We start from the raw sequence: 57,671 nt of genomic DNA on the forward strand, positions 1-57,671 counted from the left end.
TAGACGCAAGGTTCGCCTTGTATCTGCCCAGTGTTGTCATTGGTGGTGTGGACTCTCAAGCGTGAGGTAAGGGCATTTGGTGAATGCCTTGGCATGCACAGGCGATGAAGGACGTGGCACGCTGCGATAAGCGTCGGGGAGCTGTGAGCAAGCTTTGATCCGACGATTTCCGAATGGGACAACCCACCTTCACCATTTAATCTCGACCCTGAGTGATCAGGAGCGGGGTTAAATGGGGAGGGTATCACTAAGCTGAATAAAATAGGCTTTGGTGAGGCGAACCCGGAGAACTGAAACATCTCAGTACCCGGAGGAAAAGACATCAACCGAGATTCCGTTAGTAGTGGCGAGCGAACGCGGACCAGGCCAGTGCCTGGTGTTTAATTAGCAGAAGCCTTTGGAAAGTGGCGCCATAGCGGGTGACAGCCCCGTATGCGAAAATGAAACATCAGGACTTGAGTAGGGCGGAGCACGTGAAACTCTGTCTGAACATGGGGGGACCACCCTCCAAGCCTAAATACTCGTGCATGACCGATAGCGAACCAGTACCGTGAGGGAAAGGTGAAAAGCACCCCGATGAGGGGAGTGAAACAGTACCTGAAACCGAATGCCTACAAGCAGTGGGAGCTCCCTTGAGGAGTGACCGCGTACCTCTTGCATAATGGGTCAGTGACTTAATGTATCGAGCAAGCTTAAGCCGTTAGGTGTAGGCGCAGCGAAAGCGAGTCTGAATAGGGCGACTGAGTTCGATGTATTAGACCCGAAACCCGGCGATCTAGGCATGACCAGGATGAAGGTGCGGTAACACGCACTGGAGGTCCGAACCGTTTAATGTTGAAAAATTATCGGATGAGTTGTGTTTAGGGGTGAAAGGCCAATCAAGCCGGGAAATAGCTGGTTCTCCGCGAAATCTATTGAGGTAGAGCGTCAGATGATTGCCGTTGGGGGTAGAGCACTGGATGGGCTAGGGGGTCGCGAGATCTACCAAACCTAACCAAACTCCGAATACCAACGAGTCTAGTCTGGCAGACAGACGGCGGGTGCTAAGGTCCGTCGTCAAAAGGGAAACAGCCCTAACCTACAGCTAAGGTCCCCAAATCGTATCTAAGTGGGAAAGCATGTGGGATTTCCAAAACAACCAGGAGGTTGGCTTAGAAGCAGCCATCCTTTAAAGAAAGCGTAACAGCTCACTGGTCTAAATAAGAGATCCTGCGGCGAAGATGTAACGGGGCTAAAGATACGTACCGAAGCTTAGGGTGTGATCGTTTACGATCACGCGGTAGCGGAGCGTTCCGTAGGCCGATGAAGCGATCTGGTAATGGGTCGTGGAGGTATCGGAAGTGCGAATGCTGACATGAGTAGCGATAAACAGTGTGAGATGCACTGTCGCCGAAATCCCAAGGGTTCCTGCTTAAAGCTAATCTGAGCAGGGTAAGCCGGCCCCTAAGACGAGCCCGAAGGGGGTAGTCGATGGGAACCACGTTAATATTCGTGGGCCTGGAGGTGTGTGACGGATGGCGTAACTTGTCTGGTCTTAACGGATTGATCCAGGCAGGGAAGTTGTCCCAGGAAATAGCCCCTCCATTATAGACCGTACCCTAAACCGACACAGGTGGGATGGTAGAGTATACCAAGGCGCTTGAGAGAAGTGTACTGAAGGAACTCGGCAAATTGCCTCCGTACCTTCGGAAGAAGGAGGCCCCACATCAAGGCAACTTTTTGTGGGGGGCACAGGCCAGGGGGTAGCGACTGTTTAGCAAAAACACAGGACTCTGCTAAGTCGGCTTCAAGACGACGTATAGGGTCTGACGCCTGCCCGGTGCTGGAAGGTTAAGAGGAGGAGTGCAAGCTCTGAATTGAAGCCCCAGTAAACGGCGGCCGTAACTATAACGGTCCTAAGGTAGCGAAATTCCTTGTCGGGTAAGTTCCGACCTGCACGAATGGCGTAACGACTTCCCCACTGTCTCCAGTACATGCTCAGCGAAATTGAATTCTCCGTGAAGATGCGGAGTACCCGCGGTTAGACGGAAAGACCCCGTGCACCTTTACTGCAGCTTCAGAGTGGCATTAGGAAAGAACTGTGTAGCATAGGTGGGAGGCTTTGAAGCGATGACGCCAGTTGTCGTGGAGCCTTAGGTGAAATACCACCCTGTTGTTTTCTGATGTCTAACCTCGCACCGTTATCCGGTGCAGGGACCCTCTGTGGCGGGTAGTTTGACTGGGGCGGTCGCCTCCTAAAGAGTAACGGAGGCGCGCGATGGTGGGCTCAGGACGGTTGGAAACCGTCTGTTAGAGTGCAATGGCATAAGCCCGCCTGACTGCGAGACTGACAAGTCGAGCAGAGACGAAAGTCGGTCATAGTGATCCGGTGGTCCCTCGTGGAAGGGCCATCGCTCAACGGATAAAAGGTACGCCGGGGATAACAGGCTGATGATTCCCAAGAGCTCATATCGACGGAATCGTTTGGCACCTCGATGTCGGCTCATCACATCCTGGGGCTGGAGCAGGTCCCAAGGGTTTGGCTGTTCGCCAATTAAAGTGGTACGTGAGCTGGGTTCAGAACGTCGCGAGACAGTTTGGTCCCTATCTGCCGTGGGCGTCGAAATTTGAGAGGAGTTGACCCTAGTACGAGAGGACCGGGTTGAACATACCTCTGGTGTACCTGTCATTCCGCCAGGAGTGCAGCAGGGTAGCTATGTATGGACGGGATAACCGCTGAAAGCATCTAAGCGGGAAGCCTCCCTCAAGATAAGATTTCATCGAGCCGTGGAAGACCACCACGTTGATAGGCTGGATGTGGAAGTGCGGTAACGCATGGAGCTAACCAGTCCTAATTGCTCTTTTCGCGCTTGAGAGTCCCACCATCAATGACAATGCTGGTCCAACCAGTAACGTCGTCGACGGTGATAAGGATAATCTTCGCAGCCCGATAAACAGGTCTATATACAAATTGTGCACGGCATCGATTAAAACCCGAACCCAATTACGCTTATGCGCCTGCTTCATTGCTTGGTGACCATAGCGTCTGTGACCCACCCGATCCCATCTCGAACTCGGCCGTGAAACCAGACCGCGCCGATGGTACTATTGCTCAAGCACTGGAAGAGTAGGTCGTCGCCAGGCATTGAAGCAGGCGCATAAACGTAAACGTTCGGATCAAAACCCATTCATGATGACAAAAACCTACACCTCGTAGCTTTCTAACTGGAAGAGCTTGAGGATCAAACCCAGTGTCGCGGGATGGAGCAGCCCGGTAGCTCGTCAGGCTCATAACCTGAAGGTCGTAGGTTCAAATCCTACTCCCGCAACCAGCTCTCAATAAAACACAACATCACACATACCATCCACCCCCGTACCAATAGGTCCGGGGGATACCATGATTCTTATCTGCTACTGGCATCGTGGACCGCTTAGGCCAATTGGCGTAGACAATCCCACCAGGATGATTCAATAAGATATTGAAAACACTAAATCGTTAAGTCCGCATCCGGTTGAAGATCAGGATGCGCAGCGGCGACAGCGGGTAAGGCGCGTGCGCGTTCGACCGCCGCCATCAGGCTGGGATAAGCGATTGTGGGCACACCAAACCGTTCAGCCGAATACATTTGCGGTACAATATAGCAATCGGCAAGCGTCGGTCGATCGCCGAACGCGAAGCCCCGGCCGCTTTGGAGAACCATCAGTTCCAAGGCTTCGAAGCCTTCAGCGATCCAGCGTGCAATCCAACGGGTTATAGCGGCATTGTCGGCGCCCAATTCGCTACGTAACGCATTCAATACCCTCAGATTGTTTATGGGATGAATGTCGCACGCTACGACAGCGGCCATGGTGCGAACCACTGCTCGATCACTCGATCCTGCCGGGAGCAACGCAGGCTCGGGGTTACGTTCTTCCAGCCACTCCAATATGGCAGGTGACTGAGTAATGAGTTGGTCGTCCGCCGCGAGTGCTGGCACCAGACCTTGCGCGTTGAGCTTCAGGAACGCCGGATCGCGCTGGGCGCCGCGGCGCAGATCGTGGGTGACCTGCTCATATGAAAGCCCCTTGAGGTTGAGCGCGATCCTCACCCGATAAGAGGCAGTGGACCGCCAATATCCGTGAAGGATCATAGCTCTGCCCGCGCAGTATATCTGCTGCTTTCGCCTAATCCAACCGGGACAATACCAATTGCACTGGACATTTGATATATCGTCACATCGTCTCCATGCATAAGAGCGCTCAGCATTTCACTGGCAGATCCCCTACCTTAGCACATTGGAGGAGAAGGCCATATCTGGCGTACGCAGCGTGCTGGCTCAGGGGATGGTTAAGGCGTAGCATGCTGGGGCGACTGCGCGACTGTATCGTTTCTTGATCCCGATATTTGCATCATGAACATTGCAGAACCAGACTGCTATCGCGTAGGCGTGGCGCTCGACTGGACCGCATGGTCCCCCATTCCTGCCAATACCATAAAGGGTGGCGCATCGTGATTCCCCGTGTGTTGATCGATACTGCCGAAATACCGGGAGCCTTTGCTGAAGGGGGCGGTCAGCTTAAGCTTTTTCGCAGGGGCGACGAGTTTTCCATCATGCTCGGCGGCAACGAACTAATGAATAGCCGTCTCAGTAGCTCTGAGGAGGCGCTGGCAACGCTTGCATGTGCGCGTCTGGCGGGCAAAACGGGCGTGCATATGGCGATCGGCGGTCTGGGCATGGGGTTCACCTTACGCGCAGCACTCCATGCACTGCCCGCTGACGCCCGGATCGTGGTGGCCGAGCTGGTGCCGAGCGTGATCGCTTGGGCCAAAGGACCGATGGCCGAGATTTTCGGCGATAGCCTTTCCGATCCTCGGCTTGCTATCGCGCAGCAGGATGTTGGAGTGCTGATCGATAATGCCGAGGGCAGCTTCGATGCCATATTGCTGGATGTTGACAATGGTCCCGACGGGCTGACACGGGCTAGCAACGACCGGCTTTATGGTGCAATCGGCCTGGCACGCGCGCGCAAGGCATTGCGTGCCGGGGGATTGCTGCTGATCTGGTCATCCGGCCCCAGCCCCATGTTCACCGCGCGCTTGAAAAATGCCGGTTTCATCGTGGAAGAACAGGTGGTGCGGGCAACCCGAAGCGGTCGCGGCGCCCGGCATATCATTTGGATTGCCACCGCACCCTGATAGCTCGGAATCTCAGCGGCATGAGCTAGCTTTACCGAAGATTCGCGATGGTTTAGCAACCGCCGATGAACGAGGGAAACGGAGCGAGGTACATATCGGCATGACGGGCAATATGACTGATATGCAACACGATTTGGAATTAAGTACGTCGCAGCGGACGTCGGGCTTCGATGACGCCCGTCTCAAACGGATCGAAGCCTATCTTGACGATAGATATATCCGTCCAGGGCTGTTGCCGCATGCGCAGCTCCTGGTGTCTCGTGACGAGGAAATAGTATCGTTTTTCAGTCTCGGCGAAGCGCAGGCCGATGGCGAAGCGCTTGCCGAGGACGCCCTGTTCCGCATTGCGTCGATGACGAAGCCGGTCACCTCCGTGGCTTTCATGATGCTAGTCGAAGAGGGCAGGGTTGCGCTGGACACTCCCGTTCATGCCATCCTGCCAGAGTTCGCGGATATGCGCGTTAGGGTAAGCGGCGGCGAAGGCGGCGCACCGTTCCTGACCGAGTTACCGGATGCGCCAATGCGGATGATCGATCTGCTTCGGCATACATCCGGGCTGACATACAGCTTTCAGCAGCAAAGCCCCATCGACGCTGCATACGCAACGCAGAAACTCGACGTATTCCATCAATTACGGTCGTCCGAAGAATATATCGCTGCTCTGGGTGCCTTGCCGCTGGAGTTTTCGCCTGGTGCAAGCTGGAATTATTCGGTCGCGACAGATGTTCTGGGAATAGTCATCGAACGGCTGTCCGGTCTTTCGCTTGCGGAGTTTTTCGCTAGCTGCATCTTTGCGCCACTCCGTATGGACAGCACTTTCTTTGAAGTCCCTCAAGACCATCAGCCGCGCCTGGCGGACGCATGGCAAATTGACGGGCAGGGCGTCCGCACTTTGTACGACCGGGGTGAAAGCAGCCGTTGGCGCGTTCCGCTCAAATCCTATTCCGGTGGGGGCGGCCTGGTGTCCTCGACGCATGACTATCATCGTTTCTGCCGCATGTTGCTGCGTGGAGGCGAACTGGATGGCGCCCGTTTGCTTTCGCCCAAGACCATCGCGCTGATGACATCCAACCATCTACCCGGCGGCGGCGATCTGGTAGGAGCTTCGCGGTCCATGTTCAGCGAAAGTCAGAATGCGGGGATCGGTTTCGGTCTCGGCTTCGCCGTCACCCAGAATCCGGTAACGGCGATGCTGCCCGGTTCGGCAGGCGAATATTATTGGGGTGGGATGCTTTCGACCTTTTTCTTCGTCGACCCGGTTGAACGCATCATTGCGGTGTTTATGACGCAGGTGATGCCTTCCAGCGCAATATCCATTCGACGAGAACTCAAAACGCTTATCTATGCCGCGCTAGCCCATAGCCGCGCCTGATTTTGCAGGAATACGTTAAACGATGACTGAAAAAACGCCTATTCCACCGGAAGTATTGGTGGCAGGTCTGGTACATTTGCTGGACGTTTCGCCGCTATCGGACAATCTTTTCAGAGGCGCCCAGCGACCGGGCGGCGTTGGGCGTATCTTTGGCGGCCAGGTCATAGGCCAAGCGCTGGCGGCAGCAATGAAGACGATTGCCACCGACAAGCTGGTCCATTCCCTTCATGCTTATTTCATGCGGCCGGGGGATGAGGATTATCCAATCGACTTTCGCGTGGAGGCCGACTTCGATGGCCGCACCTTTTCCAATCGCCGGGTCGTGGCGATTCAGAAAGAAAAGCCCATCCTTAATCTCGTCGCATCGTTTCAGGTGCCTGAAGCGGGGCTTACGCATCAGCTTCCCATGCCCGATGTGGCCCCACCCGAGTCGTTAGACGACTTGGCAGACTATGCGCGACAGCGCCGCGATGAACTGTCTGAACAGCAATATCGGTTTCTGGTCCGGCCAAGCCCGTTTGAAATTCGTTATGTCGGTGTTCCGACGTTTTTCCAGAGCCAGGCAACCGATCCCATATCTCACATGTGGTTCCGGATGCGCGCGCCTGTTTTGGCAAATCAACATATGCATCGCGCTATCCTGGCATTTGCGACCGATCTGGCGCTATTGGGCACGGCCCTTATGCCCCACGGATTGCGGTTGCAGTCGGCGGCGTTGCAGAGCGCCAGCCTCGACCATGCTCTTTGGTTCCATGATGACGTCGCGGTGGACGACTGGCTGCTCTACACGATGGACAGCCCTTGGTCGGGTCACGGAAGGGGCTATAATCGCGGCATGATCTTCGATCGATGGGGAAAGCTGGTGGCTAGCTGTACGCAGGAAGGGCTGATGCGCGTAAAGGCATAAGAAACGCTTGGCGCGCACGTCCCTCCTGTGCAATCTTCACGGAAAGAGGTGGGAGAGGGTACAGTAATAAATGTCCTCAGGGGGAATGCGCTATCATGAACCTTTCGACCCAGGATCCGGGCGTTGTACCCGCTCTCCCGAAGCCGGCGCCGCGCCAGTCCGATCCGGCAATCCTTGCGCATGAGATCGTCGAGCGGCTGACCTATCGGTTGGGTAAGGATGCAGCGGCGGCGCAACCGCATGACTGGCTCCACGCCGTAATCCTTTCGATCCGCGATAGGGTGATCGACTCCTGGATTTCCTCCACGCACAAAACCTATGAGGAGCAGGGGCGGCGAGTGTATTATCTCTCGCTGGAGTTTCTGATCGGTCGCCTTATGCGCGACGCAGTATCCAACATGGAACTGCTGGATGAAATGCAGCAGGCGCTTGCGTCGCTGAACGTGGACATCGACGTGATCGCCGAGCTTGAGCCGGATGCAGCGCTCGGCAATGGCGGTCTTGGGCGGTTGGCGGCCTGTTTTATGGAAAGCATGGCGACGGTCGATGTGCCCGCTTATGGTTATGGAATCCGCTATGTGAACGGCATGTTCCGACAGGAAATTTCCGATGGCTGGCAAGTCGAGCTGCCGGAAACCTGGTTGACGCATGGCAATCCGTGGGAGTTTGAAAGACGCGAAGCCAGCTATGAAGTCGGCTTTGGCGGGCTGGTCGATCCAGCCGAGAACGAGGACGCAAGCCCGCATCAAATGGTATGGAAACCGGCCGAGCGGGTGATCGCAACGCCCTATGACACGCCGATTGCAGGCTGGCGTGGAAAACGGGTCAACACATTGCGCCTTTGGACAGCGCAGCCGATCGATCCTATCCTGCTCGATCGCTTCAACGCAGGCGATCATGTCGGTGCCTTGCAGGAAAGCAACCGCGCCGAAGCGCTGACCCGCGTGCTGTATCCAGCCGACAGTTCGCCGGCGGGGCAGGAACTGCGCTTGCGGCAGGAATATTTCTTCTCCGCCGCCTCGCTGCAAGACATTGTGCGTCGGCATATCCAATATTTCGGCGATATAAAAACCCTGCCGGACAAGGCGGCGATCCAACTTAACGACACGCATCCAGCGGTGTCTGTCGCCGAAATGATGCGCCTGCTGCTCGATGTTCACGGTCTCGATTTCGACGAAGCGTGGGACATAACCCGACGCACGTTCAGCTATACCAATCACACGCTGTTGCCCGAAGCTCTCGAAAGCTGGCCCGTCCCGCTGTTCGAGCGACTGCTGCCACGGCACATGCAGATCGTCTACGCCGTCAATAGCCGCTTGCTCGCTGAAGCACGTCGCGCAGGCGGGTTCGACGACAAGGCCATCGGCACGATTTCACTGATCGACGAGGGCGGCGAGCGTAGGGTTCGCATGGGGAATCTGGCTTTTGCCGGATCGCACAGCATAAATGGCGTGTCGGCTTTGCACACCGATTTGATGAAGCAAACGGTGTTCGCCGACTTCCATCGGCTTTACCCCACGCGCATCAATAACAAAACCAACGGTGTTACGTTCCGCCGCTGGTTAATGCAGTGCAATCCGGGGCTGTTTTCCCTGATCCGCGAAGCCATTGGCGACCGTTTCATGGACGATGCAGAAGGACTGCGCGATCTGGAAGCATTTGCGCATGACAGTGCCTTTCAGGAGAAATTCCTGGCGGTGAAACTCGCCAACAAGCAGCATCTTTCGCAGGTGTTGCGCGAACGGATCAACGCGCGCATCGACCCATCGGCGATGTTCGATATCCATATTAAGCGCATCCACGAGTATAAGAGGCAGTTGCTCAACATCATCGAAGCAGTCTCGCTTTACGATCAGATCCGGTCGCATCCCGAGCGCAACTGGGTGCCACGGGTCAAGCTGTTCGGCGGCAAGGCGGCGCCGAGTTACCACAATGCAAAGCTCATCATAAAACTGGCGAATGACGTGGCACGTGTGGTGAATCACGATCCGGCGGTGCAGGGGCTGCTCAAGGTGCAGTTCGTGCCCAACTACAATGTGTCGATGGCGGAAATCATGATCCCCGCAGCGGACCTTTCCGAACAGATTTCTACGGCGGGCATGGAAGCGTCCGGCACTGGTAACATGAAGTTCGCCGTAAATGGCGCGCTGACCATCGGCACGCTAGACGGCGCCAATGTGGAAATGCGCGATCATGTCGAGGCGGACAACATTTTGATCTTCGGTCTGACGGCCGAGGAAGTGGGGGAGCGGCGCGCTAACGGGTATAACCCGCGCGACGTAATCGAAGGCAGCACGGAATTGTCGCAAGCGTTGAACGCCATCCGATCGGGCGTGTTCTCGCCCGGCGATCCGAACCGCTATGCGGATCTGATCGGCGGCATTTACGATCATGATTGGTTCATGGTTGCCGCAGATTTCGACAGTTATGCCTCGGCGCAACGAAAGGCAGATGCTCTGTGGAACGACAAGGCGGCCTGGGCGTCTAAGGCCATATATAATGTCGCGCGGATGGGGTGGTTTTCGTCGGACCGCACTATCCGTGAATATGCGAGGGACATCTGGAAGGTGCTGCCGTGATCGCTGAGTGTTGACGTCGGACCGGATTGGAGCGCTTGTTGCGGGGCGGGAGGACGACCCCTTTGCCGTTTTGGGCGTGCACGCCGCCGACAAGGGATTTTTGGCGCGCTGCTTCCTGCCGGATGCGGTCGGTGTGTCGGCTTCGACACTAGAAGGAAAGGCGGTCGGCGCGCTATCCTGCATTCACGATGCCGGTATCTTCGAAGGCAAGGTTGCAATCCGTAAGCGCCAACCCCTGCGTTACAATGCGACTTATGCCAATGGCACGACTTACACGGTGATCGATCCTTACAGCTTTGGCCCCGTGCTGGGGCCGATGGACGATTACTACATTGCCGAAGGATCGCATCTGCGGCTGTTCGACAAGCTGGGTGCTCACCTAATCGACCATGAAGGCGCCGTCGGCACGCACTTCGCGGTCTGGGCACCAAATGCACGGCGCGTATCCGTTGTGGGCGACTTCAATCAATGGGACGGTCGCCGCCACGCGATGCGCCTGCGCGCCGATAGTGGGATCTGGGAAATCTTCGTCCCGAATGTCGGACCCGGCCATGCCTATAAATATGAGATCATCAGTGGCAATGGCGTCGTGCTTCCGTTGAAAGCAGACCCTTTTGCCTTCCGCTCGGAACTCCGTCCGGCGACGGCATCCGTCATCGCCGAACCATCGACACATGCTTGGGCCGATACTGCGCATCGCGCGCACTGGAAAAAAGCCGATGCGCGCCGTCAGCCGATTTCGATATACGAAGTGCACGCCGGGTCATGGCAACGTGACGAGTTCGGTAATTTCCCAAGTTGGGATGCTTTGGCGGATCGGCTTATTCCTTATGCCGCAGATATGGGTTTTACGCATATCGAATTCATGCCGATCAGCGAACATCCCTATGACCCAAGCTGGGGCTATCAGACCACTGGGCTCTATGCGCCCTCTGCGCGGTTCGGCGATCCCGATGGCTTTGCGAGGTTCGTGGACGGAGCGCATCTCGCCGGGATGGGCGTGATCCTCGATTGGGTCCCCGCGCACTTCCCTACCGACGAACATGGTCTGGCCAATTTTGACGGCACCGCGCTGTATGAACATGCCGATCCGCGAAAGGGGTTTCACCCGGATTGGAACACCGCGATCTATAATTTCGGGCGGCGGGAGGTGTTGGCTTTTCTGACCAACAACGCCCTGTTCTGGGCGGAGCGCTATCATGTCGATGCGCTGCGCGTCGATGCGGTCGCGTCGATGCTGTACCTCGATTATTCGCGCAAGGACGGCGAGTGGATACCCAATGCCGATGGCGGGCGGGAAAATTGGGAAGCGGTCGATTTTCTTCAGGGCATGAATCGTGCTTTGTACGGCATGGATACCGGCGTAATGACGATGGCCGAGGAATCGACGAGCTGGCCCAAGGTGTCGCATCCGGTGCATGAAGGCGGCCTTGGCTTCGGATTTAAATGGAACATGGGGTTCATGCACGACACCCTGCGCTATCTGCAGCGCGATGCCGTGCATCGGTGCCACCATCATAATGACATCACGTTCGGGCTGCTGTACGCCTTCGCCGAGAATTACATTCTGCCGCTCAGCCACGACGAAGTCGTCCACGGCAAAGGCTCATTGCTCACCAAAATGGCAGGCGACGACTGGCAGAAGTTCGCTACCTTGCGCGCCTATTACGCAATGATGTGGGGCTATCCTGGCAAGAAGCTGCTGTTCATGGGGCAGGAGTTTGCGCAGCGCGCAGAGTGGAGCGAGGAGCGCGCGCTGGACTGGCATCTGCTTGATCAGGCACCGCATCGGGGCGTGCAATCGGTCGTTCGCGACATCAACCGGCTGTACCGGAAGAAGCCAGCCCTCCACGCCCGCGATTGTGAGGGCGAAGGGTTCGAATGGTTGCTGGTGAACGCCGCGGAGGATTCGGTCTTCGCATGGACGCGCCGCGCGCCGGGGGACAGACCTGTCGTAGTCATCAGTCATTTCACGCCATTGCTCCGCCATGGTTATGGCATGCGCTTGCCCCATGGCGGGCGCTGGCGGGAGATACTGAACACAGACGCATCTGATTATGGTGGCAGCGGCGCAGGGAATGGCGGCGTTGTCGAAGCGGCCGACGATGGATGGGCGCATATCACTATCCCGCCGCTTGCTACCCTCATGCTTGAACCGGACGACGAACAATAGAGAATACAGGAGAGACCCATGCAGAGGAGACATCAGCCGATTTCCCGCGATGCCATGGCCTATGTGCTGGCGGGGGGGCGCGGCAGTCGGCTGGGTGAACTGACCGATATTCGCGCGAAGCCCGCCGTGCATTTCGGCGGCAAGGTTCGGATCATCGATTTCGCCCTATCCAACGCCCTTAACAGTGGCATTCGGCGGATCGGCGTGGCCACTCAGTATAAGGCGCACTCGCTGATCCGGCATCTCCAGCGCGGGTGGAATTTCTTCCGCACCGAGCGTAATGAGAGTTTCGATATTCTCCCCGCCAGTCAGCGCGTGTCCGAACATCAGTGGTATGAAGGCACCGCCGACGCTGTGTTTCAGAACCTCGACATTATCGAAGCCTATGCGCCGGAATATATGGTCCTGCTGGCGGGCGATCATATCTACAAGATGGACTATGAGTTGATGTTGCAGCAGCATGTCGACAGCGGAGCCGATGTGACCGTTGGGTGTTTGGAAGTGCCGCGGATGGAAGCTTTCGGCTTCGGGGTGATGCACGTCGATGGGCACGACACAATCATCGATTTCGTCGAAAAGCCAGCCGACCCGCCCAGCATACCGGGCCAACCGGATCGGGCTTTGGCATCCATGGGCATCTATGTTTTTCGGACCAAGATATTGGCCGAGCAATTGCGTCGAGACGCGGCGACACCCGACAGCTCGCGCGATTTCGGTGGGGATATCATCCCCTATATGGTGAAGCACGGCAAAGCTGTCGCGCATCGGTTCGCTAACAGTTGCGTCCGCGCCGAAAGCGAAACGGAAGCCTATTGGCGTGACGTGGGAACCATCGACGCCTATTGGCAGGCGAACATTGACCTTACCGACGTCGTTCCTCCCTTGGACATCTACGACACACACTGGCCATTATGGACCCATGCAGAGGTGACAGCCCCGGCCAAATTCGTGCATGACGAAGATGGGCGACGCGGTTCCGCCACTTCTTCCCTGATCGCGGGAGGATGCATCGTTTCGGGATCGTCGCTCCACCGCAGCCTGTTGTTCAGCGGGGTGAGGACGCATAGTTTTTCGTCAGTTACGGAGAGCATCATCTTGCCCAATTGCGAAATCGGCCGTGGCGCACGATTGCACAAATGCGTACTTGATTCGGGTGTCCGCATTCCTCCTAAACTGATTGTAGGTGAGCATCCCGACCATGATGCGAAGTGGTTCCGCCGTACGGACAAGGGCGTGTGCCTGATAACGCAGACGATGATCGACCGATTGCCCGATAGCCTGACCGCATGAAACTGTTATCCGTCGCGTCCGAGATATTCCCGCTCATCAAAACGGGTGGCCTCGCCGATGTCGTCGGGGCGTTGCCCCTGGCATTGGCGAAGGAAGACGTGGCAACGCGCACACTGATCCCCGGTTATCCATCTGTGATGGCAAGGATTGGCAAAGGCAAGAAGCTGCATCACTATGACTCGCTCTTCGGTGAGGCGGCAACGCTCATCTCAGCCAAGGTGGGAGATCTGGATCTCATCATTCTGGATTGCCCGCCTTTTTTCGGTCGCGCCGGTGGACCCTATGACGATATGGCGGGCAATGGCTGGCCGGATAACTGGCGGCGCTTTGCGGCCTTATCCCGCGCGGGGGCGGACATCGCTGCGGGCTTGCTGAAAGGCTGGCTCCCTGATGTCGTTCACGCGCACGACTGGCAGGCCGCGATGACGCTGGCGTATATGCGCTTCGGTGCTGCCCATGCCGTGCCGAAGGTCGTCACGATCCACAACCTGGCGTTTCAGGGGCGATTCGATGCTGCGATATTCGACGCACTGGGCCTGCCCCCGGAAGCTTGGGGAATGGATGGTGTCGAATATTATGGCGGCACGGGGTTCCTGAAAGCCGGGCTGGTTTCTGCCGATGCGATCACAACCGTCAGCCCCACTTATGCGCAGGAAATCCGGTCGACCGCTGACGGCATGGGTCTGGACGGTCTGCTGGTGGGGCGGGGTGATCGGCTGCACGGCATATTGAACGGGATCGACACCGCTGCATGGACTCCTGCGACCGATCCGCTGTTGGTTAAGTCCTTTTCCAGCCGTGCCCTTTCCGGTCGTTCCGCCAATCGACGGCATATCGAACGCAGTTTCGGGCTGGATAAGGATGACAGCCCGCTGTTCATCGTCGTCAGCAGGCTGACTTGGCAAAAGGGCATGGATATGCTCGTCGATGCGCTGGATCATCTGGTGGCATTGGGCGGTAAGCTGGCAGTGCTGGGATCGGGCGATCATCCGCTTGAGGGCGCCTTTCTGGCGGCGGCGGAACGCTATCGTGGGCGCGTTGGCGTCCACATCGGCTATGACGAACCGCTATCGCATGTGATGCAGGCAGGCGGCGATGCGATCCTCATTCCTTCGCGTTTCGAACCGTGCGGACTGACCCAGCTATATGCGCTGCGCTATGGCTGCGTTCCTGTTGTCGCGCGTGTCGGTGGGCTGGCCGATACCGTGATCGACGCCAATGAGGCTGCGTTGGGCGCAGGGGTGGCGACCGGGATACAGTTCGCACCGCCCGGTCCTGTAGGCTTGAAACGCGCAATAGAACGCGCTGTGATTCTATACGCCGACAAGCCAAGCTGGGCATCGATGCAGCGCGCAGGCATGGCGGCAGACTTCTCGTGGAATAAAAGCGCTGCGCGGTACGCTGCCTTGTACAAATCGTTGATGCCGTGACGCCAGCGGACCTCCCTGCTTTAGGCCCGCAGGTCGAGGAGGGCGGAACCCGTTTTTCGGTCTGGTCGTCCGCCGATACACTGTCGCTATGCCTTTTCGATCAAGATCGCGAAATCGCGCGTCTTCCAATGGCGCGCCATGGTCGGGTGTTCTCCTTGTTCACGCCAGGTGTGGGAGCGGGGACGCATTACGGACTGCGTGCAGAGGGTCCGTACGATCCGGATGCAGGGCTGTGGTTCGATCCGGACAAGCTGCTGCTCGATCCCTATGCCACGCGGATCGACCGGCCATTTGCCTATCACCCGATGCTTGCCGAAAGGAAGGGGGTGAGCGGGGATACCGCGCCGTTGATGCCTAAAGGGATCGTTGAAACAGCGCCGCCCGTCGTCCTGGCCAAAGCTCCAGAATTTGCACACGGCGGACTGATTTATGAATTGCAGGTGCGGGCTTTCACTATGCTGAACCCGGACATTCCTGCCGATCAGCGCGGGACGTTGCGGGCGCTGATGCACCCCGCGGTCATCGCGCATCTACAGCGCCTGCATGTGGGCGCTGTCGAACTTATGCCTATCAACGCATGGATAGACGAACGGCATCTCCCGCCATTGGGCCTCACCAATGCGTGGGGATATAACCCGGTGAGCTATTTCGCGCTCGATCCGCGTCTGGCGCCGGGCGGCATGGACGATCTGCGTGCGGTCACCAGAGCGCTGCACGATGTCGGCATCGGCGTCATCATGGATATGGTCTATAACCATGACGGGGAGAGTGACGTACTCGGGCCAACGCTTTCATTGCGTGGTTTGGATGCGCGCAGCTATCTTCGCCATGCGGACGATGGCGCGCTGATTAACGATACTGGCACAGGTAATGCCATCGACTGCAATCATCCTGTCAGCCGCCGCCTGATCTGCGATTCGATGCGGTATTTCGTTCGCTATGCAGGCATCGACGGATTCCGCTTCGACCTTGCCCCTGCATTGGGGCGATTACCGGATGGATTCGACCCGGCGGCACCGCTTTTGCAGGAAATTGCGGCTGATCCGATCCTCGCCGATCGCATCATGATTGCCGAGCCGTGGGACATTGGTCCGGGTGGCTATCAACTTGGCTGCTTCGGCGAAAATTGGCTGGAATGGAACGACCGATACCGTGACGACCTACGGCGGTTCTGGCGCGGCGATCCACATATGTTGGGAGGGCTTGCGACTCGGATCGCTGGATCGACCGATGTTTTCCCGAACAAGGATACACGCACCGTCAACTTTCTTGCCGCCCATGACGGGTTCAGCCTTGCCGACCTGACTGCCTATGAACAGCGGCACAATCACGCCAATGGAGAAGATAACCGTGACGGGCACGGCGAAAACCTAAGTTGGAATAATGGGGTCGAAGGCCGGAGCGAAGATCCCGATATCGACGCGGCGCGGCGTCGCGATATCAAGGCGCTTCTGTCGACCCTTTTTCTTTCGCGCGGTACGATCATGCTCACGGCGGGGGACGAATTTGGCCGCACGCAACAGGGCAATAACAACGCCTATGCGCAGGACAACGAGATTACATGGATCGACTGGGAAGGCCGTGACCGCGAGATCGAAGCGCACAGCGTCATTCTGGCTGCGGTTCGTGCCGCTTCTTCGGCGTTACGCAGTACGCATGTATTGAAGGACAATGATATCGCCTGGCTACGCCCCGATGGCGACCGGATGACCGTCGCGGACTGGGAGGCTGCTCAGGGAGATATGCTGGCATTCAAGCTGCTTCCCGATGGCCCGTTCGTCGGCCTCAATCGCAGTGCGCAATCTGTGCATTTCCAGATCGACGGGTGCCCGGTTTCGGTGGGTCCACGAAGCGTTGAAATCACAACCTGACCACCAACAAAAACCCCCGCGCCATACGGCGCAGGGGTCATGCATCTTTCGAAGCGAATAAGTGGTCGGGGAAAGAGGATTCGAACCTCCGGCCCCTGCCTCCCGAAGACAGTGCTCTACCAGGCTGAGCTATTCCCCGACCGATGCGGAACCGCGACGAAGCGATCCCGACAAGGCAGGCGGCGGTCTATAGTTGTGGGTAGCCCCTGTGGCAAGCGCCCGTGATGCCTTTTTTCCGACGTGCGAACCGCAGTTTTACAGGAGGCCATTCTCGCGGAAGCTGAAGCTTGTTTCCGTGGTCACGATAATGTGATCGAGCAGTTTCATTTCGAGCATCCGCAGCATCCGACATAGCATACGCGTTACCTGAATATCCGCGTCGCTGGGGTTGGGATCGCCCGATGGATGGTTGTGCATCAGCACGGCGCCGCGACAATCTGCTATAAGCGCCTGCAGAACGATGTCCCGCCACGGCAAGCGCAACTGATCGGTCCCGCCCGCATATTCGAGCCGGTCCAGAGTATGGCCCTTGGCGTCCAGCAACAAGATAATCGCCGTTTCGACGGTATCGGTCCTGTGTTTAGGCCGGATTGGCTTGCCATTATATCGCATTCCAGGACGGTGCAGCCACTGCAGCGCATTCGCCAGAGGTAACACATCCATTATGGATCAGTAAGATGAACGGTGTGTTCGGTTGGATACGCGCCGCCGGTGCGTTAGACATGCGGCATACGCAGATTCGAAAGCACGCCCTTGTCCGATACGCCGCATTACGAACAACAATATCTCGACTTGATGCGCCATATCTGGACGCAGGGCGATGAGCGTGTCGATCGGACGGGGGTGGGTACGCGATCTGTTTTCGGTGCGACCATGCGGTTCAGCCTGGCCGATAACGCCATTCCCTTGCTGACGACGAAGCGCGTGTACTGGAAGGTAGCGGCGCGGGAAATGCTCTGGTTCCTGACCGGCGATACCAACATCCGTTCGCTGGTTGAGCAGGGAGTGCATATCTGGACCGACTGGCCGCTCGACAGCTATCGTAAGGCGACCGGCGAGGATATCGATCGCGACTCTTTCGAAGCGCGTATCATCGCAGATGACGCTTTTGCCGCGCAATGGGGCGATCTGGGGCCAGTCTATGGTGCGCAGTGGACGAACTGGCCGCTCTATGAGCCTGCGGGCGACAATATGTTTCGGCGGGCAGAGCGGGGCCATAATCAGATAGCGGAACTGGTAGATTCGATTCGCAACACGCCCGGTTCACGCCGCCTTCTGTTTACCGGCTGGAACGTGGCGGAAGTGCCTAACATGGCGTTGCCGCCATGCCACATGACCTATCAATTCCATGTCGCAAATGGGAAGCTGTCAGGCCTGCTGTTTCAGCGCAGTTGCGATTTGGGGTTGGGCTTTGCGTTCAACATCTTTGGCTTGTCGATGTTGACGCGGATGCTGGCGCAACAAACCGACCTTGAACCCGGCGAGGTGGTTTGGTCGGGAGGCGACGTGCACTTGTACCTCAACCACGCAGACCTTGTCGAAGCGCAACTGGCCCGCAAGCCGACAGGCGCACCCAAACTCACAATAAGTCGACACGCGAAAAACATATTTGACTATAAAATCGAGGACTTTGGCGTGTCCGATTATGCCCCTCAGGCGGCCCTGTCGGCTCCGGTTGCCGTCTAGAAATTTTAGGTCAGGAACACTTGCCTTTTTTGCAGGTCGTAATATTATAGCGTCATAGAGCAACAATGTTGCGCCGCAATAGAATGGCGCGTGGAGCAGCGATGACCGATCACCGCGACAATCAGCGTAACATGCCGCCATTGACGCTGCACGTTCCAGAGCCGAAGTTTCGGCCGGGCGACGTCGCAGACTTTAGCGATATCGACGTTCCGGCCGCCGGTGTGACGCCCCGGCCCGACGAAACCGCCGCAGCAGGATCGATGCGTGATCTTGCCTATGGACTGGTCAGGGTGCTGGACGACGAGGCGCGCGCTGTAGGACCGTGGAACCCCAATCTCAGCCCGGATGTGGCGCTGAAGATCCTGCGCTCGATGGCGCTGACCCGCGCCTTCGACGAGCGCATGTTCCGCGCGCAGCGGCAGGGCAAAACCAGCTTTTATATGAAGTGCACGGGCGAAGAGGCCGTGGCCGTAGCTGCTGCGCACGCGCTGGCCAGCGACGACATGTGTTTCCCCAGCTATCGTCAGCAGGGGCTGTTGATCGCCCGCGACTGGTCGCTGGTCGACATGATGAACCAGATCTACTCGAATCGCGCCGACCGCATGAAGGGCAGGCAGTTGCCGATCATGTATTCGGTGCGCGATGCGGGCTTCTTTTCGATTTCCGGCAATTTGACCACGCAATGGCCGCAAGCGGTTGGCTGGGCGATGGCGAGTGCGGCACGGGGTGACACGCGCATTGCCGCGACGTGGTGTGGTGAGGGATCGACCGCGGAAGGCGACTTCCATTCGGCATGCACGTTTGCCAGCGTGTATCGCGCGCCCGTCATCTTGAATATCGTGAATAATCAGTGGGCTATCAGCAGCTTCTCAGGATTTGCGGGTGGTGAGAACACCACCTTCGCCGCGCGCGGCGTAGGCTATGGCATCGCCAGCCTGCGCGTGGATGGCAATGATGCGCTGGCCGTCTATGCCGCCACCCGCTGGGCAGCGGATCGCGCGCGCAGCAACGCAGGGCCGACGCTGATCGAACATTTCACCTACCGTGCTGAAGGACACAGCACGTCCGACGATCCCGGCCAATACCGTTCCGCCGACGAAGGCAGTGCCTGGCCGCTGGGCGATCCGATTGCACGGCTGAAGGCGCATGTCATCGGGCTGGGGATCTGGGACGAAGAACGCCAGGCTGCGATGGATCTGGAGTTAGCATCCATTGTGAAGGACGCGGCGCGCGAAGCGGAAAAGAACGGTATTCTCGGTCACGGCATGCACCAGCCTTTCGAAACGATGTTCGAGGACGTGTTCGAAGACATGCCATGGCATCTGAAGGAACAGCTCGACATGGCGCTGGGCGAGAAAAAGGCGGCTGGACTGTGAGCGAGGTCATCACCGAAACCGTGGCCGACGCCACGCAGATGAACATGATCCAGGCGATCAACAGCGCGCTCGACGTGATGATGGATCGCGATCCTGATGTCGTCGTGATGGGCGAGGATGTCGGCTTTTTCGGCGGGGTGTTCCGCGCGACGGCGGGCCTTCAGAAGAAATATGGCAAGAACCGGGTGTTCGATACGCCGATCACCGAATGCGGCATCATCGGCGTTGCGGTGGGCATGGGCGCCTATGGTCTGCGTCCGGTGCCTGAGATACAGTTCGCGGACTATATTTACCCGGCGCTCGACCAGTTGGTGTCGGAGGCTGCACGCCTGCGCTATCGTTCGGCAGGCGAATTTATCGCGCCGATGACGGTTCGCTCCCCCTTTGGCGGGGGCATTTTTGGCGGCCAGACGCATAGTCAGTCCCCCGAAGGTATCTTTACCCATGTGTCGGGCATCAAGACAGTCATTCCCGCAACGCCTTATGACGCCAAGGGACTGCTGATCGCAGCGATCGAGGATAATGATCCGACGATCTTCTTCGAACCCAAGCGCATCTATAACGGTCCGTTCGATGGACATTATGATCGTCCCTCGCGCAACTGGGGCGGGCATCCCGACGCGCAGGTGCCGGAAGGCTATTACAAGATTCCGTTGGGCAAGGCGCGGATTGCCCGCGCTGGCGAGGCGCTGACGATCCTGTGCTACGGCACTATGGTGCATGTGGTTGCCAGCACGGTCGAGGAAATGGGCATCGACGCGGAAATCATCGATCTGCGTACGCTCGTACCGCTGGATATCGAAGCGATTGAAGCCTCGGTAAAGAAAACCGGCCATTGCCTGATCGTGCATGAAGCAACGCGCACCAGTGGCTTTGGCGCGGAGCTTTCGGCCTTGGTGCAGGAGCGGTGCTTCTATTACCTCGAAGCACCGATCGAACGGGTCACCGGTTTCGACACGCCTTATCCGCACAGTCTGGAGTGGGCTTATTTCCCCGGACCGATCCGCATTCGCGATGCCATCAACAAGATCATGAAGGACTAACGGGCCATGGCACGTTTCACATTCACGCTTCCCGACATTGGCGAAGGCATTTCCGAAGCAGAGATCGTTGCATGGCATGTGGCGGTGGGCGACCGGGTCGAGGAAGATCAGGGTCTTGCCGACATGATGACGGACAAGGCGACGGTCGAACTGGAATCGCCGGTGGCTGGCACGGTGGTTGAACTGGCGGGCGAACCGGGGGATCAGGTGTCCATCGGTGCGATGCTGGTGGTGATCGAGACTGAAGGTGAGGTCGAGATTGAAACGCCGTCGGAGGAGATCGTCGAGGCTGAGAATCCCGGCGTTGAGGAAGTTGCCCCAGCGGGCGAAGACAGTGCTCCTACGGAAGCAGGGGTACAGAGCGACAAAGTTGAACCCTCGAACCCGGGGCTCCTGCTTACGCAGGAGCACGTCATGCCAGAAGACAAGGCTGTGACTGTCCTCGCGTCGCCCGCCGTGCGCACACGCGCCAAGGAACTGGGCGTCGATCTGTCGCAGGTCCGCACCACGGCTGACCGCATCCGCCACAGCGATCTCGATGCGTTTCTGCTCTATGGGCAGGGTGATGGCTACCGTCCTGCCGGTGCCTCACGCAAGCGTCCGGATGAGCCCATCAAGGTTATCGGGATGCGCCGCCGGATTGCCGAGAATATGGCGGCATCCAAGCGCAACATCCCGCATTTCACTTATGTCGAGGAAATCGACGTCACCTTGCTGGAAGCGATGCGTGCGGACCTTAACGCCAATCGCGGCGACCGCCCTAAGCTGACGCTTTTGCCGCTCATCATCGTGGCCGTGTGCAAGGCTATCCCCGATTTCCCGATGATCAACGCGCGTTATGACGACGAGGCGGGGATCGTGACGCGGCATGGGTCGGTCCATCTCGGCATGGCGACGCAGACCGATGCGGGCCTGATGGTCCCTGTCATCCGTGACGCGCAGGACCGCAATGTATGGCAGTTGGCGAGCGAAATCCGTCGCCTGTCGGACGCTGCGCGCAGTGGCAAGGCCAAGTCGGAGGAACTCTCCGGATCGACGCTAACCCTGACTTCGCTTGGCCCGCTGGGCGGCATTGCGACCACGCCGGTCATCAATCGCCCCGAAGTCGCGATTATCGGTCCCAATCGCGTGATCGAACGTCCTGTCATCCGCGATGGTGAAATCGTCGCAGCGAAGCTGATGAACCTGTCGATCAGTTGCGATCATCGCGTCGTCGATGGCTGGGATGCGGCCAGTTACGTGCAGGCGCTACGCAAGCTGCTCGAAACGCCGGTGCTGCTATTCGATAACTAGGGGTCAGCCGCGGCCCTTTTGCAATCGCGCGGCCATGCCGCGCGCTAAGCCTCTGGGAATGAAGCGAAGTCCGGCGACCATCAGCTTGTTCGACAGGCCGGCCACGGCGACGGCTTTGTTGTCACGCAGTGCTGCCATGCCGTCACGCACGACGTCTTTGGCGGTGGATACGTTCATCTGGAAGAGGCGACTGTTGGTCAGTCCGGCAACGGCGGCAAATTCGGTATCGGTCGGGCCGGGGCACAGCGCGCTCACACGAACGCCTTTGTCCTTCACCTCTTCGTGCAGCGCCTGGGACAGGCTGAGCACGAACGCCTTCGTCGCGTAATAGGTGCTCATATACGGTCCGGGTAAAAATCCGGCGACCGAAGCCAGGTTGAGGATCGCACCATTCTTCTGCGCGATCATGGCGGGCAAAGCGCGATGGCACAGGGCCATCAAAGTCCGGCAATTGAGGTCGACCATCTCTGAATGCACAGTCAGATCAAGCTCGGCAAATGCCCCGCGCGCCCCGAAACCGGCATTATTGATTAAAGTGTCGATGACGATGCCCTGCTGCTCCAGTTGGGCAAACAGCATTTCAGGCGCATCGGCAGCAGCCAGATCGAGAGCAATCGGCAGCACCTGGGTTCCGAATCGGGATCGCAAATCTGCCGCGATGGCGTCCAGCCTGTCTCTACGCCGCGCGACGATAACCAGCGGGCGTCCTTCTGCTGCCAGGGCTTCGGCGAACAACGTGCCTAGTCCGGCAGAGGCACCGGTAACAAGTGCGTAAGGCAGCATGTGCGTTCCCCTATCCGCGAAGCTGCGTCATAGGGGGTTTTGTCCGGTCGGGAAAGCTACCGTACGGTTGCACGATAGCTGATGCGGCCTTCGTCGCCGGGACGGATGGCTTGCGGCACGGTCCAGCGGACATGCGTGACGTCATCGGCTGTCGCACGGCGAACGCCGCCCAGGGGCGTTGCGACTGTCATCCCCGTCAATCGGCCCCAATTGCGGCCATTGTCTATCGACACCTGCATGTCGGGATGGTTGGGATCTACGCGCAAAGACGCCGGTATGGGATTGGTAACGGCAAAGCCGTCGACTGGCGCGGCACTGTTGTTGCGATAGCGTACCACGAACACGAGTCGGTCGCCTCTACTGATCTGACCCGGAGCCGCAAGCACCCGCCGCGCATTGCCGTTTACGTCGGTCGTCACTTTCTCGACGAATGTCTGCGCGGCCAGCGTGACAGCGGGTTTTCCTGCAAAGGCGGGACCGGCGGCGAGCGAAGCGATGACGGAAAAGGCAGCGAACCGGAGCATGAGGACCTTGCATTTTTGATGGCAGGCATGGGTGTAGCAAGCGGCTTCCAAAAATATGGTTAATGCTGATTGCGCGCATTGGAGGCGGACATGGTGTAGTGCATAGAGAACAAAGCCATATTGCCGGAGCCGTTGTGTCCCAAAAACCGAATGACAGGGCGGAAATCGACCGCAGGCGGGATCGCCTACTTGCTTCGCTGGCGCTGATCGCCGGCGTCGGCCTGATGCTGGCGATCCCTTTCGCGCTTCGGGCAGGGGCGGAGTTCTTTCTCCCGCTGACAGCCGCGCTGGTGATCGCCATTGCGCTGGTGCCCTTGCTCGAATGGATGGAACGGCGTCGTTTTCCATCCGCTCTGGCCGCACTGATCGCGGTGATCGTGTTCCTGATCGTCGCGAATACGGCGCTCGTGCTGATCGTCGTCCCGGCAACGGATTGGTTTGGCATCCTGCCGTCACGCATCGGGCAGATTCAATCCAATCTGGCCCCCGTGATCGACATTTACTCTCAACTCGAAAAATTTCTTGATGAAACGGTGCAGATGCTCGCCACCGGGCCCGTCGCAGCAGCGCAGACCGCTGCATTTGCCGCGCCCCGGTCGCTGCTTCAATTTGCGGCGACGTCGGCGCCGTCAGCGCTTATCCAGACATTTTTCGCTTTGCTGGCGATCTACTTCTTTCTGGCGGGCTGGACCAAGCTGCGCAAGAAAACCATCAGTAGCCGCGATAGCTATGACGGCGCGTTGGCGATTGCGCGCGTGATCCAGAACGTTGTCGATTCGACATCGGCTTATGTGCTCACCATCGCGACGATCAACTTGAGCCTCGGGGCCGCAGTAGCTCTTTCGCTCTATCTGGTGGGGATGCCATCGCCGTTAATGTGGGGCGGTATCGTCGCGCTGCTCAACTTCGTGCCCTATTTCGGACCGATCCTTGCCGCCGTGCTGCTCGCTCTGGGCGGCCTGATGGTCTTCAACGACGTGTGGATCGCATTGCTCCCGGCCGCAATTCAGATCGGTTTTCATCTGGTTGAAGCGAACGTCATTACGCCGCTGGTGCTTGGCCGCCGCCTCACGATGAACCCGCTGCTGATTCTCGTATCGCTCAGCTTCTGGGGATGGGTGTGGGGCACGCCTGGCGCGCTGTTGGCGGTGCCGTTGCTGATCATAATTCAGACTGTCGCCGCTGCGGCTGGAAAGCCCGATATTGCTGGTTTCCTGTTCGAAGCTGGCACGCTGACGGCAACTCCACGCCATGAAAATCACGATAATCTAAAAGAGGATGCGCAGGACGGTTGACAGGTCAGGCCCGCTCTTATAGTTGGCCCCCTCCACACCGAACGCGGGTGTAGCTCAGTTGGTTAGAGCGCCGGCCTGTCACGCCGGAGGTCGCGGGTTCAAGTCCCGTCACTCGCGCCATTTTCCCTGTAAATCAGGTGAAAATGGCACCGCGTTCCACTTGGTATAACTTACCTTTTTGTTGATCGTGAACGCGCTACGCGCGCCAGCGAAAACGACCGGTTTCCATCCATGCGAGCAGCGGCTTGAGCGGTAATATCCAGACGATTCCCGCAACGACATAGATCGGGATCTGCGCGATCATGGGCAGCTGCCCGATCCACGGCGAACAGCTACCCACGATGACCGCCCAGACGGTGATTATGCCAAGGATGAGCAACATGCCGACCGGCTTGCGCCAGCTTGGTTGCGGCGGTGTCGGATAGCTGTTCATGCCTGCGCCCCTTCGATGAAGCTGGTTTCCGTCAATACCGCGTCCAGCGGGAGATCCCACGGGTCCATCGGAACATGCGCCAATTGTTGTACGGACCAAGCGATTCCAATCCGCAAGGAATCGGGATGGCGCGCAAAGGCACGGTCATAATATCCGCCGCCCTGACCAAGCCGCCCCATGGCCAGATCGAACGCCAGTAAAGGTGCAATGATCGCATCAGGCGCCACTATTTGGCTGCCGGGTGCCGGATGACTGGTGCCAAATGGCCCGGACACCAAAGCATCCTCAGGCGTCCAGCGGCAAAACTCCATACTGCCGAGCCGGTCGAGCGCGCGAGGCAAAGCGACTGTCTTGCCGCGGGCGATCAATGCGTGCGCCAGCCTCTGCGCCGGCGCTTCGTCATCCATCGCGACGTATAGTGCGATCGTATCGCGGGCGCCGATCCGGTCGGCCAAGGGCGATGGAAGCACCTTGAACGCCAGCCGATGGGCGAGGGGGTCTAGGCCAGCTACGAAGGCACGGCGTCGATTCCGTGCCTCGTCGCGCAAAATCTGCTTGTCGCTCAATGGAAAATTGTCCCGTCGCGTCTGGGCCGTGGAAGGGTGGCGGGACCGCCTCGGCCGTTTGCTGGAATATCCTCTGACGCCTCAACGTCAGGTGGGGACCATGTAAGTCGGGCCGAGGCCCGGTCAGGGACAGCCCCCTTGGATGTGATTATCGCCTCAGGGATGTTCGCTAAAGCTCGTACCAGGCAGTGCCCGCCACCAATGTATCTAGGGTGCCGCCGGGGCAGGGGCAAGCCTTTCCGCGAGGCTTTCGAGGCGCCCCGCCAGGCTTTCAATCATAACCGCAGCACTATCGTCGTTTTCCGGCAGCGCGAGGCTACCTTGCCGACCGGCCAGTTCGCGTTTCAGATCGTTGATTTCATCGGCCAGAAACAGCGCGGCGAAAAGCAATTGCCGTACTTCGGTGAGACCCGGCGTCGATTGTCGTGCCACATAAGCCTTCGCGTCCACCAAACCGGCCAGCGCATCGAGGTGCACTTCCTCGCCATCACGGCAATGAATGGCATATTGCCGCCCGCCAATGCTCACGGTGACTTCAGCCATGGGATGCTGCCTTCAATTCGGCGATGAGGACATCCAGCGATCGTAGCGCGGCAGTCGCTTCGGCATGATTGACCGGGGGGGATTTCGACGCTGCATCGGCCCGCTGCTCCACTGTCCGCTCGATCTGGGACAGTGCGCGCTCCATTCGGCCGATGGCCTGCATCATGCGATCACTCGACATGAAACATACATAGCAGCAAGAGCGCCCCGAGCGAAAGTGCTGATATCACTGTGCGATGCAGCATAAAGCTCATGCCGGTTATCGGGCGCTATGTCCTGTCGCGGCCTTTCAAATGGTTGCCGCGGTTGACGCCTGTGTCTTCTGGCGACAAATGGGGGCCAAATTACGACTCGCCGCATCCACCGCCGTCAAGGCGTTCCGCTGGCGCAACTTCGACCGGGAAGAACAGAAAAGCCGATGACCGTTTCCGAAACGATGCTCGCCAACGCCATCAGGGCGCTGTCCATGGACGCGGTTCAGGCCGCAAACAGCGGTCATCCGGGAATGCCGATGGGCATGGCAGATGTTGCGACGGTCCTGTTTCGGGAATATCTGAAGTTCGATCCATCGGCGCCTAAATGGGCCGACCGCGACCGTTTCGTGCTGTCTGCGGGCCATGGCTCCATGCTGATCTACAGCTTGCTGCATCTCACCGGCTACGCACGTCCGACCATTGAGGACATTCGCAATTTTCGGCAGTTGCACAGCCCTTGTGCCGGGCATCCTGAGAATTTCGAACTTGCTGGCATCGAGACAACCACCGGCCCGTTGGGGCAGGGGCTTGCGACGGCTGTCGGTATGGCCATTGCCGAACGGCATCTGAACGCGACCTTTGGCGACGATCTCGTCGATCATCGCACATGGGTGATCGCGGGCGACGGCTGCCTGATGGAAGGCATCAACCATGAAGCCATCGGCCTTGCTGGACATCTGGGTCTTGGTCGCCTGATCGTCCTGTGGGATGACAACAAGATTACGATCGACGGCGCAGTCAGCATGTCGAGCAGCGAAGATATCGGCGCGCGTTACACTGCAACGGGCTGGCATGTCGTGTCGTGCGACGGTCACAACCCGGCCGACATTCGCCGGGCGATTGCCGAAGCAGTCGCCGATCCTCGTCCGTCGCTTATCGCTTGCGCCACCAAAATCGGCTACGGTTCGCCCAACAAGAGCGGCACCTCCGGCGTGCACGGTTCGCCCTTGGGTGCGGATGAAGTCACGGCATCGCGGGCGTTTCTGGGTTGGGACTCGGAACCATTCGCCATTCCCTCAGATGTCGCCGCCGAATGGCACAAGGCTGGCACACGCAGCGTCGACGTTCGCACTGCGTGGGAAGAGCGCCTCGCAAACAACGCCAGTGCCTCAGAATTTGAGCGCCGGATGGCCGGTGATTTGCCTGCCGACTTCAGCCTTGAAGCCTATATCGACAGCCTGATCGCCAATCCGCAAAAGGTCGCGACCCGTCGCGCCAGTGAACTGACGCTGGGCGCAATCAACGATCTGCTGCCCGAAACGCTCGGCGGGTCGGCTGACCTTACCGGGTCGAACAACACCAAGACCAAATCCACCACGCCGCTGACCAAGGACGATTATTCCGGCCGCTATGTCTATTACGGCATTCGCGAATTCGGCATGGCGGCGGCGATGAACGGCATGGCCTTGCACGGTGGCGTCATTCCTTATGGCGGCACGTTCCTTGTCTTCTCCGATTATTGCCGCTCGGCCATTCGCCTCTCCGCCTTGCAGCGCGCGCGCGTGATCTATGTGATGACGCATGACAGCATCGGTCTTGGCGAAGACGGTCCGACGCATCAGCCCATCGAGCATGTGATGAGCCTGCGTATGATCCCCAATCTCGACGTGTATCGCCCGTGCGACATCGTCGAGACGGCAGAATGCTGGGAACTGTCGCTGCAGGATGCGACCGGCCCGTCGCTTCTTGCGCTGACGCGCCAGAACTTGCCGCAGCTTCGCACCGAGAAGAGCGAAAATCTCTCGGCAAAGGGCGCCTATCGCCTTCGTGCCGCAAAGGCCGAACGGCGCGTTGTTTTGATGGCGACCGGTTCGGAAGTCGAGATTGCCGTTCAGGTTGCTGAGGCTCTCGAAGCGTCTGGTTTAGGCGCAGATGTCGTCTCCATGCCGAACTGGGCGCGGTTCGATGCGCAGACCGCAGCCTATCGCGATGACATCCTTCCAGAAGGCGTGTTGCGCGTATCGATCGAGGCGGGCGTCACCTTTGGGTGGGAACGCTACACCGGTATCGGCGGCCTTCGCTTCGGCATAGACAGCTTCGGCGCGTCCGCCCCTATCGACGCTCTCTACGACCATTTCGGCCTCACCGCCGCAAAGATCACGCCGCAAATCGTTGCGGCTCTCGACACCTAAGAACAGGAGCTAGTGCAGATGGCTGTTAAAGTAGCAATCAACGGTTTCGGACGTATCGGTCGCCTTGTCGCGCGTGCGATCCTGGAGCGTACCGATCATGACCTCGAACTGGTCAGCATCAACGACCTGGGCGATGCCAAGGCGAATGCGCTCCTCTTCAAGCGCGACAGCGTCCACGGCCCGTTCGCCGGTACGGTCGAAGTCGACGGGAACGACATGATCGTCAACGGCAAGCGTATTGCGGTTACCGCAGAACGCGACCCCGCCAAGCTGCCGCATGCAGCGCAGGGCGTCGTCATCGCTCTGGAATGCACCGGCTTCTTTGCGGACAAGGCATCTGCCTCGAAGCATCTGGAAGCAGGCGCGAAGCGCGTCGTCATCTCGGCTCCGGCCAAGAATGTCGACAAGACCATCGTGTTCGGCGTCAACCATGAAACCCTGACGGCGGACGACATCGTCATTTCGAACGCTAGCTGCACGACCAACTGCCTCGCGCCGCTGGCGAAGGTGCTGAATGACAACATCGGTATCGAACGCGGCCTGATGACCACGATCCACAGCTACACCAACGATCAGAAGATCCTCGATCAGATCCACAGCGACCCGCGTCGTGCGCGCGCTGCGGCCATGTCGATGATCCCGACGACCACGGGCGCTGCCCGCGCCGTTGGCGAAGTCATGCCCGAATTGAAGGGCAAGCTGGACGGTTCTTCGATCCGCGTGCCGACCCCGAATGTCTCGGTCGTAGACCTCACCTTCACGCCGAAGCGCGACACGACGGTCGAGGAAGTGAACAGCTTGCTCAAGGCAGCGTCGGAATCCGGTCCGCTCAAGGGCGTGCTCGCCTACACCGACGAACCGCTGGTTTCGATCGACTTCAATGGCGATCCGGCAAGCTCGACCGTGGACAGCCTCGAAACTGCCGTCATCGATGGCAAGCTGGTTCGTGTGCTGAGTTGGTATGACAATGAATGGGGTTTCTCCAACCGCATGATCGACACGACCGGCGTGGTTGTCGGCCTGCTCTAAAACTTTCTGCCGCCCGCCAATCATCCGATTGGCGGGCGGTTTCATATAATTCGACATGGGGATGACATTGGCAAAGCCGTTCAAAACGCTCGACGACATGGGTGATCTCACTGGCAAAGCCGTGCTGGTGCGCGAGGATCTCAACGTCCCGATGCAGGACGGCGCGATCACGGACGACACCCGTCTGCGATCAGCGATGCCCACTGTACTCGAACTGGCCGATCGCGGTGCGAAGGTGCTGATCCTAGCGCATTTTGGTCGTCCCAAGGGGCAGAAATCGCCCGACATGTCGCTCAGCCTCGTCACCCGTGCGCTCGGCCATGTGCTGGGCCGCGATGTGCAATTCATCCCCGATTGTCAGGGGCAGGCCGCCGCCGACGGCATTGCCGTGATACGGGGCGGGGACATTGCGATCCTTGAGAACACACGCTTTCATGCCGGTGAAGAAAAGAACGATCCCGCGCTGATCGACGCGATGGCGGCACTGGCCGATTACTATGTCAACGATGCCTTCTCCGCCGCGCATCGTGCCCATGTTTCGACCGAAGGTCTGGCGCACAAATTGCCCGCCTTCGCCGGTCGCGCAATGGAAGCAGAACTCGATGCCTTGCAGAAGGCGCTCGGTACGCCTGAAAAGCCGGTCGCAGCCGTCGTTGGTGGCGCCAAGGTGTCGTCGAAGCTGGACGTGCTGACCCATCTGGTGACCAAAGTCGATCACCTGATCATCGGTGGGGGCATGGCCAACACCTTCCTCGCGGCCCGCGGTGTCGATGTCGGCAAATCGCTCTGCGAGCATGATCTGGCCGCTACCGCAGAAGGCATTCTCGATGCCGCCGACGCTGCCGGTTGCACGATCCATCTGCCGTATGACGTTGTGGTGGCCAAGGAATTCGCAGCCAATCCGCCTTCGGTCCGCACATGCAACGTCCACGAGGTCGCTGCCGATGAATTGATCCTCGACGTTGGGCCTGCCGCTGTGGAAGCGCTCGCCGATGTGCTGAAAACATGCAAGACGCTGGTATGGAACGGCCCGCTGGGCGCGTTCGAAATGGCGCCTTTCGACAAGGCGACCGTCGCGCTGGCACAAACGGCAGCGGCGCTGACCCGAGAAGGTTCGCTGGTGTCGGTGGCTGGCGGCGGCGATACCGTCGCTGCACTCAATCACGCAGGCGTTGCCGCCGACTTCACCTTCGTATCGACCGCAGGGGGTGCCTTCCTCGAATGGATGGAAGGCAAGGAATTGCCGGGCGTGAAAGCGTTGATGACCGCTTGAGATTCATGCTGCACTGCGGCATGGGGTTCGAATTCATCGCGCATTCCGCGCAAAATCAAAAATCTAACAGGAGTATGTGCAGATGCTCGATCAGGAAATGACCGACAAGATTGCCGCAGGCAAAGGTTTCATTGCGGCCCTCGACCAGAGCGGCGGTTCTACGCCCAAGGCGCTGAAAGGCTATGGGGTTGAAGAAGGCGCTTGGTCGACCGATGAGGAAATGTTCGGCCTCATCCACCAGATGCGCAGCCGCATCATCACGTCGCCTGTCTTCACCGGCGATAAAGTAATCGGCGCGATCCTTTTCGAACGCACCATGGATGGCGAAGCGGGCGGCAAACCCGTGCCGCAGGCGCTGCGCGACCGGGGTGTCGTGCCGTTCATCAAGATCGACAAGGGCCTTGAGGATGAAGCCAACGGCGTTCAGCTTATGAAGCCGATGCCAGAACTCGATGCGCTGCTCGCCCGCGCCAAAGCGCTCGGTGTATTCGGCACCAAGGAACGTTCGGTCATCAACCTCGCCAATCGCGAAGGCATCGCTGCCATCGTGAAGCAGCAGTTCGAAGTCGGTCAGCAGGTTCTGGCCGGTGGCCTGATGCCGATGCTGGAACCGGAACTGAACATCAAAAGCCCCGAGCGCGCCGAAGCAGAAGTGATCCTGCTCGACGAATTGCTCAAGGCGCTCGATGCGATGCCCGGCACCGACAAGGTCATGTTGAAGCTTTCGATTCCTGCCAAGGCCGGCCTGTTCGATCCGCTGGTCGATCATCCCCGCGTATTGCGCGTCGTGGCATTGTCGGGCGGTTTCGTCCGTCCCGAAGCCTGCGCCGAACTTGCCAAGAATCGCGGTATGATCGCGAGCTTCAGTCGCGCCTTGCTGGAAGATTTGCGTTTCCAGATGACCGACGCGGAGTTTGACGCTTCGTTGGGCGGCGCAATCGACGAAATCTACACCGCTTCGACCGTCAAGGTCTGAATGTTCTCCCATCCCTCGTCATCCCTGCTTTCGCAGGGATGACGTTTGGGCTAGGGGCGTGCGATGACCGATTTTACCGACGACGACCTCAAGCTCTCTCCGGAATTTGCCGCGCAGTTCGGCCAGCCGGGATTCCGGCCCGCCTGTCAGCTTTATCTGATATCGCCGCCGACCATCGATGAGAGCTTCCCCGACGCGCTCGCCGCTGCGCTCGACGCGGGCAAGGTGGCTGCGTTTCAGCTTCGACTGAAAGGCATCGACGATCACGCGATTGCGGCGTTGGCCGAGCCGCTGCAAAAGATATGTGCGGACCGCGAGGTCGCCTTCATCGTCAACGACAGCATCGGGCTTGCCAAAGGCCTTGGCGCGGATGGAGTACATCTGGGGCAGGGTGATGGCGATGCGCGCGATGCCAGGGCGCAACTTGGGCCGAAGGTTCAGATCGGTGTGACCTGCCACGACAGCCGCCATCTTGCGATGGAAGCTGGCGAGGCGGGGGCGGACTATGTCGCTTTCGGGGCCTTTTATCCTACGACCACGAAAGAGGTTTCGCATTTCGCCGATCCGGCGTTGTTGGGCTGGTGGACGACGGTGTTCGAACTGCCCTGTGTCGCGATTGGTGGCATCACGGCGGACAATGCCCGTCCGCTGGTGGAAGCCGGTGCGGATTTTATCGCGGTCTCCAGCGCCGTATGGCAGCATTCCGATGGTCCTGCAGCAGGCGTGCGGGCTTTTGCTGACGCATTGGCACCCCGAGGCTGAACCCTTTCCGCGCCCGAAGCGTTTGTTACGCTCAGGGATGGCCGAAAGGGAAAATTGTGAAATCAATGTGGCTGATGGCAAGCGTCGCTTTGCTGGCAGGATGCAACATCAGCATCGAGCAAGCCGATAACGGTTCTTCTTCGACGACCAACGTAGGCGGATCTGCAGCTGCATCCGTTGCCGATCCAAACAGCTTCCTATTCGAAGATGTCGATGAACGGACAAATCCGGAGAAGACCCCTAACCCCTTGATGCGTGCGCAGGTTTTGCTGGACCGATCTGGCTTCTCCCCCGGCGTTATCGACGGCAAGGAAGGGCAGTCCTTCACGCTCGCCCTGCGCGGCTTTCAGATTGCGCACGACCTTCCTGACACGGGTAAACCCGATCAAGCCACCATCAAAGCGCTCGAGAAATGGCCAGATATGAAGGCCACTCGCCTCGTCCGCATTCCCGCCGGTTTCGCAAAGGGTCCGTTTTTTCCGGCCTTGCCCAAAGACGCAGCCGAGCAGGCGAAGTTGCCCGCCCTGGGCTATCGCAATCTGATTGAAGCGTTGGCCGAGCGATTCCACACGACGCCTGAAACTCTCATCGCGCTTAATGGTCCAAAGGCACAGATTGGCGCCAATCAGGTCATTCGCGTGCCGAACGTTCCCAATATCGACCCGGCGTCGCTCGGAGAAGATGTGCGCGGATGGAACCGCACTCTGGAAACGCTGGCAGTCGCGCCGGACCAGCCTGACGTCGCCAAGGTCGTCGTCGATAAGTCGGAAGGCGTTTTGCGTGCTTACGATAGCGATGACAAACTGGTCGCGCAGTTCCCCGCTACGATGGGCAGCAGCCATGATCCATTGCCTATCGGAATATGGAAAATAAAGGGTGTAAGCAAGAACCCTGAATTTCACTATAACCCCAAACTGTTCTGGGACGTGAGCGACAACAAGGAAGCGCAGTTATTGCCGCCCGGACCGAACGGCTCGGTGGGCGTCGTGTGGATCGACCTTTCCAAGCCGCATTACGGGATTCATGGGACCCCTGAACCCCACACGATTGGTCGTGCCGAAAGCCATGGGTGCGTCAGGCTGACCAATTGGGATGCAGCGAGACTGGCGCAAATGGTCAAACCGGGTATTCCTGCGATTTTCCAGAACTAGGTCGTGCGCCGCAAGACGGCCTTGTGGCTGGTGGGAGCCGCACTGGCGACGACGCTTTTCCTCCGCTTTTGCGTTGAGATCGTCCCGCCGGACGCTCCTGAAGGCGGTCAGCCTGAACGGGCGTCTCCAGCGCGCCATACAGCGGACTTGATTGTCCCTGTGCTTGGGGTGTCGCCTGACAAACTGACCGATACGTTCACCCAAGCGCGCGACGAGGGGGAGCGCCGCCATGACGCCATTGATATTCCGGCGCTATCGGGAACCCCGGTTGTGGCTGCCGCCAGCGGGCGTGTCGAGAAGCTGTTCGTAAGTGAGCAAGGCGGCAACACCGTCTATATTCGCTCCGCCGATCGACGATGGAGCTATTATTATGCGCATCTTGATCGCTATGCTGCTGGCCTCCGCGAAGGTCGGCCGGTGGGGCAGGGGGCTACGCTTGGCACTGTGGGAGCGACAGGCAATGCCAATCCGTCCGGACCGCATCTCCACTTTGCGATTAATGCCATGAACCCGCATGACCGCTGGTGGCAGGGAACACCCATCAATCCCTATCCCTTGCTGGCAGTTGCGCAGCCCGTCGCTTCCCGCTAAAGCGCCCGCCGGCTCTTTCCAATTTCAATAGGCAGAAGCGCGATGAAGATCAGCGGCGTGGACATTCGTCCCGGTAACAATATCGAATATGAAGGCGGCCTGTGGCGCGCCGTGAAGATCCAGCATACGCAGCCCGGCAAGGGCGGAGCCTATATGCAGGTGGAACTCAAGAACTTGATCGACGGACGCAAGAACAACGTCCGTTTCCGCTCCGCCGAAAGCGTCGAGCGCATCCGTCTCGATACCAAGGATTTCCAGTATCTGTATGCCGAAGGCGACATGCTGGTCTTCATGGATAAGGAAAATTACGAGCAGATCAATCTGGCGGCAGACCTGATCGGCGATGCGGCCGAGTTCCTGCAGGATGGCATGGAAGTGACGCTGGAAATGTATGACGAGCGCCCGATCTCGGTGCAGCTTCCCGATACCATCGAAGCAACGGTCGTGGAGGCCGACGCAGTGGTGAAGGGGCAGACTGCCTCTGCATCCTACAAGCCTGCGATTCTCGACAATGGCGTCCGCGTCATGGTGCCGCCGCATATCGTTGCGGGCACGCGCATCGTCGTGGACGTCTATGCGCGTGAATATGTGAAGCGCGCCGAAGGCTGACTGGTCTAATAGACCCCTCCCTTTTAAGAGAGGGGCATCTTTGGGTCGGTCGCGAGCGCAGCGAGCGTCCGATCTAGCCCGTTTGGCTACGCCAGCGATTGCACGGCAATCGCACCCACCCCCTGCCCCTCCCTTGAAAGGGAGGGGGGAGTTTTAAGTCATGGTATCCCATTCTGGTCTTCTCACCGTCATGGAACGCGCAGCACGTAAGGCTGCGCCGCGTCTGCGTCGCGATTTCGGTGAAGTCGAACATCTGCAAGTGTCCCGCAAGGGGCCGGCGGACTTCGTCAGCATCGCGGACAAGCGCGCCGAAGAAACCGTGGTCGAGGAACTGCGCAAGGCGCGGCCCGATTGGGGCATATTGGCGGAAGAGGGCGGCGAAATTCCAGGCGATCCCACCAAGCCGCGCTGGATCATCGATCCCCTCGACGGCACGACCAACTTCCTCCACGGCATCCCGCATTTCGCCATTGCGATAGCGGTTGAGGAGCCGATGCCCAACGGCAAGCGGGAAATCACCACGGGCCTCGTCTACCAGCCGATTACCGACGAAAGCTATTGGGCGGAAAAGAATCGCGGTGCCTGGCTCCACGACCGTCGCCTGCGCGTTTCTGCGCGGCGCGATCTGGCCGATGCGCTGATCTCGACCGGCATCCCCTTCTTCGGGCATGGCGATGTCGCGCAATGGAGCCGTATCTTCGGCGCGGTCGCGCCTTCTGTTGCGGGCATCCGCCGGTTCGGTGCCGCGACGCTGGATTTGGCGCACGTTGCATCCGGTCGCTACGACGGCTTTTGGGAAAGCGGTCTTTCCACATGGGACGTGGCAGCGGGCATGTTGCTGGTGCGGGAAGCGGGCGGCTTCGTCACCGATTTCCGTGGCGGCGATCAGGTGATCGAACGGCGTGAGGTGCTCGCAGGTAACGACGTCATCCACAGCAAGTTGCACAAGCTTGTTGCAGGATCATTGCGTTAGGTTCAACCGGTACTAATTGAGAATCATTCTCACGCCTTCGCGCACTTGCTTCGCGGGTGCAGCAGCCCTAAAGCCGCTCCAACACGCCACTTTTGCCTTGGGGATTCCGTTGGTCGATCTCGCCCAATATCTGCCGATCCTGCTTTTTCTGGCCGTCGCACTTGCGCTGTCCTGCGCCTTCGTGTTCCTGCCGATGGCAGTGTCTCGCCTGACCGGTGCGCATCAGCCCGATGCGGCCAAGCTCAGCGAATATGAATGCGGTTTCCCCGCGTTCGAGGAACCGCGCAGCCAGTTCGACGTGCGTTTCTACCTTGTGGCGATCCTCTTCATCATCTTCGATCTGGAAGCAGCGTTTCTGTTTCCCTGGGCCGTCAGCCTGGATCAGATCGGTTGGGCGGGATGGGCAACGATGATGGTTTTCATCTTTGAACTCGTTCTTGGCCTTATATACGCCTGGAAAAAGGGAGCACTCGATTGGGAGTAGAACTCAGCCCGGCCGTTCCGCCGCAGGGGACGCTTCCGGATGCCGCTTTTTTCAACGATCTGAATGCCGAAGTGAATGACAAGGGTTTCCTTGTCACTTCGACCGAAGACCTGTTTACCTGGGCGCGCACGGGTTCGTTGTGGTGGATGACCTTCGGCCTCGCCTGCTGCGCGGTAGAGATGATTCACGTGAACATGCCGCGTTATGACATGGAGCGCTTTGGCGCGGCCCCGCGCGCGTCTCCGCGCCAGTCGGACGTCATGATCGTCGCGGGCACGCTCTGTAACAAGATGGCGCCGGCACTACGTCGCGTCTACGATCAGATGTCCGAACCGAAATACGTCATTTCTATGGGTAGCTGCGCCAATGGTGGCGGTTACTATCACTACAGCTACAGTGTCGTTCGCGGATGCGACCGGATCGTTCCGGTGGACATTTACGTCCCCGGTTGTCCGCCGACCGCCGAAGCGTTGCTGTACGGCGTCATGCAACTGCAGCGGAAAATCCGCCGCATCGGCACGATAGAGCGTTAAGATGGGCCATTCCGCACCCAAGATCGCTGTCATCGACGGCATCGCCGAAGAAATCGCTGCGCTGCTCGGCTCGATGTTGCTCGACACTGTCGATCATGCCGATGAATTGAGCTTCACCGTCGACCGCGACCGTCTGGTCGAGGCGATGACAGCATTGCGCGATCACGCGCACTATCAGCAGCTCATGGAAGTCGCCGGGGTCGATTACCCCGAGCGCCCGGAGCGTTTCGAAGTCGTCTACCATCTGCTCAGCCTGACCCGGAACCACCGTATCCGCGTGAAGGTCTCGGCTGATGAAGATACGCCTGTTCCGTCGGTAACGGCGCTTTGGCCGGTCGCAGGCTGGCTGGAACGCGAAGTGTTCGACATGTACGGCGTGATCTTCTCCGGCAATGGCGACCTGCGCCGCATCCTGACCGATTATGGGTTCAAGGGGCATCCCCAACGCAAAGACTTTCCGCTGACGGGGCATGTCGAGCTGCGTTATTCGGAAGAAGAAAAGCGCGTAGTCTATGAGCCTGTGAAGCTGGCGCAGGATTTCCGCAGCTTCGACTTCATGTCGCCATGGGAAGGCGCACAATATGTGCTGCCCGGCGATGAGAAGGTGGGCCAGGCCCCCGGTGCGCCAACCCCAGCGCCTGCCGCTACGCCAACTCCTGCGACGGCTGCTCCGGAAGCTGCGCCCAAGGGTGCGCCGGCCGCCGATACGCCCAAGACCACAGATCATGCGGGAAAAACAGGCGCAGGCGAGGGGGCTAACGCCGAATCCGTTAAAACGTCGCCCGCGAAAAAGCCGCGTGCGACCGCTGCCAAGGCAGCCGAATCCGGCGATGCCGCCGCCAAGCCCAAAACCGTGCGCAAGCCCAAAGCACCCAAGGGTGAAAGCTGATGGCTGATTATCTCGAAAAGCTGGATCACCTCACCGACGCGGCGGACCCGTCACTCGGCGATACGGAAATCCAGAACTACACAATCAACTTCGGCCCGCAGCATCCCGCAGCGCACGGCGTTTTGCGGCTCGTCCTGGAACTCGATGGTGAAATCGTCGAGCGTGTCGATCCGCATGTCGGCCTGCTCCATCGCGGCACCGAAAAGCTGATCGAGTACAAGACCTACCTTCAGGCGCTCCCCTATTTCGACCGCCTCGATTACTGTTCGCCGTTGTGCATGGAGCATAGCTATGTGCTGGCGATCGAGAAGCTGCTGAACCTCGAAGTTCCGTTGCGTGCGCAATATCTGCGCGTGTTCTTCGCCGAACTGACCCGCATTTCCAACCACATGCTCAATCTCGGTTCGCATGTGATGGACGTCGGCGCGATGACGCCCAACCTGTGGATGTTCGAAATCCGCGAAGATTGCATGAACTTCTATGAGCGCGCGTCCGGCGCGCGCATGCACGCTGCATGGTTCCGCCCCGGCGGCGTCCATCAGGACGTGCCGCTGAAGCTGCTGACCGACATCGGCGACTGGCTCGACACACGCCTGCCGCGTTTGTTCGAAGACGCGATCAGCCTCGTTGCGGACAACCGCATCTTCAAACAGCGCAATGTCGACATCGCCACGGTGAGCAAGGAAGACGCGATCAAATGGGGCTTCTCCGGCCCGATGATCCGCGGCTCCGGCATCCCGTGGGACATCCGCAAGTCGCAACCTTACGACGTCTATGATCGCATGGACTTCGACGTTCCCGTCGGCACCAGCGGCGATTGCTATGATCGTTTCATGGTCCGTGTCGAGGAAGTCCGCCAGTCCGCACGCATCATGAAGCAGTGCTTGCTGGAAATGCCCGAAGGCCCGGTGCTGACCGACGACCGCAAGGTCGCGCCGCCACGCCGCGCCGAAATGAAGCGGTCGATGGAAGCGCTCATCCACCACTTCAAACTCTATACCGAAGGCTTCCATGTTCCGGCCGGCGAAGTTTATGTCGCCACCGAAAGCCCCAAGGGCGAGTTCGGCGTCTATCTGGTCAGCGACGGGACCAACAAACCCTATCGCTGCAAGATTCGCCCGACCGCATTCAGCCACTTGCAGGCGATGGACTTCATGATGAAGGGCCACATGCTCGCCGACGTCACCGCCGTATTGGGCGCGATGGACATCGTGTTCGGGGAGTGTGACCGGTGATCGCTCTCTCCCTCGTCACTCCAGCGAAAGCTGGAATCCCGCTTTCCTCATGTCACAGCCTTACAGGCAGTGAGATCCCAGCGTTCGCTGGGATGACGGTGAACTAAATGGCTGACGCACCCCAGATCCCCGACGAAACCGAAGTCCGCGCCCGCTGGGGCGATTTCGAGTGGACGCCTGCGAACGCGATCAAGGCGAAGGCCTATATCGCGCGCTATCCCGATGGACGGCAGCAGTCCGCTGTGATGGCGCTGCTCGATCTTGCCCAGCGGCAGGTCGGCGCGGAAACGCATACGCAGGGCTGGCTCCCGGTTCCGGTGATCGAATATGTCGCCGCCGAACTCGGCATGCCCTTTATGCGCGCCTATGAAGTCGTGACCTTCTACACCATGTACAATCTCGCGCCGGTCGGCCGCTATCATGTGCAAGTGTGCGGCACGACGCCTTGCATGTTGCGCGGGTCGGACGATGTGCTGGCCGCGTGCAAGAACAAGGGCCTTATCAAGGGCCACACGACGCCCGACGGCCTGTTCACGCTGACCGAAGTCGAATGTCTGGGCGCCTGCGCCAACGCGCCGATGGTCCAGATCAACGACGACAATTACGAAGACCTCGATTACGACAAGACCATCGCCGTCCTCGATGCGCTGGCCGCGGGCGAACAGCCGAAGATCGGTCCGCAGATCGACCGTCAGACCAGTTGCCCCGAAGGTGGTCCGACGAGCCTGAAGGAAATGGTCTCGGAAAATCATGACTACCGGAGTGCCTGGTGATGCTCGCTGACAAGGATCGCATCTTCACCAACCTCTACGGCTTTCAGGACTGGGGTCTGGAAGGCGCGCAGAAGCGTGGCGACTGGGACAATACGAAAGACCTGATGGCCCGCGGACAGGACGCGATCATCGAGGAAATCAAGGCGTCCGGCCTGCGCGGTCGCGGCGGTGCGGGATTCCCGACCGGGATGAAATGGTCGTTCATGCCCAAGGAAAGCAAGGACGGCCGTCCCAGCTTTCTCGTCATCAATGCTGACGAATCCGAACCCGGCTCCTGCAAGGACCGCGAAATCATCCGCCACGATCCGCACAAGCTGGTCGAAGGCGCGCTGATCGCGGGCTTCGCAATGCGCGCGCGGGCGGCCTATATCTACATTCGCGGCGAATATATCTACGAAGCCAAGGTGCTGGAGGGTGCCGTCGCGCAAGCCTATGAAAAGGGCTTCCTCGGCAAGAACGCTTCGGGTTCCGGCTACGACTTCGACGTCTTCGTCCATCGCGGCGCAGGCGCCTATATCTGCGGCGAAGAAACCGCGATGATCGAAAGCCTGGAAGGCAAGAAGGGCCAGCCACGGCTCAAGCCGCCATTCCCGGCAGGCGCAGGCCTTTATGGCTGCCCCACCACCGTCAACAATGTCGAGAGCATCGCGGTCGTCCCCACGATCCTGCGGCGCGGCGCGGCGTGGTTCTCCAGCTTCGGTCGTGACGGCAACAAGGGCACGAAGCTCTATCAGATCAGCGGCCATGTGAACAAACCCTGCGTGGTCGAGGAGGAAATGGGCATTTCCTTCAAGGATCTGATCGATACGCATTGCGGCGGCATTCGCGGTGGTTGGGACAATTTGCTGGCGGTGATCCCCGGCGGCTCTTCAGTCCCGCTCGTCCCCGCCGCGCAGATCGTCGACGCGCCGATGGACTTCGACGGTTTGAAGGCCGTCGGCTCCGGCCTTGGCACCGCCGCCGTCATCGTCATGGACAAGTCCACCGACATCGTGCGCGCCATCAGCCGCCTCAGCTACTTCTACAAGCATGAGAGTTGCGGCCAGTGCACGCCCTGCCGCGAAGGCACGGGCTGGATGTGGCGCGTAATGGAACGCCTGCGCACTGGCGAAGCGGAACTTTCCGAAATCGACATGCTGCAGGAACTGACCAAGCAAGTCGAAGGCCACACCATCTGCGCGCTCGGCGACGCGGCGGCATGGCCGATCCAGGGTCTCATCAAGCATTTCCGCCCTGAAATCGAACGGCGGATCAATGAAAATCACGGACCTGCGCCAGTGATGGAGGCAGCGGAGTAATATGCCCAAGCTAACCGTAGACGGCGTAGAAATCGAAGTCCCCGCAGGCGCAACCGTCCTGCAGGCGTGCGAGATGGCGGGGAAGGAAATTCCGCGTTTCTGTTATCATGAGCGCCTGAGCATCGCTGGCAATTGCCGCATGTGTCTGGTCGAAGTGAAGCCCGGCCCGCCCAAGCCGCAGGCAAGCTGCGCGCTGCCCGCTGCCGAGGGTCAGGAAATCCGCACCGACAGCCTGATGGTCAAGAAAGCGCGCGAAGGGGTGATGGAGTTTCTCCTCATCAACCATCCGCTCGATTGCCCCATCTGCGATCAGGGCGGCGAATGCGATTTGCAGGATCAGTCGGTCGCGTATGGCCGCGGCGCGTCGCGCTATGACGAGACCAAGCGCGCGGTCACCGAGAAATATATGGGCCCCATCGTCAAGACGGTGATGACCCGCTGTATCCAGTGCACCCGCTGCGTGCGCTTTGCCGAGGAAGTTGCTGGCGTGCCCGAAATCGGTGCGATCTATCGCGGCGAGAATATGCAGATCACCACCTATCTGGAACATGCCGCCAAGAGCGAACTGTCCGGCAATGTGGTCGACCTCTGCCCGGTCGGCGCGCTGACCGCCAAGCCGTACGCGTTCGAAGCGCGTCCTTGGGAGCTCAAGAAGAACTTCGCCATCGACGTGATGGACGCGCTGGGCGCGAACATCCGCCTCGACAGCCGGGGACGTCAGGTGCTGCGCGCTTTGCCGCGGATCAATGACGACGTGAACGAAGAGTGGATTACGGACAAGACGCGGCATCATGTCGATGGTCTCGTCCGCCGCCGCCTCGACAAGCCTTATGTGCGCAAGGACGGCAAGCTCGTCGAAGCGACATGGGCCGACGCGTTTCACGCGATTGCTGCTGTGGCCGCTACCGCGAACGGTTCTGTCGCTGCTGTCGCCGGCGACATGCTCGATTGCGAAACGATGTTCGCGGCCAAGTTGCTGGTCCAGAAGCTGGGCGGCACGATGCTCGAAGGGCGTCAGACCGGCCTTGCCTATGACGTGTCGAGCCTTGCCGCCGTCAACTTCAACACCGGCATCGCGAATATCGAGAATGCCGACGCGATCCTGTTGATCAACAGCAACCTGCGCTGGGAAGCGCCGCTCATCAACACGCGCATCCGCAAGGCGATCAAAAAGGGCGCGAAGGTATTTGCCGTCGGGCCGGAATTTGATCTGACATACAAGGTCGAATGGCTTGGCAACGACGCCAGCTTGCTTGGCAAGCTCCCCGATGCCGTGACCGAAGCCTTCGGCAAGGCCGAGCGTCCCGCGATCATTATGGGCGGCGGCGCACTGGCCAAGGATGGCGCGCATGGCGCAGCATTGGCGCTGGCCAAGTCGCTCAATGTTGTACGTGAAGGCTGGAATGGCTTCAACGTCCTGCATTTCGCTGCAGCGCGCATGGGCGGGTTGATGCTCGGCTATGCCACCGATGGCGGGATCAAGGCCGTCGCGGCGGCCAAGCCCAAGCTGCTGTTCGCTTTGGGTGCCGACGAAGTGAATTACGATCTGTTCTCGGACAGCTTCAAGGTGTTCATTGGCCACCATGGCGACAATGGCGCGCATCATGCCGACGTCATCTTGCCCGGTGCCACCTATGCGGAGAAGGCCGGCACCTACGTCAATCTGGAAGGCCGCGTGCAGCGTAGCGAGAAGGCCGTCTTCGCCCCCGGCGACGCGCGCGAAGACTGGTCGATCCTGCGCGCACTGTCCGATGTGCTCGGCGCGACCCTGCCGTTCGACAGCTTCAACGCAGTGCGTAGCGAGATGGCGAAGGCAGTCCCGGCGCTCGGCGTCGAAGGTCTGGCGTCCTACGATTGGGCGTCGCCATCCTTGCCCACCGACGCAACAGGCGAATTTGCCTCGCCGATCAAGGATTTCTACCTCACCAACGCCATCTGCCGCGCCAGCCCGACCATGCAACGCTGCTCGGCCGAACTGATCCAGGGCGAAGATTTCGCGGAGGCGGCAGAGTGATGCGCGCATCCACCGCCATCCGTCACCTCAGCGCAGGCTGGGGTCTCATGCAATCGCGAACCGACCTTGCCGCACAAGACCTCAGCCTGCGCTGGGGTGACGGCTTGAGGGAGCCGTCATGACCGCCTTCTTCCAAAATCTCGGCATGTCCTATGGCGCCGCATGGTTCACCTCGACCATCGCAGGCATCCTGCTCATCGCGCTCCCAGTCATGCTGGCCGTCGCCATGATCATCTACGCCGATCGCAAGATTTGGGCAGCAATGGCGCTGCGCAAGGGACCGAACGTCGTTGGACCTTTCGGCTTGCTGCAATCCTTCGCCGATGGTCTGAAGGTATTCCTGCAGGAAACGATCATTCCTTCGGCGGCTAATCGCGGCCTGTTCCTGATCGCACCGATCATCACCTTCACTGTCGCGCTGATGGCTTGGGCGGTCATCCCGTTTCAAGCAAAAGTGGTACTGTCGGACATCAATGTCGGCTTGCTCTACATCCTGGCGATCAGTTCGCTGGGCGTCTATGGCGTCGTCATTGCGGGCTGGGCCTCCAACTCGAAATACCCTTTCTTCTCTGCGATGCGCGCATCGGCACAGATGATTTCCTACGAAGTGTCCATCGGTTTCGTGTTGATCTCCGTGGTGCTGTGGGCCGGATCGTTCAACCTCACAACCATCGTGGAGAGCCAGAAGGGCTATTATGGGTTCCTCAACGGCAATGGTTTCAATCCGCTGCTGTTCCCGATGGCGGTCGTGTTCCTCATTTCCTCGATGGCGGAAACCGCCCGCGCGCCGTTCGACCTGACCGAAGCGGAAAGCGAACTCGTCGCCGGTTATCAGACCGAATATAGCTCGATGGCCTTCGCGCTCTACTGGCTTGGCGAATATGCCAACGTCATTCTGATGTGCGCGCTGAACGCCATCCTGTTCTGGGGCGGTTATCTCCCGCCGCTCGATATAGACCTGATCCCGTGGTTCGACATCCCCGGCATCATCTGGCTCTTCGGCAAGATTCTCGTCTTCTTCTTCATCTTCTCATGGGTGAAGGCGACCGTACCGCGTTACCGCTACGATCAACTCATGCGTCTGGGTTGGAAAGTCTTCCTGCCGCTGTCGCTCGGTTGGGTCGTGCTGGTGAGCGGCTTCCTGATGTTCACGCGCTATGGAGGCGCAGCATGATCCACGCGATCAAATCCTTCTTCCTCGTCGAGTTTTTGAAGGCGCACTGGCTGACCTTGAAGTATTTCTTCAAGCCCAAGGCGACCATCAACTACCCCTACGAGAAGAACCCGATCAGCCCGCGTTTCCGGGGCGAGCATGCCTTGCGCCGCTATCCCAATGGCGAAGAACGCTGCATCGCGTGCAAGCTGTGCGAAGCCGTCTGCCCCGCGCAGGCGATCACCATCGAAGCGCAACCGCGCGAAGATGGCAGCCGCCGCACGACCCGCTACGACATCGACATGACCAAGTGCATTTACTGCGGCCTGTGTCAGGAAGCCTGCCCAGTGGATGCCGTGGTCGAAGGCCCGAATTTCGAATTTTCGACTGAAACCCGTGAGGAGCTTATCTACGACAAGGCCAAGCTCCTTGAAAATGGTGACAAGTGGGAGCGTGCTTTGGCCGCAAACCTTGCCGCCGATGCACCCTATCGTTAAGCGCTGCGCGACCGCAGGGGGATATTGATCCAGTGATTCACGTGCTAGCCTTTTACCTGTTTGCGACGGTGGTGATCGCCAGTGGTGCGATGACCATATTCTCGCGCAACCCGGTGCATTCGGTGCTCTGGCTGATCCTTGCTTTCTTCAATGCAGCGGGTCTGATGATCCTGCTGGGGGCGGAATTCATCGCGATGCTGCTGGTGATCGTGTATGTCGGCGCCGTCGCGGTGCTGTTCATGTTCGTCGTGATGATGCTCGACATCGACTTTGCCGAATTGCGCGCCGGTTTCGTCAATTACCTGCCCTTCGGCCTGGCCATCGCGGTGATCCTGCTGGCGGAAATCGTGCTGGGCGTGGGCATATGGAGCGCGGGGCCGGTAGAATTGGCGCAGCGCGCGGCGCCTGCCACAGCCGATGTGTCGAACATTCAGGCCATCGGTGCGTTGCTCTACACCCGCTACATCTTCCTGTTCGAGGCCGCCGGGCTTGTTCTGCTGGTGGCGATGGTCGGCGCTATCGTGCTGACGCACCGCGCTCGTGGCGGCGTTCGGGGCCAGAATATCGACAAGCAGAACCGTCGCCGTCCGCAGGATGCCGTACGCAACGTCAATCAGCCCGTCGGGCAGGGGGTGGAATTGTGATCGGCCTGCAACATTATCTGGTCGTCAGCGCCATCCTGTTCGTGATGGGCGTTCTCGGCATTTTCATCAATCGCAAGAACGTGATCATCATCCTGATGGCCATCGAGCTCATCCTGCTAGCGGTGAACATCAACCTCGTCGCCTTCAGCGCCTTTCTGGGCGATCTGGTGGGGCAGGTGTTCTCGATGTTCGTGCTTACCGTCGCGGCGGGCGAAGCGGCCATTGGGCTTGCCATCCTCGTCATCTATTTCCGCGGTCGCGGCACCATTGCCGTCGATGATGCCAACCGGATGAAGGGCTGAAGACCTCGACATGATCCAGCTTATCGTCCTTTTCCCGTTGCTTGCCGCGATCATCGCGGGCCTTGGCAATCGCATCATCGGCAATGTGCCGGCAAAGATCGTCACAACCGGCGCGCTGTTCGCTTCCTGCGCGCTGAGCTGGCCGATCTTCCTGTCGTTCGTCGGCGGTGACGCAACGCCGCATGTCGAGCCGCTGTTCACCTGGATCCGTTCGGGCGATTTCAACGCGGCCTGGGCTTTGCGCGTCGATACGATGACGGCAGTGATGCTCGTCGTGGTCACCACCGTTTCGGCGCTCGTGCACCTTTATAGCTGGGGCTATATGGACGAAGATCCCGATCAGCCGCGCTTCTTCGCCTATCTCTCGCTCTTCACCTTTGCGATGTTGATGCTGGTAACGGCAAACAACCTGCTTCAGATGTTCTTCGGTTGGGAAGGCGTCGGTCTCGCTTCCTATCTCTTGATCGGCTTCTGGTTCCGTAAGCCTTCCGCCAACGCTGCCGCGATCAAGGCGTTCGTGGTCAACCGCGTCGGCGATCTTGGCTTTATGATGGGTATTTTCGGCACCTATCTGGTGTTCAACACCATTTCGATCCCCGAAATCCTCGCCGCCGCGCCGTCTATGGCCGGTTCCACCATCGGTTTCCTGGGTGCGCGTTTCGACACGATGACGGTCCTCTGCCTGCTGCTGTTTATCGGCGCGATGGGTAAATCGGCGCAGCTTGGCCTCCACACATGGTTGCCGGACGCTATGGAAGGCCCGACCCCGGTGTCGGCGCTGATCCATGCCGCGACGATGGTGACCGCAGGCGTGTTCATGGTTTGCCGCCTGTCGCCGATGTTCGAAACCAGTCCGACAGCATTGGGCGTCGTGACGTTCGTGGGTGCCGCAACCTGTCTGTTCGCTGCGACTGTCGGCACGGTGCAGAACGACATCAAGCGCGTGATCGCCTATTCGACCTGTTCGCAGCTCGGTTACATGTTCTTCGCGGCAGGCGTCGGCGCTTATGGCGCGTCGATGTTCCACCTGTTCACCCACGCCTTCTTCAAGGCGCTGCTGTTCCTGGGCGCAGGCTCGGTCATCCATGCGATGCACCATGAACAGGATATGCGCTATTATGGTGCGTTGCGTAAGGAAATCCCGATCACCTTCTGGGCGATGACCGCCGGTACGCTGGCGATCACCGGCGTCGGCGTCATCGACGTGTTCGGCTTCGCGGGTTTCTATTCCAAGGATGCGATCCTCGAAGCGGCCTATGCTGCGGGCGGCCGCGGACAGCTTGCGTTCTTCGTCGGCATTTTTGCCGCGCTGCTCACCAGCTTCTATAGCTGGCGTCTGGTGTTCCTGACCTTCTTCGGCAAGCCGCGCTGGGCCGCATCGGAACATATCCAACATGCGCTGCACGACAGTCACGGCCACGACGACCATGCCACGCACGGTCATGGCAGCGAGGAAGCCAACGCACCGGCGCAGGAAAATGCCGGGCATGATGCGCATGGCCACGATGCCCACGCGCATCATGCTTCCGCAACAGGCACCGGCGGCTATCACCCGCATGAAAGTCCTTGGGTCATGCTGATCCCGCTGATCGTCCTCAGCTTTGGCGCAGTCTTCGCCGGGTTCCTGTTCCATCACAGTTTCGTCGACGCCGAACATGGCGCCGAGTTCTGGCAGGGTGCCATCGCCTTCAACACCCATCTGATGCACGCAATGCATGAGGTTCCGTTGTGGGTGAAATTGGCGCCGGCTGCCGTGATGCTCACGGGCCTCGCAATCGCCTGGCTTTCCTACATCCGTTACACCGACTGGCCGCGCCAGTTCGTCGGACAGTTCGGCGTTCTCTACACCTTCCTGCTCAACAAATGGTATTTCGACGAGCTTTATAACGTCCTGTTCGTAAAGCCTGCCTTCGCCATTGGCCGGGTCTTCTGGAAGGTCGGCGATATTGGCATCATCGACCGCTTTGGCCCCAACGGCCTTGCCGCTCTGGTGGTGCAGGGGGGCAAGCTGACACGGCGGCTCCAGTCGGGCTATCTCTACACTTACGCGCTGGTGATGCTGCTTGGGCTCGCCGCGGCTGCAACCTGGGCGATCGCACGATAATGAACCAGCTTGGCTTTCCCATTCTCACGCTGATGATGGCTATCCCGATGGCGGGGGCCATCGCCTGCCTGTTCGTGAACGATAAATCGGCGCGCAGCATCGCACTGATCGCGACGCTGATCGACCTCGCGCTGGGCATCGTCCTATGGGCGACCTTCGATAAGATCCAAGGCGCGCAGTGGCAGTTCACTGAGTACGCACCGATCTTCGGTCGCTTCGCCTGGGCGCTCGGCATCGACGGTATCGCGCTGATGCTGATTATGCTGACGGTGTTCCTGATGCCGATCTGCATCGGCGCAAGCTGGGTGGCGATCAATAAGCGCGTCGGCGAGTATATGGCGGCTTTCCTCCTCATGGAGGTGCTGATGATCGGCGTCTTCTCGGCGCAGGATATCTTCCTCTTTTACGTGATGTTCGAAGCAGGCCTGATCCCGATGTACCTGATCATCGGCATCTGGGGCGGCGCAGAACGCATTTACGCAAGTTACAAGTTCTTCCTCTACACGTTGCTGGGATCGGTTCTGATGCTGATCGCGATGATGTGGATGGTGCAGGAAGCCGGTTCCACCAGCATCCCTGTGCTGATGGCCTACGACTTCGCGCCTCAGGCTCAGACATGGCTCTGGCTCGCCTTCTTCGCCAGCTTTGCCGTGAAGATGCCGATGTGGCCGGTGCACACCTGGTTGCCTGACGCGCACGTTCAGGCACCGACTGCAGGGTCCGTCATCCTGGCAGGCGTGCTGTTGAAGATGGGCGGGTACGGCTTCCTGCGTTTCTCGCTCCCGATGTTCCCGGAGGCCTCCGCACAGTTCGCGCCTTTGATCTTCGGCCTGTCGATGGTGGCCGTGGTCTACACGTCACTCGTTGCACTGGTGCAGAGCGACATGAAGAAGCTGATCGCGTATTCCTCGGTCGCCCATATGGCCATCGTGACCGTCGGCCTGTTCGCTTTCAATCAGCAGGGTATTGAAGGCGCGATCATGGTGATGCTTGGCCACGGCCTTGTCGCGAGTGCGCTCTTCCTGTGCGTGGGCGTGATTTACGACCGGCTGCATACCAGAGAGATCAGCCGCTACGGCGGACTGTCGATCAACATGCCCAAATATGCGGTATTGTTCCTGTTCTTCACTATGGCAGCCGTGGGCTTGCCGGGGACCAGCAACTTCGTCGGTGAGTTCCTAGCACTGATGGGTGTCTATGAAGCCTCCAGTTGGGTGGCCATCGTTTGCACGACGGGCATCATTCTAGGCGCCGCCTACATGCTCTATCTCTATCGCCGGGTTTGCTATGGCGAGATTGTTCATGACGATGTCCGCGCTATGCCGGACCTGTCGGGACGCGAAATGTGGCTGCTCGCACCTATCGCGGCTGCGGTATTGTGGATGGGTGTCTATCCTGAAAGCTTCATCGCGCCGATGCGCGCCGACGTTGCATCGCTTGTTGCGCGCGTTGACCGTGCCAAGCCTGTCGGCGATGCCAAACTGACTGCAGGAAAGCCTGCCGCCGCTGCCGAAGGGCACGCTGCCGAAACCCATGAAACGCCAGCGGAGGCGCACTGATGATCGATTCCGCATCTCTTTTGATGGTCGCACCCGAGCTGGTGCTGACCGTGGGCGCACTCGTTTTGCTTATGGTCGCAGCATATGCCGGTGACCGCATGGCTAAAGTCGTCAGTTGGATGTCCATCGCGACTCTTGTGGCTGCGGGCCTGACGTTGCTGGGCTTGCCCGGTCACGGTGGGGACGCGTTCGAGGGCCTGTATCGGGCCGACGCCTTCGCGGCTTATGCCAAAGTCCTGATTTATGCGGCTGCCGCTGCCTCTATCGTCGTGGCCCCAAGGTTCTTTGCCCCTACGGCAGCCAATGCCAGTGGCGCGCTCCGTGCCGAATATCCGATACTGATCCTGCTGGCCTGCATCGGCATGGGCATGATGGTGTCGGCGGGCGATATGATGACGCTGTATGTCGGCCTCGAACTCAACAGCCTTGCGGCTTATGTCCTCGCCAGCTTCATGCGGCAGGATACGCGCTCGGCAGAAGCAGGGCTGAAATATTTCGTCCTTGGCGCGCTGGCGAGCGGCATTCTCCTTTATGGCATTTCGCTGCTGTACGGCTTTTCTGGATCGACGAGCTTCGATGGGATCGCGGTAGCCATGGGGGACAAGCTCTCCAATGGCTTGCTGTTCGGCATGGTGTTTGTGCTGGCGGGCCTCGCGTTCAAGATCAGCGCCGTCCCGTTCCACATGTGGACGCCCGATGTGTACGAAGGTGCGCCGACGCCGGTAACGACCTTCTTCGCGAGTGCACCGAAAGTCGCCGCCATGGGTCTGACGGTGCGCGTTGCCATCGAGGCGCTTGGTCCGGGCGGCATGGCTTGGCAGCAGATCGTGATCTTCGTCGCCTTGGCATCGATCCTGTTCGGGGGCGTTGCAGCCATAGGGCAGACCAACATCAAACGTCTGCTCGCGTATTCGTCTATCAACAACGTGGGCTTCGCGCTCATTGGCCTTGCTGCCGGAACGCCTGCCGGTGTCGCGGCCACGATGAGCTACATGACAATCTACGTCGTGATGACCATCGGCAGCTTCTTCTGCATCATCCAGATGCGCGACCGCGACGGTAATCCGATTGAAACCATCGCAAGCCTTGCGGGACTTTCGCAATCGCGCAAGGGGCTGGCGGCGGCGCTGGCGATCTTCATGTTCAGCCTTGCCGGTATTCCACCGCTCTTCGGTTTCTGGGCCAAGTTCCTGGTGTTCGATGCCGCAGTCGGTGCTGGCCTCCTTGGCCTTGCAGCCTTCGGCATTGCAGCATCGGTGATTGGCGCATTTTACTATCTGAAGATCATCAAGACGATGTATTTCGATGAGCCAGCCGCCGAGTATGCCACCGGTACGCCGATCATCGAGAACACCGTTATTGCGCTCTGTGCAGCCGTCATCGTGTTCGGTTATCTCCTCAATCCCGTGCTGGATAGCGCCAGCGCCGCAGCGGCGGCGGCGCTCTTCTGACGATAGAGATCCGCACGGTTGCGCAATCCGTCTCGACCAATGCCGACATTCTGGCATTGGTCGCAGACGGCGCAACAGAAGGCCTCTGGCTTCGTGCCGAAATGCAGACCGGGGGAAGGGGGAGGCTTGACCGCGTATGGGAAAGCCCGCCCGGCAATCTGTATTGCTCCACGCTCATACGCTTGCAGCCCGGCGATCCCCCGCCGCCGACCCTTGCGCTGGTCGCCGCGGTTGCTGTCTGGCAAGCCGTGGAAATGGTGCTACCGGGAAAGGCACGGATAAAATGGCCCAACGACATATTGGTCGGTCCCGCCAAACTGTCCGGCATGTTGCTGGAGCGTACGGGGGACGCAATCGTCCTTGGTATAGGCCTCAATATCATGGCTCCCCCCGTTCTACCTGACCGCGCGACGACGAGTCTCTGGGCGCATGGCGCTGTCGATACCGATGCGACGAGCATGTTAAGCACGCTGGCGGAAATATTCGCAGCGCGCCTGTCCCAGTGGCGTACCTACGGTCTCGATCCCATTCGGACGCTCTGGCTGAAAGCCGCGCACGCACCCGGCACGGCCATTCGTGCGCACTTGCCGGACGGGACGGAATTGAGCGGCCATTTCGCAGATTTGGACGCCAGCGGGGCGCTCATTCTCGACCTGGCGGACGGAACGCGCCGAACCATTCACGCCGGCGACATATTCCTGCTATGACCCGGCACGATCTATTTCGATTGAGGATGACCTGATGCTTCTCGCTGTCGATGCGGGCAACACGAATGTGGTTTTTGCGCTGGTTGACGCTGGCAACATCCGCGCGCGTTGGCGCATCGCGACCGACCCGCGCCGCACTGCCGATGAATATGCCGTCTGGCTCAACCAGTTGCTGACTCTCGAAGGCTTCGCCATGAGCGACGTCAATGCCGTGATCATTGCCACGGTCGTGCCGCGTGCACTCCATAATCTGGAAGTTCTATCGACCAAGTATTTCAAAGTTGAGCCGCTGATCGCGGGTCAGTCGCCCGTGGCATGGGGCATTGCTCTGGACGTCGATGAGCCTGCATCGGTTGGTGCCGATCGCGTTGTAAATGTTATCGCGGCGCACCATCTCTATAAGTGCGATTTAATCGTTATAGACTTCGGTACCGCAACTACTTTCGATGTCGTCGATTATGGCGGGACCTACAAAGGCGGGATCATCGCGCCAGGCATCAATCTTTCGCTCGATGCATTGGTCAGCGCTGCGGCAAAGCTGCCTCGTATAGCCATTGCGGCACCCGACGATCGCTCCGTGATCGGTCGAACCACCGAAGCGCAGATGCAGATCGGCGTTTTCTGGGGTTATGTTGCGATGATAGAGGGGCTGGTGGCCCGTATGCGCGCGGAAATCGGTCGCCCGGTCCGCGTTATTTCGACGGGCGGCCTCGCCGTGCTCTTCGATGAGCACACCGATATTTTCGATGCGATCGCGCCGGACCTGACCATTCAGGGACTGGCGCTGATGCACAGTAGAATCTGACCGCTGGATCATTCTCCAGCACAATGAAGACTGCGCCGTGCCGGGAATGGGCGCGGCGCCACAGGAGTTTTGTTTCGTAATGACACCCAAGAATGAATTGCTTTTCCTGGCCCTTGGCGGGTCGGGGGAAATCGGCATGAACGTCAATCTTTATGGCTGCCAGGGCAAATGGGTCATGGTCGATCTGGGCCTTACTTTTGCCGATCCCAGCTATCCCGGCGTTGACCTGATCCTTCCCGACCTTAGCTTTATCGAGGACAACCGCGACGACCTGCTCGGTATCGTCCTGACCCACGGGCATGAGGACCATATCGGCGCCATACCCTATCTTGCCGCCGATCTGGGCGTGCCGCTTTATGCCACGCCTTTCACAGCCGGTCTCATTCGCATGAAGCTGGAAGAGGAGGGCATCAAGAGCCAGGTCAAGCTGCACATCATCCCCAATGAAGGCAGCGTACAACTGGGGCCATTCGGTTTCCGATACATGCCGCTTGCTCATTCGATTCCTGAGGGCAATGCTCTGGTTATCGATACGCCTTATGGCACCATATTCCATACCGGCGACTGGAAGCTGGACGACCGACCGTTGCTCGGAGTGCCTTCCACTCCCGAACAGCTGACCGCCGTTGGCGACAAGGGCGTGCTCGCGCTCGTTTGCGACAGCACCAATGTATTCAATCCCGAAGCCAGTGGATCAGAAGGCGATGTGCGCACAGGCTTGCTGGAAGTCGTAAAGGGCGCGAAGAAGCGCGTTCTGGTCACGACTTTCGCGTCCAATGCGGCGCGTGTGCAAACTTTGGGCGAAGTCGCACGCGAGACCGGGCGTACCGTTTGCGTGGCGGGTCGCTCGCTGGATCGCATTATCGGTAACGCCAAAAGTGCCGGATATTTGCGCGACTTCCCCGAGATGGTCGATTGGGAAACGGCAATGAAAATGCCGCGTAACAAGGTGATGATCATTGCCACCGGCGGGCAGGGCGAGGCGAGGGCTGCTTTGGCGCGCGTTGCGTTCGATAGTCATCCCATCAAACTGGACGCAGAGGACATGGTCATCTTCTCGTCGAAGCAGATTCCAGGCAATGAGATTGCCATCGGCCGTATCCAGAATGCACTGGCGACCAAGGGCGTGGTGATGGTCACCGACCGTCAGGCCGAAGTCCATGTGTCAGGCCATCCGGGCCGTCCGGAACTGCAGGCTATGTATAAATGGATTCGTCCCGAAATACTGCTGCCCGTTCATGGCGAAATGCGGCACATGGCTGAGCAGGCGCGTCTGGGCTTAAGCGAAGGCATTCCACATGCTGTGGTGCAGGGCAATGGCGACATCGTCCGCCTCGCGCCCGGCACGCCCAAGATCATCGGCAAGGAGACCGCGGGCCGTCTGGTTCTGGATGGCGACGTCATCCTTCCAGCGGACGGATCGACGATGAACGAGCGGCGCAAGTTAGCGCTGCACGGTCAGATCAGTGTCGCGGTCGCCATCGATCGGAAAGGCGGCCTGATCGGTACGCCTGCTGTTCGCGTACAGGGTGTTCCGGTCGAAGAAGATAAGGAGGCGTTCATCGTCGAGGCGTCCGAGGAAGCGGCCAAGGCTGTGACTAAAGGTGCGAAAGAGGAAGAGGCATTGCGGGAACGTGTCCGTCTGGCCGTGCGCCGCTCGGCGACCCGCTGGACAGGCAAGAAGCCGATCGTCGACGTCCTGATCGTCAACGCATAGGGGGCGGCCATGAATGGTTACGCGATTGCCGCGATATACTTCCTCTTCTGGGTCGTCTCAGCATTCATCATCCTGCCCTTTGGACTGAAGACGCCCGATGAGACAGGAGAGGTTGTTGCGAAGGGTCATGCGGACAGCGCGCCAACGAACTTCCGGCCGTTGCGCGTCGTCCTGCTGAGCACGGTCTTATCGGCTGTATTGTTCGGGTTGTTCTATGCCAATTATGTCAATGGCTGGGTCAACCTGAACGCGCTGGCGTACATATCCCGCCGTTGATCACTGGCGCAGGCGTTCGATCGCCTGTGCCAGCGCAACGTAGAGCTTGCCCATATCCGACGACAATATGGTGACGGCCAGCGCACTGCCGTCGCGCGCCGAGAGGATCGTCCTAAGCATCCCCTCGAAATCGTGGATGTAGCGATTAACATGTTCCCGGAATTCAGGATCGTTGTCGTAGTGAAGCGCAATCTCGCGTGACTGCCCAGCGTCGAGCAGCTTGACGGCCCGCCGTGTAAAGACGCCTCGGTCGCCCTTCAGGTAAGCTGCCCAAGCTGAGTCGGACACATCGTTGGACAGTATTTTCGACACATCGATCGCCGTGCTGTTGAGCGATTCGATGAGGAGTGCGGAGCGACGTGCAAAGTTGTCGCGGTCGCGATCTTCGGCAGCTTGCTCGGCCTGCTGGATGCGTTGCTCGATGCTGGCGCTCGTGTCCGCAATGGTAAGCAATTGGCGCATCAATCGGTCCGATGCGTGATGGGCGGCCTTTACGGCGCGTTCGGCGACTTCACCCACTTCGGCGATCTGCGCCGTCACCCGGTCACCAATAGCGTGCTGCATTGCCGCTTCGCTGGCTTCGCCAAGCGCTTGGGCAGCTTCGGGGATGGCCCGGCTGAGTGCCTGACGCGCACGGTCCGCTGCTTGATCGGCGGTGTCCTTCACGCGCAGCAGGGCAGCGATCAATTGCGGTCCGGCGCTTTCGGTCAGGCGCGACGCCGTGCTGCCTGCGGTATCCAGTGCATCCTGCAATCCATCGACTTGCGTACGATTTGCCAGCAGCCCGCTTTCGGTGCTTTCAAGCCATTCGGACAGGCGACGGCTTTGACCGCGGAGCAACTCCTCGGCTTCCTGGGTACGTCCCAATATGGCATCGGCGACTGCTTCCAGCGCTTCGATCTCGGGCGCGGCGGCGGCAAGCAAACCGCGCGATTCCGTAATCCGTGTATTCAGGCGCGCCAAGGCGAGGGGATAGGTTTCATCGACTTCGCGCACGCTTGAATCGATGGCGAGCATCAGTGTTTCGGATTTGCCGATAAGCTGCTCTGCCGATGCATTGCCGTTACCCAGTGCCTGATCCATGCGGTCAGCTTCGGTCGCCAGGGTTGCAAGAGCGCGTGACAAGCGTTCGTTCCGCGCCAGCCCGTCCTGCTCGAACGTAACGAAACGCGACTCAAGCAAGGTCAGTTTGTCCGCAAGGCCTTCGCTCAGGCCCGACGCGAGCGTGCTTTGTCCCTCGATCAGACGATTGAGATCATGCAGGCGCGATTCGATCTCCGCACTATTGTCGGCAAAGTCGCGGATCGTTTCCGACCCTATTTCGCTCAAAGTGCCGCGCGCCCGCTCCACCAGCGTCGTCAGCGTGGCGCTTTGAGCGTCCAGACCGTTGCAGGTTTCGGTCAGGGCGGCGCGCGCACGATCCAGCGCTATGTCGATACGATTGGCTGCAAGCTCTGCCATGCCGCTCACTTCCTCCGATGTGGAGCGGGTGGCGTCCTGCAACTGGCCAAGCTGGCTGGTGAGGCTCTTGGTGGCTGCCAGAGTCCGGCTGCGCGCATCATCGGACAGTTCGGCGATGGCGTGGAGCCGGGTTTCGAGCGCATCGATCCGTTCGGCCAGGGCATGGCCGCTATCCGCCAATCGCGCCGTCATGCTGTCTGCGCGATCTTCAAGCTGCGGAAAGGATTGCAGCAGCAGCCCGAAGCGGCTTGCAAGCTGCGATCCGGCCAGATCGGCTGCGGCCGCACTGGTCGAGGCTTCGGCGGCGCGAGCGGCGATGATCTGTGCCGACGCTTCCATGTTGGCGCTGGCGGCAGCGCCATAGCTTTCCAGCAGCGATGCCTGCTCCTCCATGGTCTGGCGTGCCGCGCCGAGTTGCCGACCAAGGCGCAACACCCGTGTTTCGAGCGCAACGCTTTCTTCGCGGAGCATGCGAGCAACATCGGCAAAGCGGTGGGCTTCGGCACGGCTGTTGCGCATGAGCAGGATGTAGGCGGTGATGAGCAGGACCAACGGCATGGCCATGGTGGTCACGATATAAGGCACCGAGTCGATGGAAGGCAGGGGCATGCCACGGCCGAAATGGAGCCAGCCGTTAAAACCGATCCAGGCGACTGCGAGTGCCGCAAACAATAAGCCGATACGTGCAAATCGCTTTGGCGGCGGGGCAGGTTCCTCCTCCGGCCAGAAAGTGGCCAGCGGATCTTCTTCGGCCACGCTGTCTTCCAACAGCAATTCCGTTTCCGTTTCAATGTCCTGCGCCACTGCGCGATTGTTCCCGCGCCGTAAATCGACGATTTTAATGCCCCCGCTCATGACAGCCTCTGTAACATGTTTTCGTGCTGCGGAAATGGCCATTTGCAACCAAACTTTAACGGTCTGGCGCGTATTCCCCTCACATGTCTTATGATCCCGGAGCTTTGGAGGCGGCATTGGCCGCAGCAGTGGGCGATGACATTGCCCTGATCAGCGATCTGCGTGGCGTTTTCCTTGAAAGCGCGAATCATCATGTCGACCTGTTGGGCCGCGCCCGGTGCGATGCCAACTGGCAACTGGCTGCGTGGCGTCTCAAAGGGCTTGCCGCCAGTTTCGGTGTGGAGGGACTGATGGCTTTGGCGGAGGAAGCGGCGACGTCGGCCCCCGGAGATCCCAAAATAGTGCGCCGTATAAAGGCGGCGCTGGCGACCTTCGAACTGGACAGCCAATAAGTCGACACGTGAAATCGATAAAAGCAGACCTTGCATCGCGGGCTTAGCGTTGCGAGAAGATGGTTTCAGAGCATCATAGCCGGGTCCATCTTCATCCATGTCTTTTGCGGCCGTCATTTGCGCCAGCCATTCCGCGAACTTTGCGCCCTCTTCCGGTCCAGGTGGAGCGTTGCGTGCCGGGTTGCACTTTGCCGGGCATAGCCTGGTTGAATATCAAGTCCGCCAGGCCGCTGACGCCGGGGCCACCCACATTCTGATCCTTGTGAGCGCGGTTACGCCCTTTCTTTCGCAGGCCGTCGACCGGCTGACGGCGGACAAGATCAACGTCTCGCTGATCCGTGACATGGTATCGCTGGTGCGGGAAGCGCCCCGCGACCGGGACATGCTGCTGATCGCCGATGGAGCTATCATCGCGCAGAATCATTTCGTTTCGATATCGCAACGATCTGGCAA

General features: G+C 59.3%; 51 protein-coding genes, 3 tRNA genes and 2 rRNA genes (1 of these 56 running past the window's edge). 46 read left to right on the forward strand and 10 right to left on the reverse strand.

The annotated features are described in order from the left end of the window. The first annotated feature begins 56 nt into the window (after nt 1-56). The 3 genes from LQ220_RS16485 to LQ220_RS16495 all read left to right on the forward strand — a co-directional run bounded on the left by LQ220_RS16485 (nt 57) and on the right by LQ220_RS16495 (nt 3,311). A 23S ribosomal RNA gene (locus tag LQ220_RS16485) occupies nt 57-2,854 on the forward strand. Between the two features lie 154 nt (nt 2,855-3,008). Further along, nucleotides 3,009-3,123 (forward strand): 5S ribosomal RNA (gene rrf / locus LQ220_RS16490). 111 nt (nt 3,124-3,234) lie between these two features. Next, a tRNA-Met gene (locus LQ220_RS16495) sits at nt 3,235-3,311 on the forward strand. A 156-nt stretch (nt 3,312-3,467) separates the two neighbouring features. On the opposite strand, the gene maiA is transcribed toward LQ220_RS16495, so the two are convergent. Beyond that, nucleotides 3,468-4,109 carry a maleylacetoacetate isomerase gene (gene maiA / locus LQ220_RS16500; protein ID WP_230189233.1) on the reverse strand — a complete coding sequence of 214 codons (642 nt, stop codon included), beginning with the start codon at nt 4,107-4,109 and terminating at the stop codon, nt 3,468-3,470. A 359-nt stretch (nt 4,110-4,468) separates the two neighbouring features. Here maiA and LQ220_RS16505 point away from each other — a divergent pair, with 359 nt between their 5' ends. The 8 genes from LQ220_RS16505 to glgX all read left to right on the forward strand — a co-directional run bounded on the left by LQ220_RS16505 (nt 4,469) and on the right by glgX (nt 16,777). Then, entirely contained in the window at nt 4,469-5,155 is a 687-nt protein-coding gene (locus LQ220_RS16505; protein WP_230189234.1) for a hypothetical protein, read from the forward strand. A gap of 121 nt (nt 5,156-5,276) precedes the next feature. After that, nucleotides 5,277-6,527: a serine hydrolase domain-containing protein gene (locus tag LQ220_RS16510; RefSeq protein WP_230189356.1), complete on the forward strand. Its 1,251-nt coding sequence runs from the start codon at nt 5,277-5,279 to the stop codon at nt 6,525-6,527. A 22-nt stretch (nt 6,528-6,549) separates the two neighbouring features. After that, the gene (locus LQ220_RS16515) at nt 6,550-7,434 is read left to right on the forward strand and encodes an acyl-CoA thioesterase II (RefSeq protein ID WP_230189235.1); all 885 of its coding nucleotides are present in this window, start codon (nt 6,550-6,552) and stop codon (nt 7,432-7,434) included. A gap of 95 nt (nt 7,435-7,529) precedes the next feature. Beyond that, nucleotides 7,530-10,013, forward strand: coding sequence for a glycogen/starch/alpha-glucan phosphorylase (locus LQ220_RS16520; RefSeq protein ID WP_230189236.1), 2,484 nt, complete (start codon nt 7,530-7,532; stop codon nt 10,011-10,013). A 7-nt stretch (nt 10,014-10,020) separates the two neighbouring features. Continuing rightward, the gene (gene glgB / locus LQ220_RS16525) at nt 10,021-12,186 is read left to right on the forward strand and encodes a 1,4-alpha-glucan branching protein GlgB (RefSeq protein ID WP_230189237.1); all 2,166 of its coding nucleotides are present in this window, start codon (nt 10,021-10,023) and stop codon (nt 12,184-12,186) included. A gap of 18 nt (nt 12,187-12,204) precedes the next feature. After that, nucleotides 12,205-13,476 (forward strand): glucose-1-phosphate adenylyltransferase, encoded by a 1,272-nt coding sequence (gene glgC / locus LQ220_RS16530; protein WP_230189238.1) that lies wholly within the window; start codon nt 12,205-12,207, stop codon nt 13,474-13,476. Then, on the forward strand, nt 13,473-14,906 hold the full coding sequence (gene glgA, locus LQ220_RS16535) for a glycogen synthase GlgA (protein WP_230189239.1): 1,434 nt from the start codon (nt 13,473-13,475) through the stop codon (nt 14,904-14,906). Before glgC ends, glgA begins: the two co-directional genes overlap by 4 nt. Further along, a complete protein-coding gene (glgX, locus tag LQ220_RS16540; RefSeq protein WP_230189240.1) occupies nt 14,903-16,777 on the forward strand; it encodes a glycogen debranching protein GlgX in 1,875 nt (624 codons plus the stop codon). The genes glgA and glgX overlap by 4 nt, the downstream gene beginning before the upstream one ends. Nucleotides 16,778-16,839: 62 nt before the next feature. Here glgX and LQ220_RS16545 read toward each other — a convergent pair. Then, nucleotides 16,840-16,916, reverse strand: a tRNA-Pro gene (locus LQ220_RS16545). A gap of 116 nt (nt 16,917-17,032) precedes the next feature. Then, entirely contained in the window at nt 17,033-17,440 is a 408-nt protein-coding gene (locus tag LQ220_RS16550; RefSeq protein WP_230189241.1) for a JAB domain-containing protein, read from the reverse strand. Between the two features lie 90 nt (nt 17,441-17,530). Here LQ220_RS16550 and thyA point away from each other — a divergent pair, with 90 nt between their 5' ends. From thyA to LQ220_RS16570, 4 genes are all read left to right on the forward strand, one after another. Continuing rightward, nucleotides 17,531-18,463, forward strand: a complete 933-nt coding sequence (gene thyA, locus LQ220_RS16555; protein WP_290369056.1) for a thymidylate synthase — start codon at nt 17,531-17,533, stop codon at nt 18,461-18,463. Between the two features lie 101 nt (nt 18,464-18,564). Further along, nucleotides 18,565-19,839, forward strand: a complete 1,275-nt coding sequence (locus tag LQ220_RS16560) for a 3-methyl-2-oxobutanoate dehydrogenase (2-methylpropanoyl-transferring) subunit alpha (RefSeq protein WP_230189242.1) — start codon at nt 18,565-18,567, stop codon at nt 19,837-19,839. 38 nt (nt 19,840-19,877) lie between these two features. Continuing rightward, nucleotides 19,878-20,882 (forward strand): alpha-ketoacid dehydrogenase subunit beta, encoded by a 1,005-nt coding sequence (locus LQ220_RS16565; RefSeq protein WP_230189358.1) that lies wholly within the window; start codon nt 19,878-19,880, stop codon nt 20,880-20,882. A 6-nt stretch (nt 20,883-20,888) separates the two neighbouring features. Next, nucleotides 20,889-22,175: a dihydrolipoamide acetyltransferase family protein gene (locus tag LQ220_RS16570; RefSeq protein WP_230189243.1), complete on the forward strand. Its 1,287-nt coding sequence runs from the start codon at nt 20,889-20,891 to the stop codon at nt 22,173-22,175. 3 nt (nt 22,176-22,178) lie between these two features. On the opposite strand, the gene LQ220_RS16575 is transcribed toward LQ220_RS16570, so the two are convergent. After that, the gene (locus LQ220_RS16575) at nt 22,179-22,958 is read right to left on the reverse strand and encodes an SDR family oxidoreductase (RefSeq protein ID WP_230189244.1); all 780 of its coding nucleotides are present in this window, start codon (nt 22,956-22,958) and stop codon (nt 22,179-22,181) included. 56 nt (nt 22,959-23,014) lie between these two features. Then, nucleotides 23,015-23,482 (reverse strand): hypothetical protein, encoded by a 468-nt coding sequence (locus LQ220_RS16580; protein WP_230189245.1) that lies wholly within the window; start codon nt 23,480-23,482, stop codon nt 23,015-23,017. A 134-nt stretch (nt 23,483-23,616) separates the two neighbouring features. Between LQ220_RS16580 and LQ220_RS16585 the strand changes: the two genes are divergently transcribed. After that, entirely contained in the window at nt 23,617-24,777 is a 1,161-nt protein-coding gene (locus tag LQ220_RS16585) for an AI-2E family transporter (protein ID WP_230189246.1), read from the forward strand. A 43-nt stretch (nt 24,778-24,820) separates the two neighbouring features. Continuing rightward, nucleotides 24,821-24,897, forward strand: a tRNA-Asp gene (locus LQ220_RS16590). 76 nt (nt 24,898-24,973) lie between these two features. Here the strand turns inward: LQ220_RS16590 and LQ220_RS16595 are convergent. The 4 genes from LQ220_RS16595 to LQ220_RS16610 all read right to left on the reverse strand — a co-directional run bounded on the left by LQ220_RS16595 (nt 24,974) and on the right by LQ220_RS16610 (nt 26,485). Then, nucleotides 24,974-25,210: a DUF2842 domain-containing protein gene (locus tag LQ220_RS16595; protein WP_230189247.1), complete on the reverse strand. Its 237-nt coding sequence runs from the start codon at nt 25,208-25,210 to the stop codon at nt 24,974-24,976. Continuing rightward, on the reverse strand, nt 25,207-25,776 hold the full coding sequence (locus LQ220_RS16600; RefSeq protein ID WP_230189248.1) for a 5-formyltetrahydrofolate cyclo-ligase: 570 nt from the start codon (nt 25,774-25,776) through the stop codon (nt 25,207-25,209). Before LQ220_RS16600 ends, LQ220_RS16595 begins: the two co-directional genes overlap by 4 nt. A 207-nt stretch (nt 25,777-25,983) precedes the next feature. After that, nucleotides 25,984-26,319 (reverse strand): cell division protein ZapA, encoded by a 336-nt coding sequence (locus tag LQ220_RS16605; RefSeq protein ID WP_230189249.1) that lies wholly within the window; start codon nt 26,317-26,319, stop codon nt 25,984-25,986. After that, on the reverse strand, nt 26,312-26,485 hold the full coding sequence (locus LQ220_RS16610) for a hypothetical protein (RefSeq protein WP_230189250.1): 174 nt from the start codon (nt 26,483-26,485) through the stop codon (nt 26,312-26,314). Before LQ220_RS16610 ends, LQ220_RS16605 begins: the two co-directional genes overlap by 8 nt. Before the next feature lie 252 nt (nt 26,486-26,737). On the opposite strand from LQ220_RS16610, the gene tkt reads away from it, so the two are divergent. From tkt to LQ220_RS16745, 27 genes are all read left to right on the forward strand, one after another. Then, nucleotides 26,738-28,705, forward strand: a complete 1,968-nt coding sequence (gene tkt / locus LQ220_RS16615; protein ID WP_230189251.1) for a transketolase — start codon at nt 26,738-26,740, stop codon at nt 28,703-28,705. A gap of 18 nt (nt 28,706-28,723) precedes the next feature. Further along, a complete protein-coding gene (gene gap / locus LQ220_RS16620; RefSeq protein ID WP_230189252.1) occupies nt 28,724-29,734 on the forward strand; it encodes a type I glyceraldehyde-3-phosphate dehydrogenase in 1,011 nt (336 codons plus the stop codon). 67 nt (nt 29,735-29,801) lie between these two features. Beyond that, on the forward strand, nt 29,802-31,007 hold the full coding sequence (locus tag LQ220_RS16625; protein ID WP_230189359.1) for a phosphoglycerate kinase: 1,206 nt from the start codon (nt 29,802-29,804) through the stop codon (nt 31,005-31,007). Nucleotides 31,008-31,089: 82 nt separating this feature from the next. Further along, nucleotides 31,090-31,983: a fructose bisphosphate aldolase gene (locus tag LQ220_RS16630; RefSeq protein ID WP_230189253.1), complete on the forward strand. Its 894-nt coding sequence runs from the start codon at nt 31,090-31,092 to the stop codon at nt 31,981-31,983. A gap of 63 nt (nt 31,984-32,046) precedes the next feature. Further along, nucleotides 32,047-32,745, forward strand: coding sequence for a thiamine phosphate synthase (thiE, locus tag LQ220_RS16635; protein WP_230189254.1), 699 nt, complete (start codon nt 32,047-32,049; stop codon nt 32,743-32,745). A 65-nt stretch (nt 32,746-32,810) separates the two neighbouring features. Continuing rightward, nucleotides 32,811-33,896 (forward strand): L,D-transpeptidase family protein, encoded by a 1,086-nt coding sequence (locus LQ220_RS16640; protein WP_230189360.1) that lies wholly within the window; start codon nt 32,811-32,813, stop codon nt 33,894-33,896. A 3-nt stretch (nt 33,897-33,899) separates the two neighbouring features. Further along, nucleotides 33,900-34,487 (forward strand): M23 family metallopeptidase, encoded by a 588-nt coding sequence (locus LQ220_RS16645; RefSeq protein ID WP_230189255.1) that lies wholly within the window; start codon nt 33,900-33,902, stop codon nt 34,485-34,487. Nucleotides 34,488-34,529: 42 nt separating this feature from the next. Further along, nucleotides 34,530-35,096 (forward strand): elongation factor P, encoded by a 567-nt coding sequence (gene efp, locus LQ220_RS16650; RefSeq protein ID WP_230189256.1) that lies wholly within the window; start codon nt 34,530-34,532, stop codon nt 35,094-35,096. 160 nt (nt 35,097-35,256) lie between these two features. Beyond that, nucleotides 35,257-36,069, forward strand: coding sequence for an inositol monophosphatase family protein (locus tag LQ220_RS16655; protein ID WP_230189257.1), 813 nt, complete (start codon nt 35,257-35,259; stop codon nt 36,067-36,069). A gap of 109 nt (nt 36,070-36,178) precedes the next feature. Further along, nucleotides 36,179-36,553 (forward strand): NADH-quinone oxidoreductase subunit A, encoded by a 375-nt coding sequence (locus LQ220_RS16660; RefSeq protein WP_230189258.1) that lies wholly within the window; start codon nt 36,179-36,181, stop codon nt 36,551-36,553. Next, complete coding sequence (locus LQ220_RS16665; RefSeq protein ID WP_230189259.1) at nt 36,544-37,086, forward strand: NADH-quinone oxidoreductase subunit B; 543 nt, start codon at nt 36,544-36,546, stop codon at nt 37,084-37,086. The genes LQ220_RS16660 and LQ220_RS16665 overlap by 10 nt, the downstream gene beginning before the upstream one ends. 1 nt (nt 37,087) lies before the next feature. Then, the gene (locus LQ220_RS16670) at nt 37,088-37,975 is read left to right on the forward strand and encodes an NADH-quinone oxidoreductase subunit C (protein ID WP_230189260.1); all 888 of its coding nucleotides are present in this window, start codon (nt 37,088-37,090) and stop codon (nt 37,973-37,975) included. Continuing rightward, nucleotides 37,975-39,210, forward strand: a complete 1,236-nt coding sequence (locus tag LQ220_RS16675) for an NADH-quinone oxidoreductase subunit D (RefSeq protein WP_230189261.1) — start codon at nt 37,975-37,977, stop codon at nt 39,208-39,210. The genes LQ220_RS16670 and LQ220_RS16675 overlap by 1 nt, the downstream gene beginning before the upstream one ends. Before the next feature lie 107 nt (nt 39,211-39,317). Beyond that, entirely contained in the window at nt 39,318-39,983 is a 666-nt protein-coding gene (locus LQ220_RS16680; RefSeq protein ID WP_230189262.1) for an NAD(P)H-dependent oxidoreductase subunit E, read from the forward strand. Continuing rightward, a complete protein-coding gene (gene nuoF / locus LQ220_RS16685; RefSeq protein ID WP_230189361.1) occupies nt 39,983-41,281 on the forward strand; it encodes an NADH-quinone oxidoreductase subunit NuoF in 1,299 nt (432 codons plus the stop codon). Before LQ220_RS16680 ends, nuoF begins: the two co-directional genes overlap by 1 nt. Before the next feature lies 1 nt (nt 41,282). Next, nucleotides 41,283-43,295, forward strand: a complete 2,013-nt coding sequence (gene nuoG / locus LQ220_RS16690) for an NADH-quinone oxidoreductase subunit NuoG (protein WP_230189263.1) — start codon at nt 41,283-41,285, stop codon at nt 43,293-43,295. A 118-nt stretch (nt 43,296-43,413) separates the two neighbouring features. Further along, nucleotides 43,414-44,469 (forward strand): NADH-quinone oxidoreductase subunit NuoH, encoded by a 1,056-nt coding sequence (nuoH, locus tag LQ220_RS16695; RefSeq protein WP_230189264.1) that lies wholly within the window; start codon nt 43,414-43,416, stop codon nt 44,467-44,469. Then, the gene (gene nuoI / locus LQ220_RS16700; protein WP_230189265.1) at nt 44,466-44,945 is read left to right on the forward strand and encodes an NADH-quinone oxidoreductase subunit NuoI; all 480 of its coding nucleotides are present in this window, start codon (nt 44,466-44,468) and stop codon (nt 44,943-44,945) included. Before nuoH ends, nuoI begins: the two co-directional genes overlap by 4 nt. Nucleotides 44,946-44,977: 32 nt before the next feature. Beyond that, nucleotides 44,978-45,589 (forward strand): NADH-quinone oxidoreductase subunit J, encoded by a 612-nt coding sequence (locus LQ220_RS16705; RefSeq protein ID WP_230189266.1) that lies wholly within the window; start codon nt 44,978-44,980, stop codon nt 45,587-45,589. Next, on the forward strand, nt 45,586-45,891 hold the full coding sequence (gene nuoK / locus LQ220_RS16710) for an NADH-quinone oxidoreductase subunit NuoK (protein ID WP_104953388.1): 306 nt from the start codon (nt 45,586-45,588) through the stop codon (nt 45,889-45,891). Before LQ220_RS16705 ends, nuoK begins: the two co-directional genes overlap by 4 nt. Before the next feature lie 10 nt (nt 45,892-45,901). Next, on the forward strand, nt 45,902-47,995 hold the full coding sequence (gene nuoL, locus LQ220_RS16715; RefSeq protein WP_230189267.1) for an NADH-quinone oxidoreductase subunit L: 2,094 nt from the start codon (nt 45,902-45,904) through the stop codon (nt 47,993-47,995). Further along, nucleotides 47,995-49,554, forward strand: a complete 1,560-nt coding sequence (locus LQ220_RS16720; RefSeq protein ID WP_230189268.1) for an NADH-quinone oxidoreductase subunit M — start codon at nt 47,995-47,997, stop codon at nt 49,552-49,554. Before nuoL ends, LQ220_RS16720 begins: the two co-directional genes overlap by 1 nt. Continuing rightward, entirely contained in the window at nt 49,554-51,005 is a 1,452-nt protein-coding gene (nuoN, locus tag LQ220_RS16725; RefSeq protein WP_230189269.1) for an NADH-quinone oxidoreductase subunit NuoN, read from the forward strand. The genes LQ220_RS16720 and nuoN overlap by 1 nt, the downstream gene beginning before the upstream one ends. A 2-nt stretch (nt 51,006-51,007) precedes the next feature. Beyond that, nucleotides 51,008-51,712 (forward strand): biotin--[acetyl-CoA-carboxylase] ligase, encoded by a 705-nt coding sequence (locus LQ220_RS16730; protein WP_290369058.1) that lies wholly within the window; start codon nt 51,008-51,010, stop codon nt 51,710-51,712. 34 nt (nt 51,713-51,746) lie between these two features. Further along, nucleotides 51,747-52,517 (forward strand): type III pantothenate kinase, encoded by a 771-nt coding sequence (locus LQ220_RS16735; protein WP_230189270.1) that lies wholly within the window; start codon nt 51,747-51,749, stop codon nt 52,515-52,517. A 79-nt stretch (nt 52,518-52,596) separates the two neighbouring features. Beyond that, the gene (locus LQ220_RS16740; protein WP_230189271.1) at nt 52,597-54,234 is read left to right on the forward strand and encodes a ribonuclease J; all 1,638 of its coding nucleotides are present in this window, start codon (nt 52,597-52,599) and stop codon (nt 54,232-54,234) included. A 9-nt stretch (nt 54,235-54,243) separates the two neighbouring features. Continuing rightward, a complete protein-coding gene (locus LQ220_RS16745) occupies nt 54,244-54,510 on the forward strand; it encodes a DUF1467 family protein (protein WP_230189272.1) in 267 nt (88 codons plus the stop codon). On the opposite strand, the gene LQ220_RS16750 is transcribed toward LQ220_RS16745, so the two are convergent. Next, nucleotides 54,511-56,826 carry a hypothetical protein gene (locus tag LQ220_RS16750; protein WP_230189273.1) on the reverse strand — a complete coding sequence of 772 codons (2,316 nt, stop codon included), beginning with the start codon at nt 56,824-56,826 and terminating at the stop codon, nt 54,511-54,513. A gap of 83 nt (nt 56,827-56,909) precedes the next feature. Here LQ220_RS16750 and LQ220_RS16755 point away from each other — a divergent pair, with 83 nt between their 5' ends. Beyond that, nucleotides 56,910-57,218, forward strand: a complete 309-nt coding sequence (locus tag LQ220_RS16755) for an Hpt domain-containing protein (RefSeq protein WP_230189274.1) — start codon at nt 56,910-56,912, stop codon at nt 57,216-57,218. Between the two features lie 169 nt (nt 57,219-57,387). Further along, nucleotides 57,388-57,671 carry the 5' portion of a hypothetical protein gene (locus tag LQ220_RS16760; RefSeq protein ID WP_230189275.1) on the forward strand. The gene runs 841 nt beyond the window's last position, so 284 of the gene's 1,125 nt are visible here — the first part of the coding sequence; the start codon lies at nt 57,388-57,390; its stop codon lies beyond the right edge, outside the window.

Origin of the sequence: Sphingobium sp. CECT 9361, assembly GCF_918741285.1 — a bacterium.
Lineage (GTDB): Bacteria > Pseudomonadota > Alphaproteobacteria > Sphingomonadales > Sphingomonadaceae > Sphingobium.

Bases quoted from the DNA above. Each gene is read 5' to 3' on its own strand.
- maiA (WP_230189233.1), bottom strand. From the start codon at position 4,109: ATGATCCTTCACGGATATTGGCGGTCCACTGCCTCTTATCGGGTGAGG.
- LQ220_RS16510 (WP_230189356.1), top strand. From the start codon at position 5,277: ATGCAACACGATTTGGAATTAAGTACGTCGCAGCGGACGTCGGGCTTC.
- LQ220_RS16515 (WP_230189235.1), top strand. From the start codon at position 6,550: ATGACTGAAAAAACGCCTATTCCACCGGAAGTATTGGTGGCAGGTCTG.
- LQ220_RS16520 (WP_230189236.1), top strand. From the start codon at position 7,530: ATGAACCTTTCGACCCAGGATCCGGGCGTTGTACCCGCTCTCCCGAAG.
- glgC (WP_230189238.1), top strand. From the start codon at position 12,205: ATGCAGAGGAGACATCAGCCGATTTCCCGCGATGCCATGGCCTATGTG.
- glgA (WP_230189239.1), top strand. From the start codon at position 13,473: ATGAAACTGTTATCCGTCGCGTCCGAGATATTCCCGCTCATCAAAACG.
- LQ220_RS16550 (WP_230189241.1), bottom strand. From the start codon at position 17,440: ATGGATGTGTTACCTCTGGCGAATGCGCTGCAGTGGCTGCACCGTCCT.
- LQ220_RS16560 (WP_230189242.1), top strand. From the start codon at position 18,565: ATGACCGATCACCGCGACAATCAGCGTAACATGCCGCCATTGACGCTG.
- LQ220_RS16565 (WP_230189358.1), top strand. From the start codon at position 19,878: ATGAACATGATCCAGGCGATCAACAGCGCGCTCGACGTGATGATGGAT.
- LQ220_RS16570 (WP_230189243.1), top strand. From the start codon at position 20,889: ATGGCACGTTTCACATTCACGCTTCCCGACATTGGCGAAGGCATTTCC.
- LQ220_RS16575 (WP_230189244.1), bottom strand. From the start codon at position 22,958: ATGCTGCCTTACGCACTTGTTACCGGTGCCTCTGCCGGACTAGGCACG.
- LQ220_RS16580 (WP_230189245.1), bottom strand. From the start codon at position 23,482: ATGCTCCGGTTCGCTGCCTTTTCCGTCATCGCTTCGCTCGCCGCCGGT.
- LQ220_RS16595 (WP_230189247.1), bottom strand. From the start codon at position 25,210: ATGAACAGCTATCCGACACCGCCGCAACCAAGCTGGCGCAAGCCGGTC.
- LQ220_RS16605 (WP_230189249.1), bottom strand. From the start codon at position 26,319: ATGGCTGAAGTCACCGTGAGCATTGGCGGGCGGCAATATGCCATTCAT.
- LQ220_RS16610 (WP_230189250.1), bottom strand. From the start codon at position 26,485: ATGATGCAGGCCATCGGCCGAATGGAGCGCGCACTGTCCCAGATCGAG.
- tkt (WP_230189251.1), top strand. From the start codon at position 26,738: ATGACCGTTTCCGAAACGATGCTCGCCAACGCCATCAGGGCGCTGTCC.
- gap (WP_230189252.1), top strand. From the start codon at position 28,724: ATGGCTGTTAAAGTAGCAATCAACGGTTTCGGACGTATCGGTCGCCTT.
- LQ220_RS16630 (WP_230189253.1), top strand. From the start codon at position 31,090: ATGCTCGATCAGGAAATGACCGACAAGATTGCCGCAGGCAAAGGTTTC.
- thiE (WP_230189254.1), top strand. From the start codon at position 32,047: ATGACCGATTTTACCGACGACGACCTCAAGCTCTCTCCGGAATTTGCC.
- LQ220_RS16640 (WP_230189360.1), top strand. From the start codon at position 32,811: ATGTGGCTGATGGCAAGCGTCGCTTTGCTGGCAGGATGCAACATCAGC.
- efp (WP_230189256.1), top strand. From the start codon at position 34,530: ATGAAGATCAGCGGCGTGGACATTCGTCCCGGTAACAATATCGAATAT.
- LQ220_RS16655 (WP_230189257.1), top strand. From the start codon at position 35,257: ATGGTATCCCATTCTGGTCTTCTCACCGTCATGGAACGCGCAGCACGT.
- LQ220_RS16670 (WP_230189260.1), top strand. From the start codon at position 37,088: ATGGGCCATTCCGCACCCAAGATCGCTGTCATCGACGGCATCGCCGAA.
- LQ220_RS16675 (WP_230189261.1), top strand. From the start codon at position 37,975: ATGGCTGATTATCTCGAAAAGCTGGATCACCTCACCGACGCGGCGGAC.
- LQ220_RS16680 (WP_230189262.1), top strand. From the start codon at position 39,318: ATGGCTGACGCACCCCAGATCCCCGACGAAACCGAAGTCCGCGCCCGC.
- nuoF (WP_230189361.1), top strand. From the start codon at position 39,983: ATGCTCGCTGACAAGGATCGCATCTTCACCAACCTCTACGGCTTTCAG.
- nuoG (WP_230189263.1), top strand. From the start codon at position 41,283: ATGCCCAAGCTAACCGTAGACGGCGTAGAAATCGAAGTCCCCGCAGGC.
- nuoH (WP_230189264.1), top strand. From the start codon at position 43,414: ATGACCGCCTTCTTCCAAAATCTCGGCATGTCCTATGGCGCCGCATGG.
- nuoI (WP_230189265.1), top strand. From the start codon at position 44,466: ATGATCCACGCGATCAAATCCTTCTTCCTCGTCGAGTTTTTGAAGGCG.
- nuoL (WP_230189267.1), top strand. From the start codon at position 45,902: ATGATCCAGCTTATCGTCCTTTTCCCGTTGCTTGCCGCGATCATCGCG.
- LQ220_RS16720 (WP_230189268.1), top strand. From the start codon at position 47,995: ATGAACCAGCTTGGCTTTCCCATTCTCACGCTGATGATGGCTATCCCG.
- nuoN (WP_230189269.1), top strand. From the start codon at position 49,554: ATGATCGATTCCGCATCTCTTTTGATGGTCGCACCCGAGCTGGTGCTG.
- LQ220_RS16735 (WP_230189270.1), top strand. From the start codon at position 51,747: ATGCTTCTCGCTGTCGATGCGGGCAACACGAATGTGGTTTTTGCGCTG.
- LQ220_RS16740 (WP_230189271.1), top strand. From the start codon at position 52,597: ATGACACCCAAGAATGAATTGCTTTTCCTGGCCCTTGGCGGGTCGGGG.
- LQ220_RS16745 (WP_230189272.1), top strand. From the start codon at position 54,244: ATGAATGGTTACGCGATTGCCGCGATATACTTCCTCTTCTGGGTCGTC.
- LQ220_RS16750 (WP_230189273.1), bottom strand. From the start codon at position 56,826: ATGAGCGGGGGCATTAAAATCGTCGATTTACGGCGCGGGAACAATCGC.
- LQ220_RS16755 (WP_230189274.1), top strand. From the start codon at position 56,910: ATGTCTTATGATCCCGGAGCTTTGGAGGCGGCATTGGCCGCAGCAGTG.